Here is a 54,716-nt window from a genome sequence, read left to right on the forward strand (position 1 = left end):
AGCACAACCATGACCACCATCACCGCGACCGAAACGCGCCCAGCGGCGCCGATCGGGATCCCCGAAGTGAGCAACCGCGTTCCGCTGGTCCAGGCGGCGGCGAACTCGTTCACCATGGCCTATCGCGGCCTGCTGAAGATCAAGCACAAGCCCGAGCAGCTGTTCGACGTGACGATCCAGCCGATCCTGTTCACCGCGCTGTTCGCCTACATCTTCGGCGGCGCCATCGGCGGCAGCGTGCAGGACTACCTGCCGGTCCTCATCCCCGGCATCCTGGTGCAGACCGTGGTGCTCACCTCGGTCGTCACCGGCACCCAGTTGCGCGAGGACATGGACAAGGGTGTCTTCGACCGGTTCAAATCCCTGCCGATCGCGCGCATCTCGGCGCTGGCCGGTGCGCTCCTGGCCGATATGGTGCGCTACGCACTCGCCACCGTGCTCACCATCGTAGTCGGCATCGCCATCGGTTATCGCCCGGAGGGCGGTGTGCTCGGGGTCGTCGTGGCGGGTCTGGTCATCGTCTTCTGCTCGTTCGCGATCAGCTGGATCTGGGCGCTGGTCGGGGTCACCGGCAAGAGCGCGGCGGGCGTGCAGGGCATCTCGATGATGATCATGTTCCCGCTGACCTTCATGTCCGGCGCGTTCGCGCTGGTGAGCACGATGCCGGGCTGGATGCAGGGCCTCAATCACATCAACCCGGTGTACTACATGGTGAACGCGTGCCGCGGGCTGATGAACGGCGCCGCCTTCGGCTCCGATCTGGCTTGGTCGCTGATCGGCTCGCTGGTCGTCATCGCGATCTTCGCCCCGCTGACCGTCAGGGCGTACATGCGCCGCGCGTGATTCATCACCGAACAAGAGCGGGCCGGGTGACCATCGTCACCCGGCCCGTTCTCGCTGTACTCGGCACGAGTAGTTCGATTCCCACCGCGGCGAGGAGTACCGGGCGCGGGTGGTCAGGCGTCGAGACTTCGAAGCATGCTCATGATGCGGTCCGCGGACTCGTTCCGGCGCAGGTGGCCGAGGCGGCCGCGGGCTTCGTCGACGCGGGCCGCGCCGAGCTTCGCGATCGCCGCGTCCACATGCCGTTGCCACCGCATCGAGGGGTAGTCCTGTCGGCAGAAGACGTTCAGAGCCAGGATCAGCAAGTCGAGACCCACGGCGACCTCGCGGTCGACAGCGATGAGGTAGGACCCGATCGCGCAGGCGACCCCGCCGATCTGCGGCAGGTCCCGGTACCTGGTCAGCGTCGGCACGGCTTGCTCGAGCAGCTTGGCGGGCAGGATCGCGCCCGGGTCGGCGCCATGGACGACCTGCGCGGCGAGCGCCGACGCGGCGAGCATCAGTGCCCCGGGCCCGGGCCGAGTGCGTTGTTCGGCCAGCCGAACAGCTCGAGCGCGCGCTCGTAACGGGCGAAACCATCCGCGATGTCACCCGTCGCCAAAGCCACCTCGGCCGAACTGTGCATCACGGTGGACCGCAGCTGGTTCTGGCCGAAATCCGAGCTGTCGATGTCCGGGGTGACCAGAGCGAGGGCGAGTTCCCGCTCGGCCTCATCCAGCTCACCTACGCCGACCAGCGAGGCCACCAGCAGGCTGCGGATTTCCACAGTGTCCTCGTACGCGCCGAGCCGCTGCAGCATGTCGAGCGCGCGGCGGTAATAGGTCACCGATTCGCTGTACTGGGCGAGTTGGCCGCAGACCTGCCCGAGGTGCCTGCACACCATGGCGGCGCTCCAGACGTGCTCGTGTCCGAGGAGCTCCAGCGCCTTGAACGCGTCGACGGTGGAGCCGCGCACGTCGCCGAGGTTCTCCCGGACGTTGGCCCGGAGCAGCAGCGCGGTGGCCCTGGTCTCCCGGTCCGCCGAGCGCGTCGCCTCGGCGAGCAACCTGCCGAGTCCGCGACCGTCCGCTCGGATGAGCACGACCTGGGCGACGAACCGATTGGTCTCCGCGAGATCCGCGCGGTGACGGAGCAAACGGCGCACCCGCAGGCGCAGCGCGGCGAGTTTTCTCGCACCGCCGTTCGTATAGGCCAGATGCAGATACGCCAGCTGGTAGGTGACGAGCACGAGGTCGGGACGCACGCCTTCCGGGCCGAAGTCGACCGTCTCCAATTCGATGACGCGCTCGGCCCACGCGATGACTTCCAGGTGCGAGCCGCGGATCACCCACAGTGTGCCGACGACGGGAAAGATCGTGTATGCCGTTGCGGCATCCCGACGTTCGATCGCGCAGCGCAGCGCGGCGAGCAAGTTGTCCAGCTCGGCCGCCACGGAGAGCGCGAGGTGGACCTGATCGCCGGTCATATACCGGCTCGCCGTGTCGTCGGCGTAGTGCTTGCCCCACCGCATCATTCGCGTGTCGACGGCTTCAGACTCGCCCACCGCGGCGACCAGCTGCTCTTCGCCGAACTCCCGCACCGTCTCGAGCATTCGGTAGCGGGTGCCGAGCACCTCGTCGTCCAGCACGGTGAGCAGCGATTGGTTGACCAGTCCGTCGACGGCCGCGGCGACATCCGTCACGTCGGCTCCACCCGCGACCGACTCGGCGGCCGACAACGTGAAACCGGCGGGAAATCGGCACAACTGGCGCAGTGTCACCTGCTGTTCGGTGTCCAGCAGGTTCCAGCTCCAGTCGATCACCGCGTGCAAGGTGCGGTGCCGCTCGGGCGAACTCCGATCGCCGTGGCGCAGCAGAGCGAACCGATCGGCCAACCGCTCGTTGATCTCCTCGACGCTCATCGTCCGCACTCGCGCGGCGGCCAGCTCGATGGCCAGCGGCAGCCCATCGAGCGTGTGGCACAGCTGAGCGACGAGGTCCGGATCCAGCCGGACCCCGGGCCGCACCGCCCTCGCACGCGCGGCGAACAGCTCGGTGGCGGGCGAGCCCGCCGGGTCGACGGTCAGCGGCGGCAAGGGATACACGATCTCGGCCGTGGTCGTCAGCGGCGAACGGCTGGTGGTGAGCACGGTCAGCCGGGGTGCGACGCCGATCAGATCCGCGACCACCACGGCGACGGCGTCGATCAGATGCTCGCAGTTGTCCAGGATCAGCAGCATGGCGCGCGCCGACACGGCGTCGTGCAGCCGCTTGCGCAGATCGACGGTCTGTCCCCACCGCAAGGTGGCCGAGTCGAAGGTGACCTCGCTGAGCCCGAGCACCGCGGCGATCGCCGCCTCGACCTCGACCCTGGCGTCGTCGCCTTCGGCGCGCACCGAGGCCAGCTCGACCAGCGCCACCGGAGAGGTGGCCGCCATCTGCCAACCGATCTCGTTGGCGACCCTGGTCTTGCCCGCTCCGCCGGGACCGAGCACGGTCACCACCCGGGCATCGTGGAGCAGCTCGGTCAGCGCGGTGATGTCGGCGGCCCGGCCGAGCAGGGCGTTGGGCGCGGCGCGCAGACCGATCGCGGCGAGGTGCGGGGTCGGCGGTAGGTCGTCGGACGGCGTCGTCTCGGCCGCGAGCCCGCTTCGGGGACCGCCGTCCTCGGCTGCGGCGCTGCCCGAACGCGGCAGCCCTGGGCGTCCGACCCGCTCTCCACGCAAGATCGCCGTATGGGTCTCGGCAAGCGCAGGACCCGGGTCGGTACCGAGTTCCTCGGCCAAGCGGGAGCGGAACGCGGCGAACGATTCCACCGCCTCGTTGGGCCGCCCCGCTGCCGCCAACAGGCGCATGAGGGTCTGCTGTGCGGGCTCGTCCAGCGGTTCGGCGGCGGCCCGCAGCCGGGCGAGACCCAACGCTCCGTCGATGTCCCCGCCGTCCTCACGTGCGGCGAGTTCGAGGGCGTCCAATTCGGCCAGACGCCGCCCGGCAGCGGCCCGCAGCTCGTCGGCGAGATCGCCCGGCGGCAGATCGGCGCCGGGATCCCCGCGCCACAGTGCCCGCGCCCGCGCGATCTCCGCCAGGCATCCCGGAAGGTCGCCCGCCGCGTGCAGCCCGCGCGCCCGTGCCACGCGCTCGCCGACCGAGGACAAGTCGACCTGATCGGCGCCGAGCGTCAACCGGTAGCCCGCCGGACCGATTTCCAGCGCGCCCTCCGGCAACGCCGATCGCAGCCGGGAGACCTGGGTGTGCAGCGCGTTCATCGGCGCGCGCGGCGGCTGTTCGCCCCAGAGGTCCTCGATCAGGGCCTGCGCACCGCGACTTCGGCCGGGGCGCAGCGCCAGCGCGGTGAGCAGGAGCCGAGAGCGCGCGCCGGGCAGCGGCGTCAGCAGGCCGTCACGGCGCAGCGCGACCTCGCCCAGCAAGGCCACCACGACCGATTCGCCTGCGGGCGTCGTCACTGCTCGACTATGGCCGTGCGGGCCGCTGTGCTCCGGAAACATCCCGCGGTCATCGTAGGCGAGCAGGCCGGAGAAGCTCGACACGAATTCTTTGCCGCGACTGCGAGCGGTCGGTCGCATAGTGTGACCCCCATGGCTGAGTTCGAGGTGGTCCGATCGGCCGTGATCACGGCCGGCCCCGCGCGCGTGCACGGGCTGATCAACGATTTCCACAAGTGGGTCGAGTGGTCGCCGTGGGAGGACCTCGACCCGCAGTTGCAGCGCAGCTATTCCGGCGCGGAATCCGGCGTCGGCGCGCGCTACGCCTGGAGCGGCAACCGCAAGGCCGGAGCGGGCAGCATGGAGATCATCGGCAGCGCCGAACGAGAGATCGCCGTGCGCCTGGAGTTCCTGAAGCCCATGAAGGCCACCAACATGGTGACCTTCATCCTGGACCCGGTCGAGACCGGCACCGAAGTGACCTGGCGGATGACCGGCCGACAGACCGGTCTGATGGCGGTCATCGGCAAGCTCATCCCGATGGACAAGTTCGTCGGCCGGGATTTCGAGAAGGGACTCGCGCGGATGCAGGAGGCGGTGATGGCCGAAACGGCCTGATCGCCGGGCTGAGGACGGACTCCGTCCGGCTGTGCGCATTATGCGGAACCTCCGCCTTCGCTGCGGCCATGCGCGGGCTGTAGACGGACTCCGTCCGGCTGCGCCGATTATGCGGAACCTCCGCCTTCGCTGCGGCCATGCGCGGGCTGGAGACGGACTCCGTCCGGCTGTGCGCATTATGCTGCGGATATGGCTACTGCAGCGCAATGGATCGAGGGCGCGCGACCACGTACCCTGCCGAACGCGATCGCCCCGGTGCTCGCCGGGACCGGGGCCGCCGCGTCGGTCGACGGTGCGGTGTGGTGGAAAGCGATTCTCGCGCTGCTGGTTTCGCTCGCGCTGATCGTCGGCGTGAACTACGCCAACGACTACTCCGACGGCATCCGCGGCACCGACGACGTCCGCGTCGGCCCGCTGCGCCTGGTCGGGCAGAAGCTGGCCTCGCCCACGGCGGTGAAGACCGCCGCGATCGTCAGCTTGGTCGTCGGCGCGGTCTTCGGCCTCGTACTGGTGCTCACCAGTGCGTGGTGGCTGCTGCTCGTCGGCGCGGCCTGCCTGGCCGGCGCCTGGTACTACACGGGCGGCAACAAGCCGTACGGCTACAGCGGATTCGGCGAAGTGGCGGTGTTCGTCTTCTTCGGCCTGGTCGCCGTGCTCGGCACCCAGTTCGTGCAGGCGGGCCGGATCGACTGGGTGGGTGGGCTGCTCGCGATCGCGGTGGGCGCGTTCTCCAGCGCCGTGCTCGTCGCGAACAACCTGCGCGATATCCCCACCGACACCGACTCCGGAAAAGTCACGCTCGCGGTGAAACTCGGCGATCCGCGCACCCGCACGCTGCACCTCGCCCTGCTGACCGTGCCGTTCCTCGCGACGTTGGCGCTGGTCGCCCGCACGCCGTGGGCACTGGCCGGGCTGCTCGCGATACCGCTCGCCGTGCGCGCCAACGCGCCGGTGCGCGGCGGCAAGGGCGGCCTGGAACTGATTCCCGCGCTGCGCGATTCCGGCCTGGCATTGCTGGTCTGGTCGGCGGTCACCGCGCTGGCGGTCGGACTGGGTTAGCGCGCCACCGGGCCTGGCGGTCGCGCAACGCGCCGACCAGGTGAACCCGATGGTGCGAGGCACGACCGAGCGTCGCGCGTTCGCCTCGCCGCGGGCTAATCCTCGTCCGGAACGATGATGCCGAGCACCCAGTTCACGAGCGAGACGATGATGCCGCCGAACACCGCGGCCCAGAAACCCTCGACACGCAGGCCGTAATCGGTGAACGCCTCGGTGATCTCGGCGGTCAGCCAGAGCATGAGCGCGTTGATCAGAAGCAGGAACAGGCCGAGCGTCACGATCACCAGCGGTAGTGACAGCAATTTCACGATCGGCTTGACCAGCGCGTTCACCGCCGTGAACACCGCGGCCACCGCGAGCACCACACCGATCTTGGCGCCGTTGCCGCCTTCGGGAGCGAGAATGTCGATCTTGTCGACCCAGAAGGCGGCCAGCCAGATGGCCACCGCGTTGATGATCAACCGAATCACGAGCTGCATGGCCCAATGCTAGGCCGCGGATGCGGACACGCGCCGCTGGAGAACACGAACTCCCGCAGCGCATGTCCGGCTGCTCAAGCCGCACGGTCGAGCAGGGCGTGCACCTTGGGCCGCAGTTCACCGATCGCGGCGGAGCCGCCGAACAGGCGCACCGTCGTCTGGTTCGGGGCGCGCAGTATGCCGAGCAGCACATGCCCCGACTCGATGGTCTTGTCCTTGCGGCCGAGCGCCTCGCGCAGGGCGAGCTCGAGCACCTTCTTCGCTTCCTTCGTGAACGGAATGTGCCCGTAGTAGCCGCCGCGGCTCCAGGGGAACGGCCCGCGGCGCGGGTCCGGCGCGGCACGGTCGAGCGCGTCCTCGCCGAAATGCGTTTCCAGCGACTCCCGGACGGCCTCCAGATCGATGCCGATGGATTTCAAGGCTTCGGCGTCTTCGGGGCCGAGCGGTATCCCGCTGCCCTGTTCGGCCAGCGCCCGGCGCACGCCGTCGCGGGTGAGTCCCGCTTCCGCGAGCAACGCCGTCAACTCGGGTTCGGCATGCGCGAGCACGCCGAGCAATACGTGCTCCACCTCGATATTCGACGCGTGGAGTTCGCGCGCGTCCTCCTGGGCGACGACGATCGCCGTGCGCGCAGACCTGCTGAACCGCTCGAACATCAGCGGATCCTGCCTTTCCGGTTGTACTTCTGGTGGACTGCCTGCCTGCTCACCTCGAGCGCCTCCGCGATCGCCTGCCACGACCAGCCCTGAGCACGGGCGTTGGCCACCTGGATCGCCTCGAGACGTTCGAGCAGCCTGCGTAGCGCGAGCACCGCGCGCAGCCCGACCTTCGGATCGGGACTGCCCGCGGCCGCCGCGAGTGTGGTTGCTTCCGTCATGACGTCAATTTTGATTGACACCAGCTCGCGATGTCAACAAAAATTGACAACTGCGGACGCGACAGAGTCCCGTTCCGCTCCAGGCGAACAACGAACCCCTAGCCGGGGCGCGAACCGATCAGGCGTCCCAGATTCCGGTCGCCACGAACTTCTCCAAGACGGCGGTGGGTTCCGCGAGCTCCAGCCCCTGCGACGACACCCACGCGTCGTCGAAATACGTTCCGGCGTAGCGATCCCCGCCGTCACACAGCAGCGTGACGACGCTGCCGCCGCGCCCTTCGGACAGCATCTCGGCGATCAAGGCGAAAACGCCCCACAGATTGGTGCCGGTGGAGCCGCCGACCCGGCGGCCGAGCCGCGCGCTCGCGAACCGCGCCGCCGCGATGGACGCCGCGTCGGGCACCTCGAACATGCGGTCCACGATCTGACCGACGAACGAGGGCTCCACCCGCGGGCGGCCGATGCCTTCGATCCGGGAGGGCATGCCGGTCTGGTAACCCGCGTCCCCCGTCTCGTAACCGCCGTAGAAGGCGGAGTTCTCCGGATCCACCACCGCCAGCTTGGTCGCATGCCTGCGGTACCGGATGTAGCGGCCGATCGTGGCGCTGGTGCCGCCCGTGCCAGCGCCGACCACGATCCATTCCGGCACCGGATTGGTCTCCAACGCCATCTGCTGGAAGATCGATTCGGCGATGTTGTTGTTGCCGCGCCAGTCGGTCGCGCGCTCGGCGTGGGTGAACTGGTCCATGTAGTGACCGCCGCATTCGGCCGCCAGCCGCGCCGCCTCGGTGTACATGTCCGGCGGGCGCCGCACGAAATGACATCGCCCGCCCTGGGCCTCGATCAGCGCGATCTTCTGCGGAGAGGTGCTCGCCGGCATCACCGCGACGAAGTCCAAGCCGAGCAGCTTCGCGAAATAGGCCTCGCTGACCGCCGTCGAACCCGAGGACGCCTCCACCACGGTCGTCCCCTCGGTGACCCAGCCGTTGCAGATCGCGTACAGGAACAGCGAGCGGGCCAGGCGATGCTTGAGGCTGCCGGTGATGTGGGTGGACTCGTCCTTGAGGTAGAGCTGGATGTTCCACTCGGCGGGCAGCGGGTAGCGCAGCAGATGGGTGTCCGCGCTGCGCTGGGTGTCGGCGTCGATCAACCGCACCGCGTTGTCGACCCAGTCGCGCGGCGCGGTGTGATCGCAGGACTTCACGAAGACTTCCCCGACTCCGGCGCAGCGGGCGGCTCGTCGCCGCGCAACCGCGCCCGTAGCTCGGCCTTGTCACGGCGCCTGCGCTCGTCGACCCGGGCGATGTCCTCGTTCACCTTGACCCGCAGCCGCTTGAACAGGACCAGCGACAGCGGCATCGCGATGATCAGAGCGAACAGAGCCGCGACCACCAGAGGGATGTCCACCGACACCAGCCGCGCGGCCCCCACGATCAGCGCGGTGAGCACCACCACGAGACCCAACCTGGCGACGGTGTAGAGGGCCAGATTTCGGGCCAGACGACGACCAGCGCCAGCCGTTTGCTGTCCGGAAGCACCTTTTGGTGGATTCGCGTCACGCACATCCCTCAGCCTATGCGAAGCTGTTGCCCGCCCCCGGTGCACGCCCAACAGCCGGGGGTGGGGCGCGCATCCGTTTTGTCTATTACCTCCCCTTTACCAACTGTAGGTGGTTCGAGTACCTAGGGGTTTCAGTGCGACGATGGCGCCATCTGATGAGGGAACTGTCGAGAACGGAGAGGTTTGCTATGACTGCGATCACCGTCGGCGGCCAGGACACCCTGCTGACTCCGGGCCAGGTTGCTGCCCTGTTCCACGTCGACCCCAAGACCGTGACGCGCTGGGCCCACGCCGGGCGCCTCGGGTCGCTGCGCACACCGGGCGGACATCGCCGGTTCCGCGAATCGGAAGTACTCCAGCTGCTCAAGTCGCTGACCACCGAGGCGACCGCGGCACGCTGATCGCAGGGCGCGCGGGCCTGTCGTGCTCGGGTCCGCGCTCGCCCGCACATCATTTTCGCGTCTGCGGTGTGCTGGAGTCACGTCCGCGGCTACCCTCGTAACCAGGAGGTGAGCGACGTGACGTACCTGTTGGCACTCATCGCGGTGGTGGCAATAGCGGTGTTGTGCTGGAAGGCGTTCGGCCCCGAGCGGACTGGACCCCATGCCCCGCAAACGCGTTCACCGCAGCGCAAGCGCGTCATCGGCCCCGACGACGACCCGGAGTTTCTCTGGCGACTATCTCGTCAGCACCGTGACGGCGAGTCCGGTTCCGCCGAGCGCTGATCTTCGCATCACCCGCGCGATAGCACGCGTCCAGCGGTATCCGGCGTTCGCGCGTTTTCATCGTTATGTCGTGGCGCCGTCCCGGCGGAGCCGAACCTCTCCCCGGCGGACGCCACGGCGATCGGCAACCCGGTTCCGGATGCGGCAGGCGCGCTGCGGTGCGCCTGCCGCTCCCGATCCGCGATATCGATCAGGGTTCGCCGTTGACGACAGCCATCAGCGCGTCCATGAACGGCTGCCCGCCCTGAATGGCTCCGCCCGCGATCGCGCCGACGACCAGGCCGATCGGGCCGGTGATGATGCTGAAGAAGCCCAGGCCGATCAAGGCCCCGAGCAGTCCGCCGAGCAGTGCGCCCGCGACCACGCCGACCACGTTCTGGTTCAGTTCGGCGATGAGCCGGTTCATCGAGCTGATCGGCTGCATCTCACCGATCTCCTTGGCGCCTGCCACCGGGGTGAGCGCGAGACGCCGTCCGCCGTCGCTGATTTCGTGCGCGACCGACAGCTTGCTGCCGGAAACCTGGAAGCTCAGCGGCACTTCGGCCACCACGGCTCCGGTATCGGAGGTCAGTTTGATCTTGGTGCCGTCGTCGGCCACCGCGAAGGTGCCGTGCTCGACGGCGGTGGTGATCGCTCCGGTCTCGTGCGAGACCGTGGTGTGGTAGTCGACTCCCTGCTCCACACCGGTAGTCGTGATCTCGCGCTCCGGTTCAACGGGTTTCGCGTTCGCAGCCCCCGCCGTGATGCCCACTGCGGCAACCGCGCCGAGCGTAATGGCGGCAATAGTGCCGAACTTCATTCTGGAATTCCTTCTCACCGAGACACCGGCTCCGGAGGCCGGATGGCGTGTGACTGTACAGCGCCCGTGACTTGTTTCCAGACTTGGCGACCGCCACACATGATCGCGAAGTTCGTTATCCGATCGTGATCACTCCTGGCCCGGATACCGGCACGCAGGTGAATTCCCAGAGCGGATCGCTCCCCCAGGGAAGGAAAACTCGACGCGGACGTGCCGCGTAGTGTAAGCATGGCGTGGTCTTCAATCCGCAAGATTCACAACTTCGGGTCGCTAGGTGGGTCGAAGGGTTCACAGCTCTGGAGGACGTACGTGTCGCGCCAACGTGTCCGCGCCGGTATCACCCTGGCCGCCTTCATGGTCGGGACCGGACTGGCGGCCACCATCGTGGTCGTCGCCGCGCTATCGATGTCCGGCCCCGCCGACGAGCCGGCCAAGGCCGCCGCTCAGACCAATAGCGCCGCAACCACGGCCGCGCCTCCCACGACCACCGAGGAGCCGCTGCCGACCACCACGGAGGCACCGCCGACCACGTCGGCGCTGCGTGGCGCGTCGAACAAGAGCACAACGAGCATGCAGGTGAACATCGGCGATTGCGTACAGCTCGGCGGGGCGGGCGCGATCGACAAAACCGCTTGTGGGAGCTCGAACTCCGTCTACAAGGTCGTCGAGAAGGCACCGGCGAACGCCAGCTGTCCCACCGACGCCGACCACACCTACAACGAAACGCTGCATGGGGCGACACAGGCCGCACTGTGCCTGGATATCGACTGGGTCGTCGGCGGCTGCATGGAACTGACCCCCGGCAACCCCAAGCGACTGGACTGCGCCGCCCACACTCCGGGCGCGGTCCGGGTGATCGACATCAAGCAGAACACCGTCGACGTCAACGCCTGCGGCTCGGCGGACAGCGGAATCGTTTATCAGCAGCGACATTTCGTCGTCTGCGTGGCTCGCCTGTAGGGCTCCGTACGCGCGCGTACCACACGCCGCGAGCGCACGACACGGCCGCCCACACGGGCTTATTAACAGACATGCGAAGTCTTGTGTCCCTTAAGGCGCCGAGGCTCGGAACGTTATTCGTTCGGCGGGTGCATATTTCGGCATGTCGCCCCGAAAACTATGCCCCGAACCGAAGCCGTTCTCGCGCAATTCGCGGCACACAATCTGAAACGTCCGCATTCAATTCTTTTGGCGCAGACGTGCCAATAAAAACCCCACAATTCCGCGAAATACTTGCCCGTCAGGCCGCGTCGTTCAGCGACAGCCCCATGAGCACCGCGTCCCACAGCTCGCCGCTGCGCCGCCGGTAGTGCGAGCGCAACACGCCCTCGACCTCGAAACCGGCTCGGTTGTGGAGCGCCTGACGAGTATCGGAAGCTCCCGTAGCCTCGGGACATGAGCACAGATCTCGGGGAACGCTTGCGGTCTGTTCGCAAGCGGAGCGGTCTGACGCAACGTGAACTCGCCCAGAGTTCAGGAGTATCACTATCCCTGATTCGCAAGATCGAACAGGGCGAGCGCGACGACACTCGCATTCAGACGCTTCGACGGCTGGCCGTGGCGATGGGCTGCCCGCTCTCGGCGCTACTCGGCCCCACCCCTGGCCGCCCCGAGACCGAAGGCGGCCAGCTCTGGCTCCCTACTCGGCGGGCTCTCGTGGCGATCGCGGACGGACACGCGGCCGAAACTCCTGCCGAGCGGAGCATGAACGAATCACTGGTCGCGGCCGTGAAGCTCTACCACGACAACGAGTACGAGCAGTTGAGTCGGCTACTTCCCCACCTGATACTCGATGGACGCGCCGCGACGCCGCTCATGCGCTCCCGGATTCTGCAACTGGTCGGGTCGGTGCTGGTCCAGACTCGGCAACTACAGTCCGCGAGGACCGCACTCGAGCAGTCGCTGAGGGACGCGGAGTCGACCGGGAACGTACTCGATGCCGCGTCGGCAGTGATCACTCTGTGCTGGCTGCTACTCGTGGAACGACAGTTCGAGCAGGTCCGCACCCTGGCGGTGTCGTGGGCAGACCGGATCGAGCCGCGCCTGTCTGTTGCCACAACACGTGAGCTGTCGACGTGGGGATGGTTGCTGTTGCGCGGCTCAGCCGCGGCGATACGAGACAACCGGCCGGACGAAGCAGACGACATGATGCGCCTGGCGAACGCGGCAGCCGCAGCGGTCAAGCGAGATTCGGGGAGTTATCACCAATACTGGACGACGTTCGGGCCTGCCACGGTCGCCATGAAGCGAGTCGAGAATGCGATCGTGGACGACCGCCCCGACCTCGCATTGCGGCTCGCCCGAGACGTCCCGCCGGGATTGCGCCCGACCTCCGACAACCGCAACAGGCATCTGCTCGACGTCGCCGCGGCCCACATCGAACTCCGAAGCTATGACACCGCGTTCGACGTGCTGGTTCAGTTGTCCCGTGAGGCCCGGCCGTGGCTGATCGAACAGCGGTCCGCTCAGGATTTGCTGGGCCGGATCATCTCCAGACGACGCACCCTGACTCCTGAGATGCGAGATCTCGCAGATCTCCTGCGACTGGAGTACTGAAACTGCCGCGACTCTGCCCGGCCTGCGTAGCCGCACCACGGAGAAGCACCTCCGCAACCTCGAGGCCACCGGACGCCTCGCTATGGCTCGCACCAGCAGTTCGAAAGCGAGAATACCGTCTTATCCTGCGGGCCTCCCGCGCTCGTCCCGCCCGAGCAGCGCAGTCGTCTCTTATTACATGCCGACTGGAAGACGGACAACAGGTACCGTCGCAGGTGGACACTCATCGGCGGAGGAGTACGCCATGAACGACATTCCCTCGAACGAAGTCGGGCGCAGGCTGCGTGAGATCCGCGCTTGGCGCGGGCAGAGTCTCGAGGTGATCGCGGGCTTGGCCGGTATCAGTTTCGGATACCTCGGCCGCCTGGAGCGCGGAGAGCAAGCCTTGTCCAACCGTGCCACGCTGGAGGCGCTGGCGCGGGCGCTACGCGTCTCTCCGTCAGAGTTCTATCCGGTCGCGGGGCAGGCTGGTTCGCGTGCCGAAGGCAACGAGTCCGCCCATGCGGGAGTGGTCGCGATCGAACGCGCGCTCGACGTCTACGAACTCGGCGACGACCCTGGCGGCGCGGTCCGCGAATGGCCCGCCATCGCCGCCGACCTCGAGCGGCTAGCCGAGATGGCGCAGGTTACCTCGGACTTCGCCGGGCAAGCCGAACTCGCGCCCGCACTATTGGCCGAGTTGCACGCGGTCTACGCCCGATCACCGGAACTTCATCGCCACGTCTTGCTCGGCTTGATCACTTGCTACGCCTCGGCTATGTGGGTGACCAAGCGGCTCGTTGGCCGCGGTTTGCCACTGCTGGCTGCCAAGGCCGCGCAAGAATGCGCCGCCATGCTGGAATCTCCTGCATGGTCCGGGTTCACCGTTTGGCTACGCGGTGATGCCACGGGCGGCCTGTCCCGGCCTGAGCAGTACCGGCGTGCGGTGCGCTGCATCGATGAGCTCGGTCCGCATTTGAATGACACGAACGTCCTCCAGGCGTCTGGCATGCTGCACCTCTCGGCTGCACTCGCCTCGGCAGTGCAGGGTGACCGATCGACCGCTGACACGCATTTGGACGAAGCCACCGCCCTGGCCGGGCGCATGGAGACGGAGACCGGGGCATTCGGTCGTATGTGGTTCGGCGCATCGAATGTCGGGATCTGGCGCGCATGCATCGGTATGGAATTCGGCGACGGGGTGAAGGTGGCTGAAGACGCGCGCAAGGTCAACGTCAAGAGCATCCCTAGCAAGTCCCGGCAAGCCGAGTTCTACATGGAAGTCGGCCGTGCTCTGCTGACCGAGCCCACTCGCCGTGAACAAGGCGTCCAAGTGCTGCTACGCGCTGAACACCTTGCACCGCAGCGTGTCCACGCCGATGTCCTGGCCCGTGAAGCCGTGGCCGATGTGCTCCGCGCCGCACGGCGCGATGCGGGCGGACGTGAGTTGCGCGGCTTGGCATGGCGGCTGGGCCTCGCTCCCGAACACGCGCCGAACAACTGATCGAGTCCTCGCGTTTGTCCTTCGTGGACAAATCTGTTGTGGCTCAACTCATAACGTCTGCCTCGGCCCCGACGCCGGGGTGAGCCGGCCGCCTTCGTCATCTCGGCCGCGCCAGGACAGACGTGAATGCTGGCTGGTGCTGCGCCCTCGGCGTCGGGTGCTTTCCAATCGGATTGCAGGGAGGCGCAGGGATGGATGCGAGCAGTCGGCAAGGGTTGTATTCGGCGGGGACGGCCGAACTGCGCCGGATCGCGGCGTATTTGAAAGACGAGTCGATACCGTTGCGCGGCGCGCTGGCATATACGGAAGGCGCGCTGGCTATCGGGCTGCGGTGCGTGGCTGTCGCAGGTGCCGACGCGGTCGGTGATCAGGCCACGATCGCGATGCTGGCACGTCGCCACGGGTACACGCTTGCTGCCACGTACGTGGTTGCGCCGGACACTGCGCCGCTGGTCGCGGCAGCGAGCGTGCTCGAGATGGTGCATGTGGCCCACGCGGGTGCGGTGATCGTCCCTGGGATGGCGCATCTGGGCGGATCGGTCCCGGCCGAGTTCACGCGGGTGTGCAGCGTCATCATGCCGGGACACGTGATGCTCGGCCGCGCGCTGTACGCGACGCCGCCGGTGTCCGGGGACGCCGAGGCGCAGGGATGAGCGCGGCGGGCATGGGTGGTTTCGATCTGACCACGCCGAACGGGCGGTGCGCGTTCTACAGGCTGGCCTGCCAGCTCCCGGCCGAAGTGGACCCCGTCGCCCTCGGCCGCATCGTGGTGCGGGCGGGTTCGATGGTCTGGGGTGTGTCGGTGCCCGAGCCGTTGGGACGGGCAGTGACGGACCGCTTACGAAGCGGCGGACACAGTCTCGGCCCGATCATCACCCACCCGCATTCCCTGACGTGGACCTTTCTAGTACGACCTGATCTGCCGGACGAACCCCGAATCTTCGCGAGCCTGTTCCGCGATCGACTGAAGGTGATCCGCGACGACGGCTTGATCGCGCTCCCGTCCCCGGCCGACAACACCACCACCTATCGCGCATGGCTCGAGCCACCCCGCGACACCTACCGCCCCTCAGGACGACTGGTGGTGGAAACGGTACGCGCGTGCCTGCTCGCACGAGCGGTGAGGACCAGCCGATGAACCGGCGCGGCGAACCGATCGAACCCCAACCGAATTCTCCGGTCTCATGACCGGTCCCGCCCAATCACCGCGCCCGGAGGAACCCGACGTACACCTGTCGGTCTACCTGTACGACCAACGAATGGACTTCGCCGCATGCCTGACCGCCGCAATGATTTTCGTCCAAGACTGGAACGCCCGCCACCGCCCCGGCGCGGTAACCGTCCTCCCCGGCAACCCCACCGGCCTCCCCCGCCTCCCCAACGAACGGCTCTACCTCGAGTCCTGAGGCCAGGCCGTGGCCGCCGACAGGATCAGAGAAGTGTCCGGAGTCACTCGAGGGAAATCGATTCTGTCGGAACCGAAACCGTGGCTGGTCCGTCAAAGGATATTGGAAAGCAGCGAAGTTCGCAGTCACGAAGTGACGCTGCTTCTGCCTCGCTGGAGGCGGGGGTACCGCATCGGGCGCTGACGCGCCATCACCAGGGGAAACAGGCACCGGATCCGGTGCGACGACGTGGGGGTTGAGATGAAGATACGTGCATTGTTGGTCACCGCAGCAGCGGTGTTCAGCCTGGTCGCCGGGGTGGTCCAAAGCCCGCTGGCTCATGCGTCCTTCCCTTGGGGAGCGTGCGGAAACAGCTCGCCTGCGGACAAGGTCGTCACAACCTTCGGCGACTGGAAACTGCTGTGTGGAGACGAGGAATCGGGTTATCGGCACATCCAGCGGAGGCACATGAGCGAGTGGGAAGGCCTTGCAGGAATCGAAGGTCGCAATTGGAGGGACATCGCAGACATGGCTATCGCCAAAGCCCACGACGCACCCGACTGGCATGGCTCGGTCGGGAGCGGCAAGTACTGTTACACGGGGCAGATCTATCTCGTCAACCGCGCCACGGGAGCAATAGCCAAGACGGTTCAGCCCACCGTGATCGTGAACGAGAACGGCAAGGTCATCACCGCGTACCCGGGAGGAGCCTGTGGTGGAAAAGTCTGATCCCGGTCTGGATGAACTCACCGCTTCGGTGATCCGCGCCGGTAACGAGTGGGGATACCAGATCGACCGCGACAACTCAGGTCGGCTGCTACTCACGGCTGTAGGCGAATCGCCGGTGATTCCCCCCGTCGAGTTTCGGTTCACCGACCAGGAACTCCGCGACTACTACGCGCGCCTCGCAGCGAAAGCTGGAACACCGACTGGCGAGAGCACGCCGTGGAAGACGTGGATGGTTCTGATGTCGACCCACCTCAGCGAGGCCGTTTACAAGGCGGGGGTGCTCAACCAGCCATGCGCCATCGTGATCGATAGCGCTGGATTCTGGGCCGAACCGGCGTAGCCAGCGGCCGAGGTTCCTCAGAGGAATGCTTGCGGCAAGCCTATGTCCTGCCACGACCCGAAAATCGCCGCGACAGCAGGCTCTATTCGAACGCACGAATATGTTCCAGGATGGGCATCCGCTGACCAAGGAGGTAACTCGGTGCCCGACGCAGACGCGGATGGCCGGTTCGATCTGCTGCTGGGCCGCACGATCCCGCTGGTCCTCGCTCCGGCCGGTACTGTAGCCGGTCCGCGGGTGCGGGGAGTCGTACGCGCGGACTCCGGGCATGCCCGCATCGTGCTGTCGCCGGACGCGGCGATGGTCTCGGGGATTGCGGTGGACTACGAATTGGCCTCCGGCACAATCCTGCTCGATGTCACCGGCGCTATAGACCATGCGCGGTTCACCATCGCGCCCGCTGTCACGCGACTACTGGCTGACCACGAGGACCAATCGCGTGACAGCCACGGCAACACCGTCCTCGCCGCGGCCGATACCGGATTCGACTACACCGCCGAAGCCGATTCCGGTGACCAACGCCTGTTCAGTCTGTTCAGCCTCTTGGTCGGCGGCGGCCTGCCCTGGTTCGCCGACGACTACACCTTCGCAGGATTCCTGTACACCGACGCCGACACCTGCCGCATCTACATTCGGGTCACCCGCACAGACCGCACCTATGGCATCGACTTGGTTGTCAGCGGCGCCGACGGCCGTCCGACCGGCTACGCCTACCTCGCCCAGGAGCTGGCGCCGCTGGCCCGAACCGGCGACCTCGCCCGCCAGCCGGTTATCGACGACACCGACGACTACTGCGATGCCGTCGTGGATCTGCGCGCCTGGATGGGACCGGCAGGGTCCGGGGCCTCCACAAGGAAATAACGCATGCTCGCGACGCGGCGGTTCCGGATCGAATTCGAATCGCTGGATCGCGACTCGAGTTTCGAGTACGGCGCTCACCACCAGGACGCCGGTGTGACTGGACGAGCCGATCTGCCCTCCTGGAAAATGAACTCGAGTTTCGATCACAGGAGGGCTGGGCGTTCGTGACGTCATCGATGGTTCCGAGAACCGTCAAGGCGGTCGACACAGCGCGACTGATACTCCTCGACGAGCAGGCACGTGCGTGTGGTCTGAACAGACACCACGGTGCAGGCTGGCTGGCCGCTCACGCCGACCGCACGGCCACTCACTACCTACAGCCCGTGCTGGTTCATCGTCTGGAGCACCGACCGGAGTTCTCGCCGCACTGGCGGTGTCTGCTGCTGCTCACAGTACGAGACGGCCAGCAGATCTCCTCACTCCTGGATGTTCTACCTGCGTCTTTCAACGACTTGCCAGAAACATTGGACGATCCGACGAAGTCCGCGATCGCCACGAAACTTCACCATGGATCACTCGCCACCCAGGCACAATGGGCGAAGCAGCACGGCTGATGCCGCGTGTCCATCGACCGCTGGTCTCGTTGAGGAACCCACGAATCCGAGCCTCAACTGTTCCTCGAGGGCGTGTCCTCCGTCGCGCGTCCTCGAGCAGAAACAAGAAAGCGCTGGCTGCTCGCAGAGCTACGGCACGAGAAGTAACTGACCAGCCTTGGACTGGACGATAGAGAAATGCTTGCGGTCCAACGTGGCGACGGCGGTAATGGGGAACCGTTCGGCCACGGCGACCACGGAAGCGTCCACTGTGCCGAGCGGAAGATCGGCGTACTTGTCGACGAGCTGGCGGATTCGGTGCAGATCCTCGGTGGTCGTATCCACGACGGTATATGCACCTTCCGCCACGTCCTGTAAGAAGGCCAACTCGGCGACCGGGCCGCAGCGTCATTCCAACAGGATGGCCGCCTCGGTGAATACAGGCGCGGGCACCAGCAGCGGCCCTGGAGCGTTCAACAGCAGCTCTCGGCAGGCGGCGTGGTGGTTGTCTCGATTGTTGACCAAGGCCACGATCGGCCCGGTATCGACAACGATCACTCGGCCGTGCCCCGGTCGAGTTCGTCCCGGACAATCTCCTTCGCCCGTTCCGCAAGGTCGGGTTCGGCGACGGCGATGCCATCACTGTGGAACGTTCGCCGTCCCGACTTCCTGACGAGCTGACGCAGCAATTCGGCCGCGGCCGGCACCTGATCGTCGGGTACAGCTTCGGCTAGGCGAAGCAGTTCCTCATGAGTGGCGCGCATGGTGACCAGTGTAGTTCCGCATCCTCTCAGGGGGATGACGCGAACCAGTACCGCAATGGTAATGGCCGCTGCGGGCGGTCAGAACGCCTCAGTTCAACCCCGCATACGAGTGCAACCCGCTGATCACCATGTTGATGATGAACAGGTTGAACAGCATCGCGACGAAGGCGGCGATGTTGATCCAGGCGGCCTTGGTGTCGCGCCAGCCCGAGGTGGCGCGGGCGTGGAGGTAGGCGGCGTAGAGGACCCAGGCGATGAAGGAGCAGGTTTCCTTCGGGTCCCAGCCCCAGAAGCGGCCCCAGGCGGCTTCGGCCCAGATGGCGCCGAGGATGACGCCCGCGCCGAACAGCGGGAAGCCGATGATGGTCGCCTTGTAGGCGAGCCGGTCGAGGGTGCGGGCGTCGGGCAGGCGGCGGGCGATGGCGCCGAGGATGTTGGCCGACTCCTGGCCGTCGGGCTGACGCAGGCGGTAGAGGAAGAGCATGCTCGCCACGCCCGCGAACAGGAACACGCCGCTGCCCACGCTGACGATGGTGACGTGCACCGGCAGCCAGAACGACTTCAACGCGGGAACCACGGGTGCGGCGTCGGCGTAGAGCACCGTGCCGGCGAGGAACAGCAGAATCAGCACCGGCACCAGCAGGAACACCCACATGGCGCGGTAGCGCTGCTCGCGCAGGAGCGCGATCCCGACCAGGACGGCGGCGGCCGTCGCCATGGTCACGAACTCGTACATGTTGCCGAGCGGGAAGCGGTGGGTCGCGAAACCGCGCAGCACGATCGCGCCCACGTGCAGCGCGATGGCCACCATGAGCACCGAGAACGCCATGTTGCCCAGCCGCTCCGACAGCGGCCGTTGCACTGGCTCGGCGACCCGGCCCGGTCCCTGCGGCGTCGATCCGCCGCCCACCGTCACCAGCTCACGCTCGGACACCTCGCGGCTGCGCGCCGTCGCGTACTGCCAGATCAGCAGCACCAGCACCAGCGCGTACACCACGATTGCCGTTTTGAAGGCGAAATCGCTGTACCTGGCGATGGTCTCGTCGATCGGCATCGTCACTCTCCCGTGGTCTCGGCGTGCTCATCGAGCAGGCGCGTGCGCAGCCGGTCGAACTCGCCGCCCCAACCCGCCTGATCGGTCCTGGCGAGCCCGCCCATCTCTACTACAGTGCGTCGTTGGTCAACGGTACCGGCTGTGTCATCGGCCGGGTAGACCCGCACCCAGATCCGCCTGCGCTTGATCAGCAGCGAGACCAGCAGACCGGCCATCATCAGCAGCGCGCTGACGAGCACCCACTGCTGGGCCGGGTCGTGCGAAACCTGGAGATTCACGAACTCCTGCGCGCCGTCGAAGGTGACCTTGGTGCCGTTCGGCAGCGTGGTCGACTCGCCGGGGCGGAGATTGACCCTGGCCTCCTTGGCGAGCCTGCCCTGCTTGACCTGCTCGGGATCGAGGGCGAACAACGACTGCGGCTTACCGGTGTCCAAGCCGGTGTCGCCGCGATAGATGTCGACCGCGACAGCGGGATCGTTCATCGCGGGGAAGGCCGAACTGAGCAGTGACCCGTGGAACATCGCGGTGGGCGCGAACAGCCCTTCGATCGCGATCTGGTTCCTGCGGCGCTCCTCCTCCGTGGCGTACATCCCGCCGGGCGGGTCGATCCGCAGCACGCCGCTGGACAGGAACGTCGAGGCGTCGTCGGGCCGCCACTGGATGGACTCGGTGCGGGTCTGGCCGCCGGGGAAGGTCACCGTGAAGGTGGGCGCGTAGCCGTGTCCTTGCAGGTAGAGACGGTCACCCGCGACGCGGAGCGGATGGTTGACCTGCACCCGGGTGTCGCGCCATGTGTTCGTCCGCAGGTCGTCGCCCGCCTGGTAGGAGAGGTTCGCGGTGAACATCTCCGCTTGCCCGTTGGTCAGGTAATCGGCCTGGAAATCCTTCACCCGCACACAGACCGGGGTCATGCCGGTGCCGTCGTTGACGTTGCCCGCCTTGAACGAGTCGAACACCGCGGGCGAGGTGGTGCAGAAGCCGGGGCCGTTGTTCGCCAGCACGATGACGCTGCCCTCGTAGCCGAACAGCTTGCCCACCGCGATGGCGATCAGCAGCCCGACCAGCGCGAGATGGAAGACGAGGTTGCCGAGCTCGCGGGTGTAGCCCTTCTCCGCGGACAGCGCCAGTTCACCGTCGCGGGGGCCGGGGCGGACCTCGGTGCGCCAGCCGCGCAGCTGGGCGCGGGCATGGTCGATCGACTCCTGCGGCGACCGCTCGACCCGGCCCGCATAGTGGTGCGGGAGCCTGGTCAGGTTGCGCGGCGCCCGCACCGGCGGCGTGCGCAGAGCGCGGTAGTGGTCGAACGTGCGCGGGAGGATGCAGCCGACCAGTGAGATGAACAGCAGCACGTAGACAGCCGTGAACCAGAAACTGGAGAACACGTCGAACAGCTCGAAGCGGTCCATCCACGGGCCGAGCGTTGGCCGGCTGGCGATGTACTGCTCGACCTTTTGCTCGTTGAGATTCCGCTGCGGCAGCAATGCGCCGGGAATCGCGGCCAGGGCGAGCAGGAACAACAGCACCAGGGCGGTGCGCATGCTGGTGAGCCCGCGCCAGGTGTTGCGCAGGAACGCCCAGGCCCGCCCGATCACGGATTGGCGCGGCGGACGTTCGGGGCTTTCGATCGTGGGGTGGTCGGTCACGGTCATATCGGCAGGGTCACCTCGGAGACGAACGCGTCGCGCACCCAGGCGACGAACTGGTCCCACGCCCCGGTGACCAGCGCGGCGCCGACCGCGACGAGCAACATGCCCCCGATGATCTGGATGGTGCGGGAATTACGGCGCAGCCAGCCGACCCCCCGCAGCGCGCTCGCCGACCCGAACGCCAGCACCACGAACGGCAGACCGAGGCCGAGACAGTAGGCGATGATCAGCGCGACCCCGCGCACCGCCGTCGTCCCGTCGGTGCCCGCGGCCACCGCCATGACGCCCGACAGCGTGGGGCCGAGGCACGGCGTCCATCCCAGCGCGAACACCCCGCCCAGCAGCGGCGCGCCCATGAGGCTGGTGAGCCTGCGCGGCTCCATCCGGGTGTCGCGCTGCAACGCGGGCACCAAGCCGATGAACACCAGACCCATCAGGATCGTCACCACACCGCCGATGCGTTGCAGCAGTTCCCGATTCACGTTGAGGGTCTGGATGACGCCGAACACGGTCGCGGTGGCGAGCACGAAGACCACGGTGAAACCGGCGACGAACAACCCGGCCGCGCCCGCGACCCGCATCCGTCCCGATCGAGGCGGCCGTTCGACGGTCGCGACTCGGCCGCCGGTGGCCTCCGCCACTGTGGCGGGCGGCGCCTCGGCGCCGACCAGTCCGGCCAGATAGGACAGGTACCCCGGCACGAGGGGCACCACACACGGCGAGGCGAACGACACCAGACCCGCGAGCAGACACGCGCCGAGCGCCAGCAGCAGCGGCCCGGAGGCCGCCGTCTGCTGGAACGAATCACCGACCCCGGCGAGCACCATCACAGGTCCTCCCCGGTACGCGGCGCGGTGCGCGCGAGGGTCACACCGAATCCTCCCGCGTGTCCTCCTGCGCTCGTCCGGCGCTGCGCAGCGGCGCGACCGTCCGCTCGGTGGCCGTCGGCTCCTCGGCCGCCTCGAACACCGGGAAGTCGAGCAAGGACTCGGCCGCGACGCTGCGCGGCACGGTGGCGATGCCCGCCCACCGGTCGTCGACGGCCCATCCGCCGCCGATACGTCGGGCGCCCTGCCGTGGCCGACAGGCGCGCAGGTGGCGGGTACGACGGTCGCGATTCACTGTGATTCCTCCGCGGCGATACTTTCGACCACTGGCTGTAGATCCTCGGCGAGCAGGGACCGCAGGAAGACCGCGGCGACCCGGTGTTGCCGGTCGAGGACGAGCGTGGTGGGGATGACACTGGTTGGGAAATTCCCGCCGAGCGCCAAAAGCGTGCGCATCGACGGGTCGTAGATGGACGGGTAGCCGACCTTGTTGTCGACCACGAAATCTTGGGCCTTGTCCTGTTGCGGGTCGCGGACGTTGATGCCCAGGAAGGCGACGCCTTTGTCCTTGGTCGCTTCGTAGACCTTTTCCAGGGCGGGCGCCTCGGCGCGGCACGGACCGCACCACTGGCCCCACAGGTTGAGTACCACGACCTTGCCCGCGTAGTCCTCGACCGCGGTGGTCTTGCCCGCGGTCATCAGATCCGGACCGGAGAGCTTGCCGATGGTGCCGCGCGCGGCGGGCGGGTCGTAGCGGATGTCGGTCTTGCCGCCGGGCGAGACGAATTCGAAGGTGCCGCCCGAGGCCACCGCGTCCGAACCGGTCGAGCAACCCGCGAGCGCGGCGATCAGCGCCACGCACGCGAGCAGAACCGACAGCACCCGCCCGGTGCGAGCCGAGGGCGGGATGGAGAACGCGGTGGGGTGTGTCATGCGCCGTGTACCGAGGGGTCCGAGCCGCCCGCCGGCTCGGAGTAGACGATGTCGACCAGCGTGTCGCCGTGGTAGACCAGCGAGGTCAGCGAAGCGAGCGAGCACTGCCGGTTGCGCGGGTCGTGCCAGAGACGCTGCCCCTGGAGGAACCGCCGTAGCGTCCACACCGGCAGCTGGTGGGAGACGAGCACCGCCTCGCGTCCGGCGGCTTCGACCCTGGCCTTGTTCACGGCCGCCAGCATGCGATGCGCGATCTGCAAGTAGGGCTCGCCCCAGGACGGGGTGAACGGGTCGCGCAGCTTCCACCAGTGCCGCGGCTTGCGCAGCGCGCCGTCGCCGACCGAGACGCGCAGGCCCTCGAAGGTGTTGCCCGCCTCGATGAGGTTCTCGTCGGTGCGCACGATGACGTCGTGCTGCGCGGCGATCGGCTCGGCGGTCTCCTGCGCCCGCTGCAACGGCGAGGCGATGACCAAGGCGATGTCGTGATCGGCCAGGGTCCGCGCGACCGCGGCGGCCTGCGCGCGGCCCGCCACCGAGAGGCTGAAGCCGGGCAGGCGGCCGTAGAGGATGCCGTTCGGATTGTGCACCTCGCCGTGGCGCAGCACGTGCACGATCGTCTCGATCGGGGCGCCGCCGCCGTCGTGCACCCGATCGGTGGCGCTGGTCCGCGCGTCGGCGCCCTCCGCCGCCATGGGTGCGGCGCCCTCGGTCTCGGACGCAGCGGGCTTGTCCTTCTTGCGCGCCGCGACCTGCGCGTCCGACGACGCGGCAGCCGCCGCGAACTGAGCGCCCGCGTCGACCAGGATCGATTCCCCGGATTCGGCGGTCGCGGTCCGCGCCTCGGCGCCCGCGGCGGCGAACTGCTCACCGGCGTCGATCACGGTCGCTTCCTCGAACGGATCGACGACCACGGCGGTCGCGCCGTGCGTCGCGGTCACCTCCGGCGCGGCGGACGGCTTGGCCGGCTTCCGCCGGTCGGCATCGGGCTGATCGAGGTCGGAGGTCACGCGCGGGATCCTTCAGGGGTGGCGGCCGCCGCCGCGTGCGCGGCGGCGGGCAGGGCGGCAGCGATACGGTCGAACGCGTCCTCGTCGAGCGCCGCGGAGACGAACCACGCTTCGAACGCGCTCGGCGGCGCGTATACGCCACCGTCGAGCAGGGCGTGGAAGAACGCTGGGTAGCGCCAGGTCTGGCTCGCCTTGGCGGCGGCGTAGTCTGTGACCGGGCGTTCGGCGAAGAACACGCTCACCATATTGCCCGCGAACTGAACCTGGTGCCCGACCCCCGCCGTGGTCAGCGCCGAGGTGAACAGCTCGCCGAGCCGCTGCGCGTTGCGGTCCAGCGCGGCGTACACCGCTTCGTCGGCCGCGCGCAGGGTGGCGAGGCCCGCGGCCACCGCGACCGGGTTACCGGACAGCGTCCCCGCCTGGTAGACCGGCCCTAGGGGCGCGAGGTGGTTCATGATCTCGGCGCGGCCGCCGAACGCGGCCGCGGGCAAGCCGCCGCTCATCACCTTGCCGAAGGTGTAGAGATCGCCCGCGACGCCTTCCCGGCCGAACCAACCCGCCGCGCTCACCCGGAATCCGGTCATCACCTCGTCCATGATGAGCAGCGCCCCGTGCTCGGCGGTGAGTGCGCGCAGACCCGCGTTGAATCCGGGCAGCGGCGCCACCGCGCCCATGTTGCCCGCCGCCGCCTCGGTGATCACGCAGGCGATCTGCCCCGGATTCGCGGCGAACGCGGCGGCCACGGCGTCGATGTCGTTGTAGGGCAGCACGATGGTGTCGGCGGCCTGCGCGCCCGTCACGCCCGGCGAGGTGGGCAGCCCGAGCGTGGCGACGCCGGAGCCCGCGTCGGCGAGCAGCGCGTCGACGTGGCCGTGATAGCAGCCGGCGAACTTGATGATCTTGGTGCGCCCGGTGTAGCCACGGGCCAGCCGGACCGCGCTCATGGTGGCCTCGGTGCCGGAGTTCACCAGCCGTACCCGCTGCACCGGCGCGACCCGCCGCACGATCTCCTCCGCGAGTTCGATCTCGGCCTCGGTCGGCGCGCCGAAGGACAGGCCGCCGCTCGCCGCGCCGCGCACCGCATCGACGACCGCGGGATGCGCGTGGCCGAGGATCATCGGTCCCCAGGAGCAGACCAGGTCCACGTACTCGTTGCCGTCGGCGTCGACCAGCCGCCAGCCGTCGGCCGAGGCGATGAATCGTGGTGTGCCGCCGACGGATCGAAACGCCCGCACCGGAGAGTTGACGCCACCCGGGATCACCGAACTCGCCCGGTCGAAGAGCTGAGCGGAAACCGGCACAGCTGCACTGGTCACGCGCGGAGAAGAACTCACGAGTTCCAGTCTCTCAGCACCGGAAAATCGGCTTGACGACAGGGTGTAGTGCAGTGATGCAGGCCGCAGCCGCCCGGCAACACGCCGAGGTGGGGTTCGCGCGGATTTCGATCGCTGAGAGGTTGCCGGTGCGTAGTCTCAGCTCACATTCGTCCATCGTTCGGGAGGGTCTGTATGCGGATTGGCATCGTCAGCGTGGGTGTGCTCGCCGTCGTCGCGGGGGCCGCAATGGCACTCGGCGCCGGATCCGCCGCCGCGCAGCCGCTCGATCAAATCGACGATGTGCGGCTGGCCATCCCCTTGGACCACACGGCGACCACAGCGCTGGCCGGCGGGCCGATTCCCGCCGTGGTCACCATGTTCGTCCCACCCAATCGCATCGGCGCGGGGCTGAAGAGCGACTCCGCGATCTACCGCGACGACCGCGGTGCGGTGCACGCCACACTGCGCCAAGTGGTGCTGGAGGCGGCGGGCCACCCGGACGGGACCGTCACCGTCTACCTCAACGCCCCCGGCACCCGCGACGGGCGTGTGCTGGACATCTACCAGCACTGGAACTGAGACGCCGTCAGGCGTACATGCAGGGAACCTGCGCCGACATCGTGTGCAGGAAGCACATGAACCCGTTGTAGGGGCCCGCGGATCCGGAATCCGGCACGAAGATCGGCGCATCGACCGGGTTCGCGTCCTCCAGCGGCAGTCCCGGGGTCGCGCCTGCGGGCGCGGCCCCGAATCCGAGAGCGGCGGCCACGGCAAACGCGGCACAAATCTTCACGGCGAACCGGTTCATCGAACACTTTCCTTCATCGACGCACGTTCCAACTACGGCCGAAATACTAACGGCCCCAGGGCCATTCCGACCAAAGCGCGGGGTCGGCCGACGTCGGGCGCCGACCCGGGCGCCGTAGCACCGTAACCCGAGGGCGCACGGTCCGCAGCGGTTGGCAGGCAATCCGTGGCTATGTGATGCCCAGACAGAACGCGGCGAAGCCGGTCGTCACCAGACACGCCAGCGGCGTCGGCAGTGCGTGCAGCAGCGGTGCCGGCGGCGTGGCCGCGAAGACGGGCGCCACCGGAACAGGCTCGTACGGAACGGTTTCGGTCGACGCGGTGGCTGGTACGGCTGCGGCCGCGCCGATCACACCGGCCGCCACCGCGCCGAGAACTGTTCGCTGGGTGATCGGTTTCATATGATCGGCATTCCCGCGGCGCGCGACCGCAAACGGTCGCAAGCGGATTCACGCTGATCAGCGCACAGTGTCGGCGTCACGCAGCCCGCGCACGAGCCGGGCGGCGGCGTCGATGGCGAACACACCGCCCACCGCGACGAGCAGCGTGGCCAACAGCCACCAAGGCCCGGCGTAGCGGATGGCGGTGAAGCCCGGGGCGTCGCCGGACGGCGGGAAATCGGTGGTGTGCACGCCCGCACGCGCGCTCAACGCCGCTCCGATCAGCGCGAGCACGACCAGATCCAGTTCCACGAGCACCGCCACGATCCAGCGTCTCATCGGTCCGCTCCGTCCGAACTGCGCTGGACGGCCTCGGTCAACGCCGTGCGCAGCGCTTTGTGATCTCGGGCCCAGGCCTGCACCAGGCCGCCGTCGGCCAGCCGCAGCCCGATGCCGGTGCGGCGGCGCGGCACGCCGGTCAGCTCACCGAGCGCCCTGGCCGTCTCCCACTCTTCGTCGTCCCAGGAGTTCTCGTCCCGTTCCGGGAGGACCTCCGCGATCGAGCTCAGCGGCAGCGACTCGGTGCCCGAACGCAGCGTGTGGGCGGTGAGTTCGACGCTGACGTGCCGTTTGCCCGCGACCACTTGCAGCGCGACGAAACCGGCGATCAGCGCGGCACAGAACAGCAGGGCGAACCAGTGCACGTCGCCACCGGTGACGAGTTCGAGGACGAGAACGGCCCCGCACAGGATCGGCCCGTAGGCCACGGCGCGCCAGCGGGCGCCCGGCTCGGTGAACAAGACGGCCTCGGCGGTCACGCCCGACCCCCCACGGCAGCGCGCGCCGACACGGCGAAGAACGGAATCAGCGACTCAGGCCGGGCAGCAACAGCACGGCGACGGTCAACAGGGCGAACAGAATCAGCAGGCTCAAGACGGCCAGATCCCGCCGAATGCTGTGCGGCTGCTGGATCACCACTCGCATCGATGCCTCCGATCCTCCGGAGCCAGTTGCCGCGTTCCCGTACGAAATACAGGACAACGCACGACAGACGACTACCGGTTCCCACGTCCACTGTGACAACCCTCACCATACATGCCGCACTGTCTCGGACAAATTTGGAAACGTGTTCCACCGGGGGACTCAGCGCCTGCCGGGCTGGAAGTAGGCGGTGGCCTCGGGCCGGTGGGACAGATAGATGGCGCCCGCCGCGAGCACGGCCTGCACGATGGAAGCGCCGCCCGCGACGAGCGAGGCCGTCCCGGTCACCGCGTCGATGGCCAGCAGGGCGCCGACGCCGATCACCACCGACCAGGCGCCGAGCACCGTCAGCACGGTGCGCGCCCACGACTTGCCGCGCCCGAACTGGTGCACGATCACCAGGGCGAGCGCGGAGAGACCGAGGCCGATCAGTACCACCACCACGTAGACCAGCGACACCATCAACTCGGCGCTGGCCAGCGTGACCTGGGGATCCTGCATCCTGGCCTGCTCGAAGACCTGCTCGGCGAACGTGCGCCGCTGATCCAGCGCGGCGACGATCGAGGCGATCAACTGCATCACGCCGAAACCGACGACACCCCACCACAGCTGCCGCGCGGTAACGACGTCCTCCGGCATCGGGGGCCGGGCCGGGCTCGCGGCGAACGGTCCCGCCATATTCGTCACGACAGCCAGTGCGCGGCTTCGGTCGCCCAATAGGTGAGCAGGAAGTCCGCGCCCGCGCGGCGGATGCTCATCAGCGACTCGAGGACGGCGCCGCGGCGGTCGATCCAGCCGCGCTCGGCGGCGGCGGTGATCATCGCGTACTCGCCGGAGATCTGATAGGCGGCGACCGGGACCGTCGAGCGATCGGCGACCTCACGCAGGATGTCCAGATACGACATGGCCGGCTTCACCATGACGATGTCCGCGCCCTCGGCGAGATCCAGCTCCAGTTCGCGGATCGCCTCCCGCCGATTGGCCGGATCCTGCTGGTAGGTGCGCCGATCGCCTTCCAGCGAGGAAGCGACGGCTTCCCGGAACGGTCCGTAGAACGCCGAGGCGTATTTGGCGGAGTAGGCCAGGATGCCGGTGTCGATGCGCCCGGCCGCGTCCAGGCCGCGCCGGATCGCGCCGACCTGGCCGTCCATCATGCCGCTGGCGCCGAGCAGGTCGGCGCCCGCTTCGGCCTGGGCGAGGGCCATCTCGACGTAGCGGTCCAGCGTCGCGTCGTTGTCCACCGCGCCGTCGCCCGCGAGCACACCGCAGTGGCCGTGGTCGGTGAACTCGTCCAGGCAGGTGTCGGCCATGACCACGGTGGAGCCGCCCACCTCGTCGGCGAGAGCGCGCAGGCCGCGGTTGAGGATGCCGCGCGGATCGCTGGCCGCGCTGCCGATCGCGTCCTTGTCCTCCGGACGCGGCACGCCGAACAGCATGATGCCGCCGACGCCCGCCGTGACCGCCTCGACCGCCGTCTTGCGCAGCGAGTCGAGCGAGTGCTGCACCACCCCGGGCATGGAGCCGATCGGACGCGGCTCCGTCAAGCCGTCGGCCACGAACATCGGCAGCACCAATTGCCGTGGTTCCAGTGTTGTTTCGGCCACGAGACGGCGCAGAGCGGGGGTACGGCGCAACCGCCGTGGGCGGTCCATTCCGGTCATGAATCGCACGATACGCCCGGCGTGATCCGCTGTCGCGAGCGCCCGTGGCCTGCTCCGCGGCGCCGGACCCGACCCTCTGGGACAGCTACCGCGCGTTACCCGGCGATCACTCATGCCATCCGAGTGATAACAGTGTGGAAAATCACACATTACCCCCGGTGCGAAGGCGCATACTCCGACTAGGCGAGACCCGCTGGGGGACAGCATGACCGATCCGCACATCGACATCTCGCTGGCCAGAGCCGCCGACTTCGAGTCGTGGGCGGCGGTGTTGCTGGCCGACTGGTGGCCGGTGCTGACCGACGGTCTGCCCGCGCCCGCGTTCGTGCTGCGGGTCTGGCGTGCCACCGACGCCACCCGGCAGAACTTCGCAGTGGAGTTCGTCGCGCGCCAATCCGCCGCGCCCGAGGTGATGCCCGGCGCGCACGTCGCCTTCAGGATGCACGGCATCCGCCCCGACGAGCCCGAGTGGATACGCAGCCGAGGGACGCACCTGGTCGGCGGCACCGAGGACGCCACCGTCGGGCTGCGCTTCTCCGACACCGCCCGCAGCGTCTTCCTCCGCCTGCAGAGCAGGCCGTGCCAGGTGACGGAGGCGGCGGGCCGACGCCTGTGCGCCGGGGCGGAGACCAGCCTGCGGTTCCCGGACACCACCGCGGGGCCGCTGGACGTGCGCGTGGCCCGCAACAGCGCACGGCATCTGCTCGCCCAGCACAGCGCACGGCATGCCACCCCGGCCGATCCCTTACAGCTCGGGCCGCCGTATCGGGTCGCCGACATCGGCTGGGCCTTCATCTTCCCGTGGTCGACCACATCCTGGTACCTCGACGGCTCGGTGCCCACGCTCCCGCCGGGCAGCCGCGGGCCGATCGTGGTCGTCAAGGACACCGGACACACCTGGCTGCTCGACAGCCTCCGCAACTACGACGCGCAGCTGACCGCCTACGCGCACGCGAACGGGTACCGCGTCCCGATGGAGCAGGCGCGATGATGGACGACGTGGGGTACCGCGGGACAGGCTGTTGAGATGACCGAGCCGCCGAGCGAGGTCGAGTTGCTCGCCATGCAGCGGCGCGCCGAAGCGCTGTGGGACGCGGGCGACGCGGCGGGCGCCGAGCACTGGCTGCGCCGGGCCGCCGCGGGTGGCAGCGCGCCCGCGATGGGCATGCTCGGCGCGCTACTGGCGGCCGACGGGCGGATCGGCGAGGGGATTCACTGGCTGGAGACCGCCGCCGCGTGTGGCAACGAGGCGGCGGGCATGCAGTTGGGCCTGCTGCACACCGAGCGCGGGAACATCGATGAGGCGGAGCGCTGGCTGCGGCCTGCCGCCGAGCGCGGGTTGCCCGAAGCTCTCTGCAACATGGGCGTCATCGCCAACCGACGGGGACGCGACGAAGAAGCCGAGCAGTGGTACGAACGCGCCGTCCGCGCCGGAAACCCCACGGCCATGCGCAGTCTCGGCCTGCACCTGGCGCGCCGCGGTGAATTCGACCGCGCGATCGACCTGCTCACCGAGGCCGCGCGGCGGGGAAGAACCGATGCGGTGGCGGTGCTGGGTGCCCTGCACCTGGATCGCGGCGAGCCGATCGAGGGCGAACGATGGCTGCGCAAGGGCGCCGAAGCGGGCGACCCGGACTCGATGTTCCATCTCGCACTCCTGCTGCGCGCCGCCAATACTCCCTACCTCGCAGGCGATTTCGCCGACCCCGAGGTACTGCGGACCGCCGCCGCCATCGCGACCGGACGCACACCGGCGCAACTGGAAGCCAGACAGTGGCTGGAACGCGCGGCCGCACTGGGTCATCCGCAGTCGCTGCGACTGTTGCACGATCTGTGAGCCGCCGCCCGATCGGCGCTCGAAAACCCTTCTGGCCAGCGAAATTTGTCGGTCCCCCCAGGTACAATCGAAGATACGTTCGAGGGGGCTCGCCGCCCCCGATCGCCACGGGAGGGATGCCAATGCGCACACCGCAAACCGTTCTCATCGATCGCCCCTACACCCCTTTGCAGAAGCGTCCGTTGCCTCCTGGACGCCCCCGGGCGTGGTACGTCATGCACAACCGGCGACTCAAGGCGATGCGCCTGGCGATCGCGCTGCTCGACTCCGGCGTCTACGCACCGAGTTACGCCACGAACAAGCGGATCAGGCACACCGCCGAGGTGATCGGCATCCGCCCGCCCTCCGACGCCACCTGCTCCATGGTCCGCACCTTGATGCGCAGGAGGTACTGAGCGACGGGCGCTGTCCCGCGCCACTCGAAATCTGGACCCGGCACAGCGGACACCCAGTCGGCGTGCCGGTCCAACCATCTCCGAGCGAATACGCGGTACAGCGACCCACCGACTCACGCCGGTCGACCTCGGGTGTCAAGCCATCCGAACCCGCGGAATCGTGTCCATCAATCGTGCCCACTCGGGGTAGTCGGCGAGTTTGCGCTCGTGCAGCGCACCCAACCACGACTTTCGAGCGAAGCGAGACCGAGCATCCGCCGTTCGTGGCCCGGCTCGCGTCCGAGTGGCCGTCGCGTCCGCGACGAAGGAGCAAGCGGCGGTCGCTCGGACGCGAGCTACCTACTGCGGCGGCTCTTCTTACGCGGCGGCGGCAGGAGCCCTTCGGCGCGCAGGCGGGCCGCGTGTTCGGCCAGCGCCTCCACCAGCGGACCGACCTGGGCCACATCGGGCTGCACGTCCACGCGCAGGCCGAATTCGATGGCGGTTTCGGCGGTCTTGGGGCCGATGCAGGCCACGATGGTGCGGGCGTGCGGCTTGCCCGCGATGCCGACCAGGTTGCGGACCGTGGAGGAGGAGGTGAACAGAACCGCGTCGAAACCGCCGGTCTTGATCATCTCGCGGGTCTCCGCGGGCGGCGGCGACGCGCGCACCGTGCGGTAGGCCGTGACGTCGTCGATCTCCCAGCCGCGGTCGCGCAGGCCCTCGGCCAGCGTCTCGGTGGCGATGTCGGCGCGTGGCAGCAGCACCCGGTTCACCGGGTCGAAGACGTCGTCGTAGGGCGGGAAGTCGGCCAGCAGGCCCTCGGAGGACTGCTCGCCGCTGGGCACCAGCTCGGGGTTGATGCCGAACGACCGCACCTTGTCCGCGGTGGCCTCGCCCACGCAGGCGATCTTCACCCCGGAGAACGCCCGCGCGTCCAAGCCGAACTCGGCGAATTTCTCCCACACCGCGCGCACCGCGTTGGTGGAGGTGAACACCACCCACTGGTAGCGCCCGTCGACCAAACCCTTGACCGCCCGCTCCATCTGGGCGGGGCTGCGCGGCGGCTCGACCGCGATGGTCGGCACCTCCATCGGGATGGCGCCGTGCGTGACGAGCCGTTCGCTCATCTCCGCGGCCTGGTCCTTCGTGCGCGGCACCAGCACGGTCCAGCCGTACAGCGCACGCGACTCCCACCAGGACATCTTCGAGCGCTGCGCGACCACCTTGCCGATGGTCACCACCAGCGGGCCGACCAGTTCGGAGGCCGCGCTGTTCAGCGTGGCCAGGGTGGCCTCGATGGTGCGCTGCTGCCGGGTGGTGCCGCGCACCGTCACCGCGACCGGGGTCTGCGGCGCCATACCGTGCTCGACCAGGGCGCTCGCGGTCTCCGCGAGGTGACCGGAGGTCGCGTGCAGCACCAGCGGGCCGGGCGCGGCCGCGAGCGCGGCCCAGTCGACCTCGCCGCGCACGTCCGCCTCGGTGTGCCCGGAGCCGAGCGCGATACCCGCGTAGCTGGGCACCGCGGAGCCGTTGGGCAGGCCGGGCAGCACCTCGAAGACCATGTGCGAGCGGGTGACGGCGTTGACCTCGGCGATCACCGAGTCGGTGGTCAGCGGGTCGCCGGCGACCACGCGCACCACGTCGTGGCCCGCACGTGCTTCGGCGATGAGCGTCTTGGCCACCTCGGCGGGCTCGCCGAGCGCGGGCCGCACGTCGACGGGGTGTTCTCCGTCGGGCCCCGGCTCGACCGAGGTGCCGATCAGGGCGAGCACGCCCTTGTCGACGTCCGGGTCGGTGAACGCCAGCGTCGCCCGCCCGATAACCTCGCGGGCCCGTACCGTGAGCAGCGCCGGGTCACCCGGACCCGATCCGACGAAAAGGATGCGACCGGGGTGCTTCTTCGTGGCTCGGCTCATGCCTGCACCTCGCTTGCGCTCGGCTCCGGCATACCCGAGGGCACGGTGCCTATGCTTCCGCTCATCGGCTGTTCTCCATTGGGCTGGGGTTGGGCAAGTCTGTGGCGGGCGAACTCACCGCCCGGGTGGGGGAACCGTCGTCCGGTTCGGTGGCGAGCAACTCGCGCGCACCCATGTCGAGCAACTCGCGGGCAAGCGCGCGGCCGAGCTCGGCGGCGTCGTCCGGGGCGCCGACCACCGATGCCCGCAGCACGTCGGATCCGTCGACGGCCGCGGCGCACGCGCGCAGCGAGAGCTCGTCCACGATCCGCCCTTCGTCGTCGAGCGATTCGACCACCTCGGCGAGCGCGCCGATCGGCGCCGTGCAGCCCGCCTCCAGTTCGGCCAGCAGCGACCGCTCGGCGATGACCGACGCGCGGGTGGCCGGGTCGTCCAAGCCGGACAGGATCTCCACCAGCGCGGTGTGGTCGCTGCGGCATTCCACCGCGAGCGCGCCCTGAGCGGGAGCGGAGAGCATCTGCACCGGCTCCAGCGCCTCGGTGACCGCGTCCAGCCGGTCGATGCGGGCCAGGCCGGCTCTGGCCACCACCACGGCGTCCAGTTCGCCTTCGCGCACCTTGCGCAGCCGGGTGTCCAGGTTGCCGCGCAGCGGGACGATGTCCAGGCCGAGCCCGAGCGCACGCAACTGGGCGGCGCGGCGCGGCGCGGAGGTGCCGACCTTGGCGCCCGCGGGCAGCTCACCGAGGACCAGTCCGTCGCGTGCGACCAGCGCGTCGCGCGGGTCCTCCCTGGGCGGGATGGCGGCGATGGTGAAGCGTGGATCCTGCGCGGTCGGCAGGTCCTTGTAGGAGTGCACGGCGATGTCGATCGCGCCGACCGCGAGTTCGTCGCGTAGCGCGGAGGTGAACACACCGACGCCGATCTTCTGCACCGGGTCCGACGACAGGTCACCGGCGGTCTTGATCACGACCAGCTCGGCGGGCTGCCCGGCCGCGATCAGCGCGTCGCGCACCGTGCCCGCCTGGGTCAGCGCGAGCAGGCTGCCGCGGGTGCCGATGCGCCACGGGGCGCGAGTGCCGTCCGCGGTGGCGTTGCCTTCTTGGTGGACCATGGTCATGCCGTCTGCCCCTGTTCCTCGCCGCGATGGCCTGCGGTGAAGTCGTCGGCCAGCGCGATCTCCCCGTCGGCCAGTGTGATCTCGGCGTGATCGCCCGCGAGTGCGGTGATCTCCATCGGCGCGGCGACCGCTTGGGCCGCGCCCGGCTTCAGTTCGAACAATTCGCGCAACGCCTCGGCGTAGCTGTCGCCGCCCGGCGTGGACGCCAGCTGCTTGACCCGCACCGTCGGCGCGTGCAGCAGCTTGTCGACCACCCGGCGCACCGTGCGCGCGACCTCGTCGCGTTCCGGGTCGGCGAGGCCGGGCAACCGCGAATCCAGGCGCAGCAGTTCTGCTTCGACCACCTCGGCGGCGCGCTGGCGCAGCGCGGCCACCGTCGGGGTGACCTCGGCCATCCGCTGTCCGGCCAGGTACTTCGCGAGTTCGTCGGCGACGATCGACCGGGCGGCCGCGGTGTCGTCGGCGGCGGCGCCCGCGGCCGGGTCGCGTTGCAACGTCTCGATGTCGATGAGTGTGACGCCGGGCAGTCCGGCGACGGCGTGCTCCACATCGCGCGGCAAGCCGAGATCGCAGAACACCAACGGCCGCTCCACGGTGGCGAATTCCTCGCCGCGCTCGCGGTCGGTGAGCGCGCGGTGGGTGTCGGCGAGCGTCACGACCGCGCCGACCGCGCCGGTGCAGGTGACCACCACGTCGGTCGCGGCCATCGCCTCGGTGAGCCGCGACAGCTCCATGGCCTCGGCATCGACGCCGTGCGTCCGCGCGGTCTCGGCGAGCCTGCGCGCCCGCGCGATGGTGCGGTTCACCACGATGATCCGGCCGATACCCGCGCGCGAGAGATGCGCCACCGCGAGCCCGCCCATCGCGCCCGCGCCGACCACCGCGGCGGTCCGGCCCGCCAGCGGGCCGAGCACCTGCTGCGCGCGATCGAGCGCGACCGAGACCACCGAAGCGCCTGCGCGGTCGATGCCGGTTTCGGCGTGCACCCGCTTGCCGACCCGCAGCGCGTGCTGCGCCAGCTCGTGCAGGGTTCGTCCGACCGCGCGCTGCGCGTCGGCGGAGGCGTAGGCGCCGCGGATCTGGCTGAGCACCTGCTGCTCACCGACCACCATCGAGTCCAGGCCGCTGGCCACCGCGAACAGATGCTCGGCGGCGGCCTCGGAGTAGCGGACGTAGGCGTGCTTGGTCAGATCCGGCATCGGCAGGCCGGAGTGCTTGGTCAGCAGGTCGCCGATCTCGGCGAGACCGCCGTGGAAGGCGTCGACCACCGCGTAGACCTCGACCCGGTTGCAGGTCGAGACGATCATCGCCTCGGAGACATGACTGGAGGAGATCAGGCGGTCGATCAGCTTCGGCCGGTCGGTGTCGGTGACGGCCACCTTCTCGAGTACGGGGACCGGCGCGCTGCGGTGCGAGATGCCGACGAGGAGAACGCTCATGCCGTCACCGCCCCGGCACGAACGGATCCCTCCGCCGTGCTGTGCTGCATGATTCGCTCGCTGCGCTCACTCATGGTGTGACCACCGATCCCTTGCTGCTTGGCTCCGTTGCCGTATGCGAGGTTGTCGTATGCGGGGTTGTCGAATGCTGAAGTGCCGGGTGCGCGGGCGCGCCGTGCGGCGCGGGCAGGCGGTGCGCGATGCGACCCGACCCGACGTGCGCGACCTCGGGCAGGGGCTGTTCGGCGTTGCGCACCCGTTCGAACGACAGCATCTGCATCTCGACGGCCAGGTCGACGCGACGGACCTCGACCGTCGCCGGTGCGACCAGCTCACAGGGCGCGAAGCTCAGAATCGACTGCAGCCCGGACGCGACGAGCCGATCGCACACATCCTGGGCCGCGTCGTCGGGAACGGTGATCACCGCGATGGTCGGCTCCAGCTCGGCGACCGCCGCCGCCAGCTCGGCGACATCGCGCACCACCAGGCCCGCGACCGGCATGCCGATCACCTCGGGGTCGCTGTCGAGAATCCCGACCACGGTGAAACCACGCCGCTGGAAGCCGCCGTAGCCGACCAGCGCCCGTCCCAGGTTTCCCGCGCCGACCAGCACGACGCGGTGGCCCTGCGACAGGCCGAGCACGTCCTCGATCCGGGAGCGGAGCTTGGCCACGTCGTAGCCGACGCCGCGAACGCCGTTGGGCCCGAGGAAGGACAGATCCTTGCGCAATTTGGCCGAATTGACACCCGCCGCGACAGCCAGTTCCTCACTAGATACGATGGCAACACCGTCGTCGGCCAACATGGCGAGGACCCGAAGATAGGTAGCCAGCCGCGCGACGGTGGCCTGCGGGATGTCCTTCTGCAGAGCCCTGCCGGAGACGCCGCCTGGCGCCTCATGCTGCTCTGTCACGTCGTCGGCTCCTCGTCCCGGACCTCGGGCTCCGGTTCGTCGCTCGACCCCTCTGACCCGGGGACGGTCCGGTGCCATGGTGTCGAAGTTTCGGATTTCGGGGCGGCTCCGCAGCCTCGGCATGCGGGTCGCGTTGCCACCACCGTAACTGCTTGTGAAGCCCTGCACAAAGTCGGTGAAATTGGCCTCATTTTCCGCCGCGACCAGCACAGCGGCCGAATCGGACGGAAAACGGCGCACTCAGCGCTTCAGGTCGGCCCGCAATCGGGTCTCGTCGACATCGAAATAGCTGTGTTCGCGACCGTCGAGCAGCACGACGGGAAGTCGGTCGCCGTACTCCGCGCGCAGGCCAGGGTCGGTAACGGCGGCTTCGTCGACGTCCACGGTCCCCGGTTCGATACCGAATTCCGCGCAGATCACGCGCAGCTGTTCCAGCGCCGTCGCACACAGTCCGCAGCCCGCGCGTGTCAGCAATGTCACCGAATGTGTGTGATTGGTCATGACCGGAATTTAATCCTCGGCCGCAAGCCCGCGAGGGCCCGGTGCGCGCCACGCGATTGTGTCGCACGCCGCCTTCTGCCGTGACTGTCGGCCGATCCGGCTACTGTTGACATGGTTCGCGCGACGGGCGGAGGTACTGGTGCCGGAACGATCGAAGGTGGCGAGGGCCGGATTCATCGCGGGACGATTCGGTGAGTTTCCGGCGCGATGGAATCTGAGCCAGATGGGCCAGGGGCTGCAGGATCAGCTCGCCCGCATCTCGCGCAGCCCCTTCGGCCCGAGTGAAGAGGAATTGCGGGCCAATCTGGCCGGTGAGGCGAGCGCCGACGCGGCGCTGACCTTGCACGACGCCGAACTCGCCGCGGGCGAGGCGGAGCCGACAGGCCCGGAAGCGCCGCGCGACCTGACCGCGGCGGCGTTCTTCGACGTCGACAACACCATGGTGCAGGGCGCCTCGATCGTGCATTTCGCCCGCGGTCTGGCGGCGCGCAAGTACTTCAAGACCTCCGATCTGGTGGATGTCGCCTGGAAACAGGTGAAATTCCGGGTCACCGGCAAGGAGAGCAGCACGGACATGGCCAGCGGCAAGGAGAAGGCGCTGGCGTTCATCGCCGGGCGCTCGACCGCCGAACTGGCCGCTCTCGGCGAGGAGATCTACGACGAGATCATCGCCGACAAGATCTGGCCCGGCACCCGCGCGCTCGCGCAGATGCACCTGGACGCGGGCCAGCAGGTGTGGCTGGTGACCGCGACCCCGGTCGAGCTGGCGCAGGTGATCGCGAAGCGGCTCGGGCTCACCGGAGCGCTCGGCACCGTGGCCGAGAGCGTGGACGGGAAGTTCACCGGACGCCTGGTCGGCGACATCCTGCACGGGCTCGGCAAAGCGCACGCGGTGCGCACCCTGGCGATCCGCGAGGGCCTGAACCTCAAGCGGTGCACCGCGTACTCCGACAGTCACAACGACGTGCCGATGCTCTCCCTGGTCGGCACCGCCGTGGCGATCAACCCGGACTCGGATCTGCGTGAAGTCGCCAAGAACCGAGGCTGGGAGATCCGTGACTTCCGTACCGGTCGCAAGGCGGCGAAAATCGGCGTGCCCACCGCTCTGGCCCTCGGCGCGGCAGGCGGAGCGGTCGCGGCGGCGGTCACTCGCCGCCGCGACGGTCACTAGGGCAATCTCTACCCCGTGAAGACGTTGCGGCGCTTGGTGAGCAGCTTGTAGAGCGTCTGCTGGATGGTCTCGCGCACCTGATCGGTGACCTCGAACATGGTCATCGGGTCGTCGGCGGCCTCCGGCTCGTACGGCGCGGTCGGGATGGGGGTGCCGAATTCGATGTACCACTTGGACGGCAGCGGCACCGCGCCGAGCGGACCCAGGTGCGGGAACAGCGGCGTCACCGGGAAGTACGGGAGACCGAGCAGCCGGGCCAGCGGCTTGAGATCGGCCAGCTTCGGATAGATCTCCTCGGAGCCGACGATGGAGCACGGGATGATCGGCACACCGGTGCGCACCGCGGCGGCGACGAAGCCGCCGCGACCGAAGCGCTGCAGCTTGTAGCGATCGGTGTACTGCTTGCCGACGCCCTTGAACCCTTCCGGGAACACGCCGGTCAACTCACCGGACCGCAGCAGCCGTTCGGCATCCTCCCGGCAGGCCAGCGTGTGGCCTGCGCGGCGAGCCAGCACCCCGAGCACGGGCGTCTCGAAGATCAGGTCGGCCGCGAGCAAGCGCAAGGCGCGCTGCTTGGGGTGCCGATCGTGCACGGCCAGCTGCAGCATCAGGCCGTCCAGCGGCACGGTGCCCGCGTGGTTGGCCACGATCAGCGCACCGCCCGCCTCCGGGAGGTTGTCCATACCGCTGACCTCCACCCGGAACCACAGGTCCGACAGCGGACGCAAGGCGGGCAGGATGACCGACTCGAGCAGGTGCTCGTCGAAACCGAACTCGTCGACCTGGTAATCGCCGGTGAGCCTGCGGCGCGCGAACTCCGCGGTCTTGGCGATCTGCTTGCCGAGTGCGCCGCGCAGCACGCCCGACAGCGACTGGGGCGCGGCGGGCGCGACCGCCGCACGCCGCTCCACCAGCGATGTCACCGGACTCGGAGCGGCCAGCCGCCGTGGCACGGGCCGCTGGCGCGCCTCCACCTGGAGGTCGTGGAGTCGGATGACTTTCGCTACGTCATTCATTGGTGTGCTCCCGTACCGGCCCCGAGCAGGCCGAGCAGTTTGTGTTCTGCGGCGTCGATCCACGCTGGATCGACCACGGGCCGCAACGCTGCGCCCCCGATGAAGTCGTCGAACGCCTGCACCGTCGTCCAGCGCGGCGCGAACCCGAATTCGGTGCGCATGCGCGTGGTGTCCAGGCCACAACCGAAGTGGAAATAGTCGAGCTGTTCGGTGGAGAACTCCCGCAGCACGGGGCCCATGAGCAGGCGACCAGCGGTGCGGAACACCGTGAAGGGAACGGGCAACTCGATCCGACCCGCCCGCCGGACCGCCTGCGACAGCGACAGCGCGCCATCGCCCGCGATGTTGTACGTGCCGCCCGCAGCGCCGCGCGCCGCGTGCGTCAACGCCGCCACCGCGTCCTCCTCGTGCAGCAGCTGCATTCTGGCATCCCGGCCGAATACGGTGGGTGTCACCGGCGAACGCAGATATTGCACGCCACGGGCGGCCAGCCGAGGGCCAACGATCGGGGCGAATCGCAGAATTGTCGTGGCGATATCGGGACGTCGCCGGGCCAGCCCGCGAACATAACCCTCTATATCGATCAGGTCCCGGGCGAACCCGCCGCGCGGCGGTGTGCGCGCGCTCATTTCCTCGGTGAATTTCGCGGGATCCTTGGCGCTGCACCCGTACACCGCCGAGGAGGAGCGCAGCACCACCCGGCGCACCGAAGCCACCTTCTGACACACCGCGAACAGCTGCATCGCACCGAGGACGTTGTAATCCTTCATCACCGCGCGACCGCCGCCCGCGGGCGGGCGCGTCAGCAGCGCGGTGTGCACCACGGTGTCCACCTCGCCACCATCGATCACCTTACGGATCAACGGATTTCGAATATCCGCCCGCACGAATTCGGCGCGGCCCATGCGCCGCTGCAACTCTCGGCTCGGCGTCATCGTGTCGACGGCGAGAATCCGCTCGATCTCGGGCTGCTGAGCGAGCCGGGCGACGACCGTGCCGCCGAAGAAGCGGCTGGCCCCGGTGACCAGCACGACCTTCGGCACGTTCGCTTCCCGACCCTCAGAACTCACCGGCACCCGCTTTCCCTTGCCAGCCGCCCTTGTGATTATTCCCAGTGCCCAGCGTAGCGGGTACCTACCCGCGCACCGAGAGTATTAACCAGGATCTAACGATGACTTCAGTCACGTGATACAAATGCGGATTGAAAAATTTCATGTTTCAAATAAAAGAGCCCGTCACCTATTGGTGACGGGCTCGCGCAGCTACCACGCAGCGATGCCTACTTGCCGAGTTTGCGCCGCTGGACACGCGTGCGGCGAAGCAGCTTGCGGTGCTTCTTCTTCGACATGCGCTTGCGGCGCTTCTTGATCACAGAACCCATAGGGTTGTCCTCGCGTTCTCTCTACTCGGCGCGCACGCTGCCCGTGCGCGATTGCCGGACGCCCGTCTGCCCGGGCCCCGGCCGACGGGCCGGGGTCACTCGGCAAGCCTCACGCCCCGTGTTCGCGCCGCCGGATACCACGGGGCAACGAACAGCGATGCCACCGGCGGGCGAACACGAACCGAGGAGCTATCGTACCGTCACGCCCCAGCGGTCTCGAAACCGCCTCATCCGGCGTCGAAATAGGACGTTTCCAGATAGTCGTGCACCGCCTTGGCGTGCACCCGGAACGATCGCCCGACGCGCACGGCGGGCAACTCGCCCGAGTGCACGAGCCGGTAGACCGTCATCTTGGACACCCGCATCAGACTCGCCACTTCGGCGACGGTGAGAAACTGGGTGCCGCCGCCGAGCACGGGTTGCCCCTGTGTCGCGGCCTCACGCTGTGCGCGGGAATTCCCCCGACCGCCCGCAGGACCGGAGCCGCCGGACGCTCCGGAATTCGCAGACATCTTGTTCGCAGACATCATTGCACCATTGACCTCCGGCACGTCCGCGCCGCCGGCTTCCCCACCGGCGGAACAGACACGCACGTGCTCCTTGAAGCTTAGCGGGACCAGTGGTGTTACTGCGACGGGAGTGAGAAATCGGGTTTTCCGAATTTGAACAGACCGGTCACTCCGCTGATGCGCCCTGTTCGGCCGACCTTTCCTTCGATGCGAAGAGGGCTTCCCAGAATGCCGAGCGTAGTCCTCCGCGCTCCAGTTCGCGGATCGCGGCCGCGGTGGTGCCCGCGGGGGAGGTCACCGCGGCGCGCAATTCCGCGGCGGTCTGGGTCGAGCTGTCCAGCAAGGCGGCCGAGCCGACCATGGTCTGCACGACGAGCTGGGTGGCCACATCCCTGGTGAGCCCGAGCCCGACGCCAGCGTCCACCATGGCCTCCACGACCAGGAAGAAGTAGGCGGGTCCCGATCCGGACACCGCGGTGACGGCGTCCATCTGGCTCTCCGCCACGGTGACCACCTTGCCGACCGCGCCGAGCACCTCGGCCACCAGTTCCAGATGCTGCTCGCGCGCGTAGCGTCCCGGCGCGATGACGCTCATCCCCTGCCCCACCAGCATCGGCGTATTCGCCATCACTCGCACGACGGGGAACCCGGCGGGCATTTTGCCCTCCAGCCGAGCGGTCGGCACACCGGCCGCCAGCGACACCAGCACCTGATCACGGTCGCTGCCGATCTCCGCCTTGCCCAACGGCGCGAGCACGGCGTCCACGTCGCCCGGTTTCACCGCGATCACCAGCAGATCCGCGCCGATGGCGGCATCGGCCAGATCGTCGGTGACCCGGATGCCGAAGCGGTCGGCGAGCTGATGGGCCCGTTCCCGATGGGTCTCCACGACGACCAAGTCCTTGGTCAGCCGCCCGGACTCCAGCAATCCGGCGACCAACGCCTCCCCGATGCGCCCGCCACCGATCACGGCAATTCTCGTCATGGGCCTCAAGGCTAGACGGCGCGCGGGGAGGCTCAGCGCTGGGGAACGAGCGCCAGCTGCCGACTCTGCGCGACGACAGCGCCGGTCGAGTCGAGCACCAGCTGGTCCTCGTCGAACATGCGCTCGCCCACCTCGTGTGTGGTGGCGATGATCCGCAGCCAGCCCGGCGCGGGCCTGCGGCGCAGGTAGGTGGTCATCTGCACGGTGGGCGCCCAGCCGAAGTGGCCGAGGTTCATCGGCACCGGCGGACTCATGTCCGCGCTCATCATGGCGAAGTACATCGCGACGTCCGGGTCCTGTTCGTCGCCAGGACGCGGACGGATCCACATCCGCAGGCGCGGCTCGCCCTTCGCGCCGGCGAGGAAGCGGGCCCACTCGCGGTCGAGATGGATGTCGGCGCCTCGGCCGACGTGGACGATGTCGCCCATCTGGGAGCCGGGCTCGTAGCCTGCGGCATCGGCGGGCGGCTCCGTCGGCATCTCGGCGTGCTCCGGCGCGTAGATCGGGTTCGCGTCGTCGAGGCGGCTGAAGGTCAGCGCCGTACGCACCAGGACGCGGCCGTCCTGCACGAGGTCGGTGTCGGCCAGGCAGATCTGGCGACCGATCTTGCGGACCCGCACCTCGTATTCGACCTCGCCGGGGTTCGGCGCGCCCAGGAAATCGGAGCTCGCGGCGACCGGCGCCATCCCGACCAGCGCGGGATCGGACGCGCGCAGCCAATTCGTCGCCGCGGCCGCACTGCCTGCGACCATCGTCCCGCCGTGCACCTTCGGGCCGATGGTCCAGATGTCGTCGATGAAACCCAGGTAGCGGCCGGTGTCCCGCGTCCTCGGCGGCGCCGGTTCCAGCGCGCACACCTGGCTGAACGGTGCGTCGGTCGTGGCCGCCGGGCCGAAGTCGGCCGTCAGCTCCGTCGTCATCCTCACTCCTGTCCTGCGTCGACCGCACCCGATGGGGTTGGGGGTGGCCGCGTGGCAACCCTGTCTGCACCGGGTTCGTACAACGTACAACGCACCCGGCGACCGAACCCACGGCCGCATACCGGAGTAGCGACGAACGTCACATGGGCGAGTCGGGCGAGCTGTGGCGCGCGCCCGCGGGAGTCGGCGCGACAGCCTCGGTCAGATGCTTGCGGGCGAAGGCCAGCGTGCGGTGCAACATCTCGGCGCGATCCTTGGTGGTGCGCGCGTTCTGCGTGTTGATCTCGGCGACGACCTGCCCGGTGAACCCGGCGCGAACCATGCTCGCGCACACTTCCACGCACGGCTGGGTGCCGTCGCCGGGAACGAGATGCTCGTCGTGCGCGGCGCCCCGGCCATCGGCCAGGTGCAGATGCGCCAGACCCGGGCCCATCCGGGCAGCCAGCGCCAATGGGTCGGCTCCGGCGGTGGCGGTGTGCGACAGGTCCAGGGTGTAGTGGCGGTACCCGGTGTCGGTCGGGTCGTAGGAGGGGCTGAAGGCGGTGAGCGCCGGGCCTGGGCCACCGCGGCGCTCCAGCCGTCGCACCGCGCCTTCGCGCCGGCCGAACAGCGTGTCCGCCCGCATCGGGAACATGTTCTCCACCGCCACGATCACCGGGCTGCTCTCCTCCAGCTCGGCCACCTGCGCGGCGAACCCGGCCGCATAGCGGCGCTGCCAGCGGAACGGCGGGTGCACGACCACGGTGCTCGCACCGAGCGCCTCGGCGGTGCGCACACTGCGCTCGAGTTTGGCCACCGGATCCGAGCCCCACACCCGCTGCGAGATCAACAGGCACGGCGCGTGCAACGCGAGGACCGGAATGTCGTACCTGCGCGAATAGGCCTGCACGGTGGCGATGCTCTGGCTGGCGGGCTCGGCCCAGACCATCAGTTCGACGCCGTCGTAGCCGAGTTCGGCGGCGTAACGGAACGCGGCCTCCGTGTTCTGCGGATATACCGAAGCGGTCGACAGGCCCACCTGGATCCGCCGGGGCCGGGATGTGCCCCCGGCGTCTCCCGGCGGGCCCTCGCCCGTACGCGACCCGGTCTCGTTCGCCTGCCCGATGTTCCCCACGACTTGCTCCCTGCTCAGTTCGTACTGAGAAGAAAGGCCAGCGGCCCGAGCGTGACGAAGATGCCCACGACGACGGCGATCACAGTGCTGAGGATGTCGTCGGTCCTGCGCAGAATCCGCACGAGGGCCACCAGGCCGAGTATCACGATCATCGCCAGGGCCAGCGCCACCCAGGGAAGCATCTCCCACATGCGCTCGAAGCCCTTGAACAGCAGCATGCCCGCGACGGCGGCGCCGGTGCTCTGGCCGCCGAGGATCATCCACTGGCGCCGGTTCTCGTCGTCCTCCGTCTTCTTGGCCGTCCGGGACCGGCGCGAGATGGCCCGGGTGAGGGCGCGAGGTTCGTCGACGAAGTCGTCTTCGTCGTCTTCGTCCTCGTCCAGCGCGATCGGCTCGTAGACGTCGGTGACGCCGTCCAATTCCGCGGCGTCGGCGGCGCGCCCGCCGCGTCTGCCCCGCCCGTTGCGTTCCGCTCCGCGTTCGGCCCGGTCGACGCCCTCGCGCAGCAGGTCGCCCGCGACCGTCTGGCCGGAGAGCAACTGCTGATCCTGGCTGGCCAGCGACCACGCGGCGGTCGGGATGCCCGCGGGTCCCGGCGCGGGCTCCTGTGGCTTGTGCCGCCGGGCGGACCAGGCCGGAAGCCCGTTCTCGCCGACGCCCTCGCGGCGGGCCGATCTTCGGTGCGCCTCCGGCTGCGGCTCGGGCGCGACCGGCCTGCTCGGCTTCGGCCTCGGATCGGGCGGCGGGGGAACCGGCAGCGGTTCGGACTCCGGGGCGAACCCGCCGGTCGACGGTGACCAGGCCGCGGTGGACGGGCCGAGGTCCTCGGCGGCTTCCGCGGCCTCCGCCGCCCTGCGCCTGGCCGCGCGACCGCCCCGCGCGCCGTTGCGCTCGGGCAGCGGGGAGCGGCCGAAGCCGGGCTCGTCGAGTTCGCCGTGGCCGTTGCGGCCCGGTTCGCCGATTCCGCGACCGGGCAGCGGGTCCAAGCCGAACGGCTCACGGGAAGCCTCCTGCCAGGACCGTACCTCGGTGGCCTCCTCTTCCGGCTCCTCCCGCCTGCGCCTTCGCCCCGAGCGAGGGGGCGCCTCGGACCCGCCCGCCAACGAGTCGGGTGTGTACGGACCGGGCGCGACCTCGAACAGATCGGACACCGGGGTATCCGGCGACAACGGATCGTACGACGCGCCGTGCCGCGAGGAGGGCATCTCCCGGCCGGGCATGACCCGGCTCGACCACCCTTGGGGCGGATCGGCAGGCGGGTCCGGCTGCGCGTAACCGGCTAGCGGGTCGTACATCGAAATCGGGCCCGACATCGGCGAATACGACGACAGATCGGGCTGCGGCTCGGGCGAGTAGGAAACCGGTTCCGGCGCGGGCGGATCGAACGAGGGCGGCGCGTAGGCCTGCTCCTCCGCGCCGGAGTCCGGCGCCGCGTGCGCGGAATGGCCACCGCCGTCCCGGATGACCGGCAGGTCGCCGGTCAGTTCGGCGACGGAGATGCCACGGCCACTGCGGCGGCGTCTGCCACCACCGGACGAGGCGCCGCTCTGCTGGCCGTTACGCGCCAGCAGTTCCGCCACCGACAGCTGTTTGGAATCCTCGCTCATGACGACACCGTCCCGATCGAGCCCGGCGAAGGCGCGCCGCCGGGCGCGGGCCGACCGTCTCCGGCCGCCGTGCCCGCTGAGTACGTTGCTTCGGGTCCACCATTCATATCGGTATCCAGTTTGCGCAGGATCAGCCCTTCACGCAGCGCCCACGGACAAATCTCCAAAGTATCGAGCGAAAGTGCCCGCATACTCGCCTCCGCGACCAACGCGCCGGCCACCAATTGCTGTGACCGATCGGAACTTACGCCTTCCAATTCTGCACGGTCCGCCGCCGTCATCCGCGAGATGAACGCGATCAGTTGGCGCAGGCCCGAGCTCGTGAGTGTACGACGCGCCCGCGGACCCGCCGCCGATGGCGCCGCTCCGGTCAGCCGGGCCAGGGATCGGAACGTCTTCGAAGTGCCGACGGCGAGATCGGGCCTGCCCGGCTCGAGCAGCTTTTTCGCCGGCACCACCAGCTCGGCGTCGAGCCAGTCCCGCAGCACGGCGACGCGGCGCTTGCCCGGCGGGTCCTCGCGCAGCCATTCCCTGGTCAACCGGCCCGCGCCCAGTTGTAGAGACAGCGCGACGTCGGGTTCCTCGTCGCCGCCGTTGGTCATCTCGAGCGAGCCGCCGCCGATGTCGAGATTGAGAATGCGCCCCGCGCTCCAGCCGTACCAGCGGCGCACCGCGAGGAAGGTCAGCCGGGCCTCGTCGACGCCGGACAGCACCCGCAGGTCGACGCCCGTCGACGCGCGCACGCGGCCGAGGACCTCGTCGGAATTGGCCGCTTCCCGCAGCGCCGAGGTGGCGAACGGCATCAGTTCGACGCATCTGGACGTCTCGGCGATGCTGGCGAATTCGGCCACGGTGTCGATCAGCCGCTGCGCGCCCGCCTCGGTGATGCGACCGGCTTGGTCGATGTTCTCCGCGAGCCGCAGAGTGGCCTTCGTCGAGCTCATCGGCAGGGGGTGACCGCCACGGTGCGCGTCCACCACGAGCAGGTGAACGGTATTGCTTCCGACATCGAGTACCCCAAGCCGCACATGAACACGGTACTGGGTGGTGCGGCACTTCAGCCCAGGCGACTGAACTGTTAGCGTCCTATTTCGTGACGGTAGGCGCATCACCGAGCAGCCCCACCCGGCCCCGACCAGCGGGGAAGATCGACCCGGCCCCGGAAGTCGAACCCGACTTTCCCCGTGAGTGGATCGAGTTCGTAGATCCGGCAAACGACGAGCATCTGATCGTCGCCGATCTGACGTGGCTGCTGTCGCGGTGGACGTGCGTGTTCGGCACCCCCGCCTGTCAGGGCATCCTGGCCGGCCGGCCGGACGACGGCTGCTGCTCGCACGGCGCTTTCCTCTCCGACGACGACGACCGCAAACGACTGAGCCGCGCTGTGAAGATGCTCACACCCCAGGACTGGCAGCTGCGGGACGAAGCGACCAACGCGCAGGGCAAGGTCACCAGGAGCGGCTATCTGGAACTCGACGAACTGGACGACGAGCCCGCGCTGCGCACGCGACGATTCGACGGCGCGTGCATCTTCCTCAACCGTCCCGGCTTCGCGGGCGGAATCGGCTGCGCCTTGCACTCCATGGCGCTGCGGCGCGGGATCGAGCCGCTCGAGGTGAAGCCGGACGTGTGCTGGCAGCTGCCGATCCGCCGCACCCAGGACTGGGTGGACCGGCCCGACGGCGTGCAGATCCTGCGCACCGTGATCACCGAGTACGACCGCCGCGGCTGGGGGCCGGGCGGCGCCGATCTGGACTGGTACTGCTCGGGCTCCCCCGACGCCCATGTCGGCAGCAAGCCGGTCTGGCAGTCCTACGCCCCCGAACTGACCGAACTCATCGGCGCGCCCGCCTACGCGGAGCTGGCCAGGCACTGCAAGCGCCGGGAAGGCCTCGGCCTGATCGCCGTGCACCCGGCGACGGTGCACGCCGACCGGATGCGCGATACCGCGGATCCGCTCGCCTGATCGTTTGCCGACCGAGCGCTCGATCGGGTCGTCTCCGGCGGTGCGGCGCGGCGGGCGGTTCACCCCGTCGCCATGCGAGCTTCACCCGGATCGGGTTTGATGTGCCGTTATGTCCAAGAAAGTTCTCACCGCGGCGACCATCGCCCTGGGCGCCGCCCTCTCGCTGACCGGAGTAGCCCACGCCGAGCCGAACGGCGACCCGCACAAGTTCTACGACTTCACCTCGGAATTCGTGTCGGCCACCGATCCGGCCGCGGTCAACGCCAAGGCCGCGGGCAAGCTCCTGATCGCGAGCCCGTACGGCACCTCGCACACCATCGCCTGCCGCGGCACCAACACCGCCGACCTCTACGACTGCATGCAGGAAGACGATCTGGGCTGGATCACCCTGCAGAAGAACGAGACCCCACTCGGCACCACCTGGATCTACTTGCCCTGAGCACCCCGCGAACCGAAACGGCCGAGAGCACCGCGGTGCTCTCGGCCGTTTCGCGCTCTCGCCGCGCGGACGGTCACGCCTCCAGTTTGTAGCCCAGTCCGCGCACGGTGACCAGGTGTTCCGGCTTGGCCGGATCCGCCTCGATCTTCGAGCGCAGCCGCTTGACGTGCACGTCGAGGGTCTTGGTGTCGCCCACGTAGTCGGCGCCCCATACCCGGTCGATCAGCTGGCCGCGGGTGAGTACACGGCCGGAGTTGCGCAGCAGGTATTCGAGCAGGTCGAACTCCTTGAGCGGCAGTGTGACCGGCTTGCCGTTCACCATCACGGTATGCCGGTCGACGTCCATCCGGACCGGACCCGCTTCCAGCACGCCGCTCTCGTTGGAGCCCTCCAGCTCGTCGCCCGCGCCGCGGCGCAGCACGGCGCGGATGCGCGCGATGAGCTCCCGGGCGGAATACGGCTTGGTGACGTAGTCGTCGGCGCCCAGCTCCAGACCGACCACCTTGTCGATCTCGCTGTCGCGCGCGGTGACCATGATCACCGGGACGCCGCTGCGGGTGCGCAATTGCTTGCACACGTCGGTGCCGCTCATGCCGGGCAGCATCAGGTCGAGCAGGACGATGTCCGCACCGGACCGGTCGAACTCGGCGAGCGCGGACGGCCCGTCACCGACGACCGTGACCTCGAAGCCCTCCTTGCGCAGCAGGAACGCGAGCGGATCGGCCAGCGACTCCTCATCCTCGACGATCAGAACACTCGTCATCTGCGTGCCTCCACACCATTCGGTCGGCCCGGCCCCGAAGGACGCGGGCTTGTTTCATTCGTGCCAACCACCGCGCCGTCGTGGTCGTCGTCGGCGCCTGCTTCGTGGTGGGCGGGTATGCGCAAGGTGAACGTCGATCCGGTGCCCAACTTGCTCCACAGGGTGATTTCCCCGTTGTGGTTGGCGGCCACGTGTTTGACGATAGCCAGGCCCAGGCCGGTGCCGCCCGTCTGGCGCGAACGCGCCTTGTCGGACCGGAAGAATCGCTCGAACACCCGCTCCTGGTCCTCCTTGGCGATGCCGATGCCGCGATCGGTGACCGCCATCGCCACGTGATCGCCGCGCAGCGAGCGGCTCACCGAGACGTGGGAACCGGCCGGCGAGTAGGCGATCGCGTTTTCCACCAGGTTGGACAGGGCGGTGACCAGCAGGGTTTCGTCGCCGAGCACCTCGAGCCCGCTCGGACGGTCCGTGCTGACCGTGATGCCTGCGGCCTCGGCGGCGGTGCGGGAACGATCGACCGCCTGCATCACCACGGTGTCCACGTCCACCACCTCGAGTTCGGGCAGTTTCTCCGCGCCCTGCAGACGGGAGAGCGCGATGAGCTCGGTCACCATCTTGCCGAGGCGGCGCGATTCGCCGAGCACACGCTGACCGAAGTGTCGCACGGCCTCGGGGTCTTCGGCGGATTCCAGCAGAGCTTCGGCCAGCAGGCTCATGGCGCCGACCGGGGTCTTGAGTTCATGGCTGACGTTCGCGACGAAGTCGCGCCGGGTGGCCTCCATGCGCGCCTGTTCGGAATCGTCGTCGGCGAACAGCACGGTGAAGGTGGTCTCTTCGCGGGACAGTTGCCTGGCGACGCCGCGCACCGCGATGCGGCCGCGGCCGGGGACCGGGTTCTTGGCGGTGAGATCGAACTCCGCGGATTCGCCGGTGGCCAGCACCTTCTCCACCGCGGCCCAGGCCCGCTCGTCGAGCAGGCGATTGCGGACCAGGCCGAGTTCCTCCGCGCGCGGATTGACCAGCACGACGTCGCGGTACTCGTCGACGACCGCGATCCCGCTCTCGGAGGCGAGCACGATCAGGTCGAGAACCTGGGACATGGTGAGACCGGACTCGGCCTGCCTGCGCGCGGCCTGCCTGGCATTCACATACGGGATCAATAGCCCGCCGACTGCCAGGCCGACGACAGCCGCCAAGATGGCCAGCAGCACGGCCTGGGGAACACTCACACTTGAATCGTACGGTCGCCGACCGGTCGGCCAACGCGGGGTACACGAAGTTTCGCGCAGGTCATAGGCCCTTCCGACCCCGTTAGCCGCATGTTTACGCGCTGTTCGATGTCACGTATCCGCGCCGTATTCACCGAGCGGTCGGTTTTCTTCCTCGTCGGCTTCGGCCAGCGCGTCGTTCACCGCGGCGCCGTGCTTGTCCACCCACTCGCCGAGGGCGTAGATCGGGATCAACAGGTCCGAGCCCGCCTCGGTCAGCTCGTACTCGACCCGCGGCGGGGCCTCGGCGTAACGGCGCCTGCGCACCAGCGTCATCCGTTCCATCCGGCGCAGCGTCTGCGTCAGCATCTTCTGGCTGATCCCGCCGATGGCCGCGCGCAGCTCGCCCGGACGCATGGGCCCCTCGCGCAGCAGGTAGACCAGCACCGGTAGCCACGAGTTGCCGAAGATGTCAACACCCATCCGGGCCGGACAGTCGGATTCGAAGTCGCCGTAGGGCGCGAAGTCCACCCGCTCGGCGCTTACCGGGTCGCTCGGTGCTGCGCTCACGACTCCAGCTTGCCAGCGCCGTTGCGCACCTCCGGGTGCCTTTCGGAATCCCTAGCGTCGTCGTCGAACATTTTTCGAGTCAGGAGTTCGGATGCGAATCGGAATCATCGGCGCGGGCGCGATGGCGCGGGCGCTCGGCGGCGGCTGGAGCGCGGCGGGGCACGAAGTGCTCGTCGGCGCCCGATCGAGCGATGCCGCCACGGAATCGGCGGCCGCGATCGGCGGGCGAGCCGGGAGCATCGCCGACGCGGCGGTTTTCGGCGATGTCGTGCTGCTCGCGTTACCGGTGCCCGCCCTGTCGGAGGTGCTGCACGCGGCCGGAGAGCTGCTGGTCGGTCGCACGGTGATCGACTGCACCAATGCCTTCGCCCCGGACGCGGCGGCGCCCGAAGGAGCCGCCGCCTTCGTGCTCACCGAAGACGCCGTCGCGGAACGGATCGCGGCGCAGGCGCCGGGAGCGCACGTGGTGAAGGCGTTCAACCTGTGCGCCGCTGAGGTGTGGCAGGCGAAGGAGCGCGTCTTCGACGACCGCCGCTTGGCGGTGCCGCTGTGCGGCGACGACGAGGCCGCGGTGGGAAAGGTCGCGGCGCTGGCGGAGGACCTGGGACTGCGGGCCATTCCGGCGGGCGGGCTGCACCGGGCCCGTTATCTGGAGGCCCTGTCGGTGTTCACCGTCGGCCTCTGGTTCGCCGGGCACGATGCCCGCGCGATGTTCCCGCCCTTGGAGGCTGCCTTCGCCCTCACCGACTGACCCGGTGGATCGGTCCGGAGCGTGCACCTTCGCCCATACCCCGCAACGTCAAGCATGATGCGCGAGGGTGCACGCTCGGACCCGCCCCGGATCTACCAGCCCGGATTGCCCCTGACCGGGATGTTGACGAAGCTCGGACGGTCGGGGTCCAGTTCCAGGTGCTGTGGCCGCATGCCGGTGTCGATCAGCATCGGCAGGATCGGCAGCCCCTTGGGGAAGTTGCCCGCGTAGACGTCGACGCGCAGGCGGTGACCAGGTTGCAGGATCGCCTCGGTGGCGGGCAGCGCGATGTCCAGCGTGGTCACCTCGCCCGGGACCGTCGGCTGCCGCTGCTCCAGCGAGGTGTACGGCCGCGGGTCGGTGTAGTCGCCGTTGGCCGACTTGCTGCTGTTCGCCTCGTCGATCGCCCGCAGCGAAGCCATGAGCTGACCGGACGACAGCACGCTGGACTGCCCGTCCGGCGCGACGTCGTTCACCGTGACCACCCAGTACCCGTCGGCGGTGTCCTGAACGGTGTTGAGCCGCACCGCGATCCGCCCCGAGATCGTGGTCGCCTCGGCGACCGGGGCGCTGGTGAAGGTCAGCCCGTTGAGCTCCTCGACCCTGGAGTCCTTCGCGCAGCCGTCGATGACCGACAGCACACCGGCGCTGCCCTGGGCGGCGTCGTTGGAGCACAGGCTGGTCAAGCCGGGCGCGACGGTCAGGCGGGCGGGCTCGCCGGTGCCCTCCGAGTCGAGCGAACCGTCGTACACGCTGTTCGCGGTGCCGCTGGGAGCGGCGGACAGGTACATCCTGCGGTGCACCGCCTGCGCCGCATCCGCGGCGGCGGTCGGCGCGGCGAACGAGTCGGTGGTGATCCAGCCTCCGCCCTGCTGACGCAAGGTGATCGGGCCGTACTGGTCGATGCCGTTGTCGATGTCCTTGAGCCACCGGTCGAACCACGCGCGCTGCAACACGTCCAGCCGCGGCGGCAGGCCCGGCTCGCCGTACTCGTTGCCCGAGTTGAGGTGATAGGTGTTGCCCATCAGCAGCTGCTTCTGGCCCGGCGGCAGCGGAATCTCGTTGTAGATCTTGGATTCCGAGTAGGTGAACAGGTCGTGCCAGCCGCCGGTGACGAAGGTCGGCGTCCGGATCCCGCTCGGATCACCCAGCCAATCCTGACGCGGGCCGGAACCGTCGGTCAGCAGTTCCTTGGCGCGCGGGTCGAGATCCTCCAAGCGCGCGGTGGTGTAGACGTTGAGCAGAACGTCCATGAACGTCAATGGATCTCGGGCGCGATCGGCCAGCCACGTGGTGTCCAGCTGCCCGTTGAGCACCGAGGCCAGATCGGGAATCAACTTGAGTCCGTTGATCGCGGTAAGCCACAGCGGGATGAAGTTGAAGCCGAAGCCGCCGCCCGGCGCGAGGACGTCGTTGACCAGATCGCTGCCCGGCACCACCGGGAAAATCGCCTGCAACGCGGGCGGGCGTTTCTCGGCGACCTGCACCTGGTTGATCCCGGAGTAGGAGATGCCGTTCATGCCGACGCGTCCGTTGGACCACGGCTGCCGGGACGCCCAGTCGATCACCTCGACCGTGTCCTGCTGTTCCCGTCCGCGCAGCATGTCCCAGACGCCCTGGGAGAAGCCGGTGCCGCGCACGTCGACGACCACCTGCGAGTAGCCGCTCTTGATCAGCTGCCGGTCGACGGTGAAGTTCCGCAGTTCGCCCCCGCCGAACGCCTTGGTGAGGTCGGTGACACCGGACAGCGGGGTGCCGCTCAGGTCGATCTGCCGGAAGAATGCGATCAGCGCGTCGGACAGGCCGGGGATCGACTGCGCGTGATCGGCCAGGTTCGACACCAGCTTGGTGTACAGCGTGAGATTGACGATCGTGGGCGTGGGCGTGTCGATGGGGCGGCCGGAGGCGTCCGCGGGGCGGTAGACGTTGCCCTTCAGCACTGTTCCGTCGCTCATCGTGATGGGGACGTCCCACTGGATGTTGATGTTCGGGTACTGCTGCGGACCATCTTCGGTGGCCGTCCAAGCCGCTCCGGTCGCGCCGCCGTCGGGGCCGGTGGGCGGTGCGACGGCATCGGCGCCGCCGGCGAGCAAGGGGACGAGCATCGTGGCGGCAACCGCCGCGACCGTGGCCCGCAACGCGTTCTTCATCGGACGTGATCCACCTCTCGGCTGGTCGAACGACCAGAGTGTACCGACTTACCAGCCGGTAAAAATAGTGGGTAACTTAAACCGCCGATGTCACGTCACGGATCGACCCGGGTCGCTGCGGCGTGTCGCACGGCAACACACTCGGCCTGCCCTCGAAACGACAACGCGCCGCCACCCGGGCGGGTGACAGCGCGTTGGGAGTTGTCGGTATGCGGGTTACTTGCCGCCCTGACCGGCGACCGCGGCGGCGCCCGCGGCGGCCGCCTCGGGGTCCAGGTACTCGTGCGGGCGCACCGGGCGAAGGTTCTCGTCCAGCTCGTAGCGCAGCGGGATGCCGGTGGGGATGTTCAGGCCGGCGATGTCCTCGTCGGAGATCTGATCGAGGTGCTTGACCAGCGCGCGCAGCGAGTTGCCATGCG

Annotated in this window: 64 protein-coding genes and 1 pseudogene (1 of these 65 running past the window's edge); 23 read left to right on the forward strand and 42 right to left on the reverse strand. The window is 68.7% G+C overall.

The annotated features are described in order from the left end of the window. Positions 1-9 precede the first annotated feature (9 nt). Entirely contained in the window at positions 10-843 is an 834-nt protein-coding gene (locus tag ON21_RS26440; RefSeq protein WP_051021368.1) for an ABC transporter permease, read from the forward strand. Between the two features lie 113 nt (positions 844-956). On the opposite strand, the gene ON21_RS40845 is transcribed toward ON21_RS26440, so the two are convergent. Both ON21_RS40845 and ON21_RS26445 read right to left on the reverse strand, forming a co-directional pair. Continuing rightward, positions 957-1,343, reverse strand: a complete 387-nt coding sequence (locus ON21_RS40845) for a hypothetical protein (RefSeq protein ID WP_306307713.1) — start codon at positions 1,341-1,343, stop codon at positions 957-959. After that, positions 1,343-4,285, reverse strand: a complete 2,943-nt coding sequence (locus tag ON21_RS26445) for an AfsR/SARP family transcriptional regulator (RefSeq protein ID WP_306307714.1) — start codon at positions 4,283-4,285, stop codon at positions 1,343-1,345. Before ON21_RS26445 ends, ON21_RS40845 begins: the two co-directional genes overlap by 1 nt. 132 nt (positions 4,286-4,417) lie before the next feature. Here ON21_RS26445 and ON21_RS26450 point away from each other — a divergent pair, with 132 nt between their 5' ends. After that, the gene (locus ON21_RS26450; RefSeq protein ID WP_039802089.1) at positions 4,418-4,882 is read left to right on the forward strand and encodes an SRPBCC family protein; all 465 of its coding nucleotides are present in this window, start codon (positions 4,418-4,420) and stop codon (positions 4,880-4,882) included. 189 nt (positions 4,883-5,071) lie between these two features. After that, complete coding sequence (locus ON21_RS26455) at positions 5,072-5,941, forward strand: 1,4-dihydroxy-2-naphthoate polyprenyltransferase (protein WP_039802090.1); 870 nt, start codon at positions 5,072-5,074, stop codon at positions 5,939-5,941. A gap of 95 nt (positions 5,942-6,036) precedes the next feature. Here ON21_RS26455 and ON21_RS26460 read toward each other — a convergent pair whose 3' ends face one another. From ON21_RS26460 to ON21_RS26480, 5 genes are all read right to left on the reverse strand, one after another. Next, entirely contained in the window at positions 6,037-6,420 is a 384-nt protein-coding gene (locus tag ON21_RS26460; protein ID WP_039802092.1) for a phage holin family protein, read from the reverse strand. A gap of 74 nt (positions 6,421-6,494) precedes the next feature. Beyond that, the gene (locus ON21_RS26465; RefSeq protein ID WP_039802094.1) at positions 6,495-7,076 is read right to left on the reverse strand and encodes a Clp protease N-terminal domain-containing protein; all 582 of its coding nucleotides are present in this window, start codon (positions 7,074-7,076) and stop codon (positions 6,495-6,497) included. Then, the gene (locus tag ON21_RS26470) at positions 7,076-7,297 is read right to left on the reverse strand and encodes a helix-turn-helix domain-containing protein (RefSeq protein WP_039802098.1); all 222 of its coding nucleotides are present in this window, start codon (positions 7,295-7,297) and stop codon (positions 7,076-7,078) included. Before ON21_RS26470 ends, ON21_RS26465 begins: the two co-directional genes overlap by 1 nt. 118 nt (positions 7,298-7,415) lie before the next feature. Then, a complete protein-coding gene (gene cds1 / locus ON21_RS26475) occupies positions 7,416-8,501 on the reverse strand; it encodes an L-cysteine desulfhydrase Cds1 (protein WP_039802100.1) in 1,086 nt (361 codons plus the stop codon). Then, entirely contained in the window at positions 8,498-8,860 is a 363-nt protein-coding gene (locus ON21_RS26480; RefSeq protein ID WP_039802101.1) for a DUF4229 domain-containing protein, read from the reverse strand. The genes cds1 and ON21_RS26480 overlap by 4 nt, the downstream gene beginning before the upstream one ends. Before the next feature lie 185 nt (positions 8,861-9,045). Between ON21_RS26480 and ON21_RS26485 the strand changes: the two genes are divergently transcribed. Both ON21_RS26485 and ON21_RS37385 read left to right on the forward strand, forming a co-directional pair. Beyond that, positions 9,046-9,258, forward strand: a complete 213-nt coding sequence (locus ON21_RS26485) for a BldC family transcriptional regulator (protein WP_039802103.1) — start codon at positions 9,046-9,048, stop codon at positions 9,256-9,258. Positions 9,259-9,375: 117 nt separating this feature from the next. Continuing rightward, a complete protein-coding gene (locus ON21_RS37385; RefSeq protein WP_083880923.1) occupies positions 9,376-9,582 on the forward strand; it encodes a hypothetical protein in 207 nt (68 codons plus the stop codon). 190 nt (positions 9,583-9,772) lie between these two features. On the opposite strand, the gene ON21_RS26490 is transcribed toward ON21_RS37385, so the two are convergent. Next, on the reverse strand, positions 9,773-10,381 hold the full coding sequence (locus ON21_RS26490) for a DUF8020 domain-containing protein (RefSeq protein ID WP_039802105.1): 609 nt from the start codon (positions 10,379-10,381) through the stop codon (positions 9,773-9,775). A gap of 309 nt (positions 10,382-10,690) precedes the next feature. Between ON21_RS26490 and lppU the strand changes: the two genes are divergently transcribed. From lppU to ON21_RS26540, 10 genes are all read left to right on the forward strand, one after another. Beyond that, positions 10,691-11,341, forward strand: coding sequence for an LppU family putative lipoprotein (gene lppU, locus ON21_RS26495; RefSeq protein ID WP_051021369.1), 651 nt, complete (start codon positions 10,691-10,693; stop codon positions 11,339-11,341). Positions 11,342-11,776: 435 nt separating this feature from the next. Then, entirely contained in the window at positions 11,777-12,937 is a 1,161-nt protein-coding gene (locus ON21_RS26500; RefSeq protein ID WP_039802107.1) for a helix-turn-helix domain-containing protein, read from the forward strand. 244 nt (positions 12,938-13,181) lie between these two features. Beyond that, entirely contained in the window at positions 13,182-14,420 is a 1,239-nt protein-coding gene (locus tag ON21_RS26505; protein ID WP_039802108.1) for a helix-turn-helix domain-containing protein, read from the forward strand. Positions 14,421-14,611: 191 nt separating this feature from the next. Next, a complete protein-coding gene (locus ON21_RS36070; RefSeq protein ID WP_051021371.1) occupies positions 14,612-15,073 on the forward strand; it encodes a hypothetical protein in 462 nt (153 codons plus the stop codon). Then, positions 15,070-15,558, forward strand: coding sequence for a DNA-directed RNA polymerase subunit beta (locus tag ON21_RS26515; protein WP_245562742.1), 489 nt, complete (start codon positions 15,070-15,072; stop codon positions 15,556-15,558). The genes ON21_RS36070 and ON21_RS26515 overlap by 4 nt, the downstream gene beginning before the upstream one ends. Positions 15,559-15,604: 46 nt before the next feature. Beyond that, positions 15,605-15,826: a hypothetical protein gene (locus ON21_RS26520; RefSeq protein WP_039802110.1), complete on the forward strand. Its 222-nt coding sequence runs from the start codon at positions 15,605-15,607 to the stop codon at positions 15,824-15,826. 228 nt (positions 15,827-16,054) lie between these two features. Beyond that, positions 16,055-16,534 (forward strand): hypothetical protein, encoded by a 480-nt coding sequence (locus tag ON21_RS38730; protein ID WP_169332737.1) that lies wholly within the window; start codon positions 16,055-16,057, stop codon positions 16,532-16,534. After that, complete coding sequence (locus tag ON21_RS26530) at positions 16,521-16,874, forward strand: hypothetical protein (protein WP_157170979.1); 354 nt, start codon at positions 16,521-16,523, stop codon at positions 16,872-16,874. Before ON21_RS38730 ends, ON21_RS26530 begins: the two co-directional genes overlap by 14 nt. 141 nt (positions 16,875-17,015) lie before the next feature. Next, the gene (locus tag ON21_RS26535; RefSeq protein ID WP_039802116.1) at positions 17,016-17,735 is read left to right on the forward strand and encodes a hypothetical protein; all 720 of its coding nucleotides are present in this window, start codon (positions 17,016-17,018) and stop codon (positions 17,733-17,735) included. A gap of 164 nt (positions 17,736-17,899) precedes the next feature. Then, positions 17,900-18,289 carry a hypothetical protein gene (locus ON21_RS26540; protein ID WP_218004151.1) on the forward strand — a complete coding sequence of 130 codons (390 nt, stop codon included), beginning with the start codon at positions 17,900-17,902 and terminating at the stop codon, positions 18,287-18,289. Between the two features lie 129 nt (positions 18,290-18,418). Here the strand turns inward: ON21_RS26540 and ON21_RS41050 are convergent. From ON21_RS41050 to hemL, 9 genes and pseudogenes are all read right to left on the reverse strand, one after another. Continuing rightward, positions 18,419-18,826 (reverse strand): annotated as a pseudogene (locus tag ON21_RS41050) (type II toxin-antitoxin system VapC family toxin). Then, complete coding sequence (locus tag ON21_RS26550) at positions 18,823-19,032, reverse strand: hypothetical protein (RefSeq protein ID WP_039802120.1); 210 nt, start codon at positions 19,030-19,032, stop codon at positions 18,823-18,825. Before ON21_RS26550 ends, ON21_RS41050 begins: the two are co-directional and overlap by 4 nt. 88 nt (positions 19,033-19,120) lie before the next feature. Continuing rightward, positions 19,121-20,086: a c-type cytochrome biogenesis protein CcsB gene (ccsB, locus tag ON21_RS26555; protein ID WP_039802122.1), complete on the reverse strand. Its 966-nt coding sequence runs from the start codon at positions 20,084-20,086 to the stop codon at positions 19,121-19,123. 2 nt (positions 20,087-20,088) lie between these two features. Further along, positions 20,089-21,735, reverse strand: a complete 1,647-nt coding sequence (resB, locus tag ON21_RS26560; RefSeq protein ID WP_174372209.1) for a cytochrome c biogenesis protein ResB — start codon at positions 21,733-21,735, stop codon at positions 20,089-20,091. After that, positions 21,732-22,559 (reverse strand): cytochrome c biogenesis CcdA family protein, encoded by an 828-nt coding sequence (locus tag ON21_RS26565; RefSeq protein WP_039802124.1) that lies wholly within the window; start codon positions 22,557-22,559, stop codon positions 21,732-21,734. Before ON21_RS26565 ends, resB begins: the two co-directional genes overlap by 4 nt. Positions 22,560-22,599: 40 nt before the next feature. After that, positions 22,600-22,854: a hypothetical protein gene (locus ON21_RS26570; RefSeq protein ID WP_039802126.1), complete on the reverse strand. Its 255-nt coding sequence runs from the start codon at positions 22,852-22,854 to the stop codon at positions 22,600-22,602. Next, on the reverse strand, positions 22,851-23,492 hold the full coding sequence (locus tag ON21_RS26575) for a TlpA disulfide reductase family protein (RefSeq protein ID WP_083880909.1): 642 nt from the start codon (positions 23,490-23,492) through the stop codon (positions 22,851-22,853). The genes ON21_RS26570 and ON21_RS26575 overlap by 4 nt, the downstream gene beginning before the upstream one ends. After that, positions 23,489-24,184: a histidine phosphatase family protein gene (locus ON21_RS26580; protein WP_245562751.1), complete on the reverse strand. Its 696-nt coding sequence runs from the start codon at positions 24,182-24,184 to the stop codon at positions 23,489-23,491. The genes ON21_RS26575 and ON21_RS26580 overlap by 4 nt, the downstream gene beginning before the upstream one ends. 311 nt (positions 24,185-24,495) lie before the next feature. After that, positions 24,496-25,815: a glutamate-1-semialdehyde 2,1-aminomutase gene (hemL, locus tag ON21_RS26585; protein ID WP_039802128.1), complete on the reverse strand. Its 1,320-nt coding sequence runs from the start codon at positions 25,813-25,815 to the stop codon at positions 24,496-24,498. Between the two features lie 192 nt (positions 25,816-26,007). Here hemL and ON21_RS26590 point away from each other — a divergent pair, with 192 nt between their 5' ends. Continuing rightward, positions 26,008-26,394 carry a hypothetical protein gene (locus ON21_RS26590; protein ID WP_039802130.1) on the forward strand — a complete coding sequence of 129 codons (387 nt, stop codon included), beginning with the start codon at positions 26,008-26,010 and terminating at the stop codon, positions 26,392-26,394. Between the two features lie 7 nt (positions 26,395-26,401). On the opposite strand, the gene ON21_RS26595 is transcribed toward ON21_RS26590, so the two are convergent. From ON21_RS26595 to hemB, 6 genes are all read right to left on the reverse strand, one after another. Next, positions 26,402-26,623, reverse strand: a complete 222-nt coding sequence (locus ON21_RS26595; RefSeq protein ID WP_039802132.1) for a hypothetical protein — start codon at positions 26,621-26,623, stop codon at positions 26,402-26,404. A 169-nt stretch (positions 26,624-26,792) separates the two neighbouring features. After that, complete coding sequence (locus tag ON21_RS26600) at positions 26,793-27,023, reverse strand: hypothetical protein (protein ID WP_039802133.1); 231 nt, start codon at positions 27,021-27,023, stop codon at positions 26,793-26,795. A gap of 57 nt (positions 27,024-27,080) precedes the next feature. After that, the gene (locus ON21_RS26605; protein WP_039802135.1) at positions 27,081-27,341 is read right to left on the reverse strand and encodes a hypothetical protein; all 261 of its coding nucleotides are present in this window, start codon (positions 27,339-27,341) and stop codon (positions 27,081-27,083) included. Continuing rightward, entirely contained in the window at positions 27,338-27,820 is a 483-nt protein-coding gene (gene mce1N / locus ON21_RS26610; protein WP_039802137.1) for a transport-regulating membrane protein Mce1N, read from the reverse strand. The genes ON21_RS26605 and mce1N overlap by 4 nt, the downstream gene beginning before the upstream one ends. Before the next feature lie 325 nt (positions 27,821-28,145). Beyond that, positions 28,146-28,661 carry a hypothetical protein gene (locus ON21_RS26615; RefSeq protein WP_039802139.1) on the reverse strand — a complete coding sequence of 172 codons (516 nt, stop codon included), beginning with the start codon at positions 28,659-28,661 and terminating at the stop codon, positions 28,146-28,148. 5 nt (positions 28,662-28,666) lie between these two features. Further along, positions 28,667-29,644, reverse strand: a complete 978-nt coding sequence (gene hemB, locus ON21_RS26620) for a porphobilinogen synthase (RefSeq protein WP_039802141.1) — start codon at positions 29,642-29,644, stop codon at positions 28,667-28,669. A 205-nt stretch (positions 29,645-29,849) separates the two neighbouring features. On the opposite strand from hemB, the gene ON21_RS26625 reads away from it, so the two are divergent. The 3 genes from ON21_RS26625 to ON21_RS26635 all read left to right on the forward strand — a co-directional run bounded on the left by ON21_RS26625 (position 29,850) and on the right by ON21_RS26635 (position 31,876). Beyond that, entirely contained in the window at positions 29,850-30,635 is a 786-nt protein-coding gene (locus tag ON21_RS26625) for a hypothetical protein (protein WP_039802143.1), read from the forward strand. Between the two features lie 36 nt (positions 30,636-30,671). Further along, positions 30,672-31,481, forward strand: coding sequence for a tetratricopeptide repeat protein (locus ON21_RS36075; protein ID WP_051021373.1), 810 nt, complete (start codon positions 30,672-30,674; stop codon positions 31,479-31,481). 122 nt (positions 31,482-31,603) lie between these two features. Then, the gene (locus tag ON21_RS26635; protein WP_039802145.1) at positions 31,604-31,876 is read left to right on the forward strand and encodes a hypothetical protein; all 273 of its coding nucleotides are present in this window, start codon (positions 31,604-31,606) and stop codon (positions 31,874-31,876) included. 335 nt (positions 31,877-32,211) lie between these two features. Here ON21_RS26635 and ON21_RS26640 read toward each other — a convergent pair whose 3' ends face one another. The 5 genes from ON21_RS26640 to ON21_RS26660 form a co-directional block, all read right to left on the reverse strand. Next, the gene (locus ON21_RS26640; protein ID WP_039802147.1) at positions 32,212-33,774 is read right to left on the reverse strand and encodes a bifunctional uroporphyrinogen-III C-methyltransferase/uroporphyrinogen-III synthase; all 1,563 of its coding nucleotides are present in this window, start codon (positions 33,772-33,774) and stop codon (positions 32,212-32,214) included. Between the two features lie 61 nt (positions 33,775-33,835). Next, positions 33,836-34,891: a hydroxymethylbilane synthase gene (hemC, locus tag ON21_RS26645; RefSeq protein WP_063821138.1), complete on the reverse strand. Its 1,056-nt coding sequence runs from the start codon at positions 34,889-34,891 to the stop codon at positions 33,836-33,838. Beyond that, positions 34,888-36,330 carry a glutamyl-tRNA reductase gene (locus ON21_RS26650; protein ID WP_039802149.1) on the reverse strand — a complete coding sequence of 481 codons (1,443 nt, stop codon included), beginning with the start codon at positions 36,328-36,330 and terminating at the stop codon, positions 34,888-34,890. Before ON21_RS26650 ends, hemC begins: the two co-directional genes overlap by 4 nt. A gap of 70 nt (positions 36,331-36,400) precedes the next feature. Further along, positions 36,401-37,243, reverse strand: coding sequence for a redox-sensing transcriptional repressor Rex (locus ON21_RS26655; RefSeq protein WP_039802339.1), 843 nt, complete (start codon positions 37,241-37,243; stop codon positions 36,401-36,403). A gap of 240 nt (positions 37,244-37,483) precedes the next feature. Next, positions 37,484-37,744, reverse strand: a complete 261-nt coding sequence (locus ON21_RS26660; protein WP_039802151.1) for a glutaredoxin family protein — start codon at positions 37,742-37,744, stop codon at positions 37,484-37,486. A gap of 223 nt (positions 37,745-37,967) precedes the next feature. On the opposite strand from ON21_RS26660, the gene ON21_RS26665 reads away from it, so the two are divergent. Then, on the forward strand, positions 37,968-38,915 hold the full coding sequence (locus ON21_RS26665) for an HAD family hydrolase (protein WP_051021395.1): 948 nt from the start codon (positions 37,968-37,970) through the stop codon (positions 38,913-38,915). An 8-nt stretch (positions 38,916-38,923) separates the two neighbouring features. On the opposite strand, the gene ON21_RS26670 is transcribed toward ON21_RS26665, so the two are convergent. The 9 genes from ON21_RS26670 to ON21_RS26705 form a co-directional block, all read right to left on the reverse strand. After that, complete coding sequence (locus tag ON21_RS26670; RefSeq protein ID WP_039802153.1) at positions 38,924-39,931, reverse strand: lysophospholipid acyltransferase family protein; 1,008 nt, start codon at positions 39,929-39,931, stop codon at positions 38,924-38,926. After that, on the reverse strand, positions 39,928-40,974 hold the full coding sequence (locus ON21_RS26675; RefSeq protein ID WP_051021374.1) for an NAD-dependent epimerase/dehydratase family protein: 1,047 nt from the start codon (positions 40,972-40,974) through the stop codon (positions 39,928-39,930). The genes ON21_RS26670 and ON21_RS26675 overlap by 4 nt, the downstream gene beginning before the upstream one ends. A 236-nt stretch (positions 40,975-41,210) precedes the next feature. Then, entirely contained in the window at positions 41,211-41,312 is a 102-nt protein-coding gene (locus ON21_RS37390; protein WP_003402602.1) for a 30S ribosomal protein bS22, read from the reverse strand. Positions 41,313-41,539: 227 nt separating this feature from the next. Further along, on the reverse strand, positions 41,540-41,842 hold the full coding sequence (locus ON21_RS26680) for a helix-turn-helix domain-containing protein (protein WP_373281156.1): 303 nt from the start codon (positions 41,840-41,842) through the stop codon (positions 41,540-41,542). 145 nt (positions 41,843-41,987) lie between these two features. After that, positions 41,988-42,806: a pyrroline-5-carboxylate reductase gene (proC, locus tag ON21_RS26685; RefSeq protein WP_083880910.1), complete on the reverse strand. Its 819-nt coding sequence runs from the start codon at positions 42,804-42,806 to the stop codon at positions 41,988-41,990. 32 nt (positions 42,807-42,838) lie between these two features. Next, on the reverse strand, positions 42,839-43,726 hold the full coding sequence (locus ON21_RS26690) for a thioesterase family protein (protein ID WP_083880911.1): 888 nt from the start codon (positions 43,724-43,726) through the stop codon (positions 42,839-42,841). A 139-nt stretch (positions 43,727-43,865) separates the two neighbouring features. Beyond that, positions 43,866-44,744 (reverse strand): sugar phosphate isomerase/epimerase family protein, encoded by an 879-nt coding sequence (locus ON21_RS26695; RefSeq protein ID WP_039802347.1) that lies wholly within the window; start codon positions 44,742-44,744, stop codon positions 43,866-43,868. Between the two features lie 110 nt (positions 44,745-44,854). Further along, complete coding sequence (locus ON21_RS40260) at positions 44,855-46,447, reverse strand: Rv0497 family membrane protein (protein WP_051021375.1); 1,593 nt, start codon at positions 46,445-46,447, stop codon at positions 44,855-44,857. Next, positions 46,444-47,475 (reverse strand): Ppx/GppA family phosphatase, encoded by a 1,032-nt coding sequence (locus tag ON21_RS26705; protein ID WP_039802158.1) that lies wholly within the window; start codon positions 47,473-47,475, stop codon positions 46,444-46,446. Before ON21_RS26705 ends, ON21_RS40260 begins: the two co-directional genes overlap by 4 nt. A 65-nt stretch (positions 47,476-47,540) precedes the next feature. Here ON21_RS26705 and ON21_RS26710 point away from each other — a divergent pair, with 65 nt between their 5' ends. Beyond that, positions 47,541-48,413, forward strand: coding sequence for a DUF3109 family protein (locus ON21_RS26710; RefSeq protein ID WP_051021376.1), 873 nt, complete (start codon positions 47,541-47,543; stop codon positions 48,411-48,413). 109 nt (positions 48,414-48,522) lie between these two features. Further along, complete coding sequence (locus tag ON21_RS26715; protein ID WP_039802160.1) at positions 48,523-48,852, forward strand: hypothetical protein; 330 nt, start codon at positions 48,523-48,525, stop codon at positions 48,850-48,852. A gap of 73 nt (positions 48,853-48,925) precedes the next feature. On the opposite strand, the gene ON21_RS26720 is transcribed toward ON21_RS26715, so the two are convergent. The 3 genes from ON21_RS26720 to ON21_RS26730 form a co-directional block, all read right to left on the reverse strand. Continuing rightward, positions 48,926-49,615, reverse strand: a complete 690-nt coding sequence (locus ON21_RS26720) for a winged helix-turn-helix domain-containing protein (RefSeq protein WP_039802162.1) — start codon at positions 49,613-49,615, stop codon at positions 48,926-48,928. Continuing rightward, positions 49,612-50,847: a sensor histidine kinase gene (locus ON21_RS26725; protein WP_039802164.1), complete on the reverse strand. Its 1,236-nt coding sequence runs from the start codon at positions 50,845-50,847 to the stop codon at positions 49,612-49,614. Before ON21_RS26725 ends, ON21_RS26720 begins: the two co-directional genes overlap by 4 nt. Positions 50,848-50,958: 111 nt before the next feature. After that, positions 50,959-51,396, reverse strand: a complete 438-nt coding sequence (locus ON21_RS26730) for a winged helix-turn-helix transcriptional regulator (RefSeq protein ID WP_083880912.1) — start codon at positions 51,394-51,396, stop codon at positions 50,959-50,961. 91 nt (positions 51,397-51,487) lie between these two features. On the opposite strand from ON21_RS26730, the gene ON21_RS26735 reads away from it, so the two are divergent. Beyond that, the gene (locus tag ON21_RS26735) at positions 51,488-52,147 is read left to right on the forward strand and encodes an NADPH-dependent F420 reductase (protein WP_039802168.1); all 660 of its coding nucleotides are present in this window, start codon (positions 51,488-51,490) and stop codon (positions 52,145-52,147) included. Between the two features lie 92 nt (positions 52,148-52,239). On the opposite strand, the gene ON21_RS26740 is transcribed toward ON21_RS26735, so the two are convergent. Together ON21_RS26740 and ON21_RS26745 are read right to left on the reverse strand one after the other, a co-directional pair. Continuing rightward, a complete protein-coding gene (locus tag ON21_RS26740) occupies positions 52,240-54,297 on the reverse strand; it encodes a CocE/NonD family hydrolase (RefSeq protein WP_039802170.1) in 2,058 nt (685 codons plus the stop codon). A gap of 216 nt (positions 54,298-54,513) precedes the next feature. Further along, positions 54,514-54,716, reverse strand: partial view of a phosphoglyceromutase gene (locus ON21_RS26745; protein ID WP_039802172.1) — the final stretch only. Its footprint extends 535 nt past the window's final position; 203 of the gene's 738 nt are visible here — the last part of the coding sequence; the start codon falls outside the window, past its right edge — the gene reads right to left on this strand; the stop codon is at positions 54,514-54,516.

The organism is Nocardia araoensis NBRC 100135 (genome assembly GCF_000308435.1).
Classification (GTDB): Bacteria; Actinomycetota; Actinomycetes; order Mycobacteriales; family Mycobacteriaceae; genus Nocardia; species Nocardia araoensis.

Coding starts and splice junctions, on each gene's coding strand:
- ON21_RS26440 (WP_051021368.1), top strand. CDS start 10: ATGACCACCATCACCGCGACCGAAACGCGCCCAGCGGCGCCGATCGGG.
- ON21_RS40845 (WP_306307713.1), bottom strand. CDS start 1,343: ATGCTCGCCGCGTCGGCGCTCGCCGCGCAGGTCGTCCATGGCGCCGAC.
- ON21_RS26450 (WP_039802089.1), top strand. CDS start 4,418: ATGGCTGAGTTCGAGGTGGTCCGATCGGCCGTGATCACGGCCGGCCCC.
- ON21_RS26455 (WP_039802090.1), top strand. CDS start 5,072: ATGGCTACTGCAGCGCAATGGATCGAGGGCGCGCGACCACGTACCCTG.
- ON21_RS26460 (WP_039802092.1), bottom strand. CDS start 6,420: ATGCAGCTCGTGATTCGGTTGATCATCAACGCGGTGGCCATCTGGCTG.
- ON21_RS26465 (WP_039802094.1), bottom strand. CDS start 7,076: ATGTTCGAGCGGTTCAGCAGGTCTGCGCGCACGGCGATCGTCGTCGCC.
- ON21_RS26470 (WP_039802098.1), bottom strand. CDS start 7,297: ATGACGGAAGCAACCACACTCGCGGCGGCCGCGGGCAGTCCCGATCCG.
- ON21_RS26485 (WP_039802103.1), top strand. CDS start 9,046: ATGACTGCGATCACCGTCGGCGGCCAGGACACCCTGCTGACTCCGGGC.
- ON21_RS26490 (WP_039802105.1), bottom strand. CDS start 10,381: ATGAAGTTCGGCACTATTGCCGCCATTACGCTCGGCGCGGTTGCCGCA.
- ON21_RS26500 (WP_039802107.1), top strand. CDS start 11,777: ATGAGCACAGATCTCGGGGAACGCTTGCGGTCTGTTCGCAAGCGGAGC.
- ON21_RS26505 (WP_039802108.1), top strand. CDS start 13,182: ATGAACGACATTCCCTCGAACGAAGTCGGGCGCAGGCTGCGTGAGATC.
- ON21_RS36070 (WP_051021371.1), top strand. CDS start 14,612: ATGGATGCGAGCAGTCGGCAAGGGTTGTATTCGGCGGGGACGGCCGAA.
- ON21_RS26515 (WP_245562742.1), top strand. CDS start 15,070: ATGAGCGCGGCGGGCATGGGTGGTTTCGATCTGACCACGCCGAACGGG.
- ON21_RS26520 (WP_039802110.1), top strand. CDS start 15,605: ATGACCGGTCCCGCCCAATCACCGCGCCCGGAGGAACCCGACGTACAC.
- ON21_RS26550 (WP_039802120.1), bottom strand. CDS start 19,032: ATGCGCGCCACTCATGAGGAACTGCTTCGCCTAGCCGAAGCTGTACCC.
- ccsB (WP_039802122.1), bottom strand. CDS start 20,086: ATGCCGATCGACGAGACCATCGCCAGGTACAGCGATTTCGCCTTCAAA.
- resB (WP_174372209.1), bottom strand. CDS start 21,735: ATGACCGTGACCGACCACCCCACGATCGAAAGCCCCGAACGTCCGCCG.
- ON21_RS26565 (WP_039802124.1), bottom strand. CDS start 22,559: ATGGTGCTCGCCGGGGTCGGTGATTCGTTCCAGCAGACGGCGGCCTCC.
- ON21_RS26575 (WP_083880909.1), bottom strand. CDS start 23,492: ATGACACACCCCACCGCGTTCTCCATCCCGCCCTCGGCTCGCACCGGG.
- ON21_RS26580 (WP_245562751.1), bottom strand. CDS start 24,184: ATGGCGGCGGAGGGCGCCGACGCGCGGACCAGCGCCACCGATCGGGTG.
- ON21_RS26590 (WP_039802130.1), top strand. CDS start 26,008: ATGCGGATTGGCATCGTCAGCGTGGGTGTGCTCGCCGTCGTCGCGGGG.
- ON21_RS26595 (WP_039802132.1), bottom strand. CDS start 26,623: ATGAACCGGTTCGCCGTGAAGATTTGTGCCGCGTTTGCCGTGGCCGCC.
- ON21_RS26600 (WP_039802133.1), bottom strand. CDS start 27,023: ATGAAACCGATCACCCAGCGAACAGTTCTCGGCGCGGTGGCGGCCGGT.
- ON21_RS26605 (WP_039802135.1), bottom strand. CDS start 27,341: ATGAGACGCTGGATCGTGGCGGTGCTCGTGGAACTGGATCTGGTCGTG.
- ON21_RS26615 (WP_039802139.1), bottom strand. CDS start 28,661: ATGGCGGGACCGTTCGCCGCGAGCCCGGCCCGGCCCCCGATGCCGGAG.
- hemB (WP_039802141.1), bottom strand. CDS start 29,644: ATGACCGGAATGGACCGCCCACGGCGGTTGCGCCGTACCCCCGCTCTG.
- ON21_RS26625 (WP_039802143.1), top strand. CDS start 29,850: ATGACCGATCCGCACATCGACATCTCGCTGGCCAGAGCCGCCGACTTC.
- ON21_RS36075 (WP_051021373.1), top strand. CDS start 30,672: ATGACCGAGCCGCCGAGCGAGGTCGAGTTGCTCGCCATGCAGCGGCGC.
- ON21_RS26635 (WP_039802145.1), top strand. CDS start 31,604: ATGCGCACACCGCAAACCGTTCTCATCGATCGCCCCTACACCCCTTTG.
- ON21_RS26640 (WP_039802147.1), bottom strand. CDS start 33,774: ATGAGCCGAGCCACGAAGAAGCACCCCGGTCGCATCCTTTTCGTCGGA.
- hemC (WP_063821138.1), bottom strand. CDS start 34,891: ATGACCATGGTCCACCAAGAAGGCAACGCCACCGCGGACGGCACTCGC.
- ON21_RS26650 (WP_039802149.1), bottom strand. CDS start 36,330: ATGAGCGTTCTCCTCGTCGGCATCTCGCACCGCAGCGCGCCGGTCCCC.
- ON21_RS26660 (WP_039802151.1), bottom strand. CDS start 37,744: ATGACCAATCACACACATTCGGTGACATTGCTGACACGCGCGGGCTGC.
- ON21_RS26665 (WP_051021395.1), top strand. CDS start 37,968: ATGGGCCAGGGGCTGCAGGATCAGCTCGCCCGCATCTCGCGCAGCCCC.
- ON21_RS26670 (WP_039802153.1), bottom strand. CDS start 39,931: ATGAATGACGTAGCGAAAGTCATCCGACTCCACGACCTCCAGGTGGAG.
- ON21_RS37390 (WP_003402602.1), bottom strand. CDS start 41,312: ATGGGTTCTGTGATCAAGAAGCGCCGCAAGCGCATGTCGAAGAAGAAG.
- ON21_RS26680 (WP_373281156.1), bottom strand. CDS start 41,842: ATGATGTCTGCGAACAAGATGTCTGCGAATTCCGGAGCGTCCGGCGGC.
- proC (WP_083880910.1), bottom strand. CDS start 42,806: ATGACGAGAATTGCCGTGATCGGTGGCGGGCGCATCGGGGAGGCGTTG.
- ON21_RS26690 (WP_083880911.1), bottom strand. CDS start 43,726: ATGACGACGGAGCTGACGGCCGACTTCGGCCCGGCGGCCACGACCGAC.
- ON21_RS40260 (WP_051021375.1), bottom strand. CDS start 46,447: ATGAGCGAGGATTCCAAACAGCTGTCGGTGGCGGAACTGCTGGCGCGT.
- ON21_RS26715 (WP_039802160.1), top strand. CDS start 48,523: ATGTCCAAGAAAGTTCTCACCGCGGCGACCATCGCCCTGGGCGCCGCC.
- ON21_RS26720 (WP_039802162.1), bottom strand. CDS start 49,615: ATGACGAGTGTTCTGATCGTCGAGGATGAGGAGTCGCTGGCCGATCCG.
- ON21_RS26735 (WP_039802168.1), top strand. CDS start 51,488: ATGCGAATCGGAATCATCGGCGCGGGCGCGATGGCGCGGGCGCTCGGC.
- ON21_RS26740 (WP_039802170.1), bottom strand. CDS start 54,297: ATGAAGAACGCGTTGCGGGCCACGGTCGCGGCGGTTGCCGCCACGATG.